Source organism: Pseudorhodoplanes sinuspersici, assembly GCF_002119765.1.
Lineage (GTDB): Bacteria > Pseudomonadota > Alphaproteobacteria > Rhizobiales > Xanthobacteraceae > Pseudorhodoplanes > Pseudorhodoplanes sinuspersici.
On record NZ_CP021112.1, the window covers coordinates 1,232,669 to 1,290,339 of the forward strand.

At 60.9% G+C, this 57,671-nt stretch carries 50 protein-coding genes, 1 pseudogene and 1 riboswitch (2 of these 52 running past the window's edge); of the genes and pseudogenes, 25 read left to right on the forward strand and 26 right to left on the reverse strand.

Translation table 11 applies throughout. The features are described 5' to 3' along the window. Positions 1-117, reverse strand: the 5' portion of a protein-coding gene (locus CAK95_RS06125; protein WP_086087125.1) for an amino acid ABC transporter substrate-binding protein. It extends 1,155 nt beyond the left edge of the window; the window shows 117 of its 1,272 coding nt (coding positions 1-117); the start codon lies at positions 115-117; its stop codon lies beyond the left edge, outside the window. Positions 118-546: 429 nt separating this feature from the next. On the opposite strand from CAK95_RS06125, the gene CAK95_RS06130 reads away from it, so the two are divergent. After that, positions 547-1,089: an ureidoglycolate lyase gene (locus tag CAK95_RS06130; RefSeq protein ID WP_120265426.1), complete on the forward strand. Its 543-nt coding sequence runs from the start codon at positions 547-549 to the stop codon at positions 1,087-1,089. Between the two features lie 81 nt (positions 1,090-1,170). Here CAK95_RS06130 and CAK95_RS06135 read toward each other — a convergent pair whose 3' ends face one another. Further along, a complete protein-coding gene (locus CAK95_RS06135) occupies positions 1,171-2,280 on the reverse strand; it encodes a cobalamin-independent methionine synthase II family protein (protein WP_086087126.1) in 1,110 nt (369 codons plus the stop codon). A 224-nt stretch (positions 2,281-2,504) separates the two neighbouring features. Then, entirely contained in the window at positions 2,505-3,272 is a 768-nt protein-coding gene (locus tag CAK95_RS06140; RefSeq protein WP_086087127.1) for a GntR family transcriptional regulator, read from the reverse strand. Positions 3,273-3,562: 290 nt separating this feature from the next. Between CAK95_RS06140 and ligM the strand changes: the two genes are divergently transcribed. Further along, a complete protein-coding gene (gene ligM / locus CAK95_RS06145) occupies positions 3,563-4,966 on the forward strand; it encodes a vanillate/3-O-methylgallate O-demethylase (RefSeq protein ID WP_086091224.1) in 1,404 nt (467 codons plus the stop codon). Between the two features lie 188 nt (positions 4,967-5,154). Beyond that, positions 5,155-5,643, forward strand: a complete 489-nt coding sequence (locus tag CAK95_RS06150; protein WP_086087128.1) for a cupin domain-containing protein — start codon at positions 5,155-5,157, stop codon at positions 5,641-5,643. 106 nt (positions 5,644-5,749) lie between these two features. Here the strand turns inward: CAK95_RS06150 and pcaG are convergent, their stop codons facing one another. The 5 genes from pcaG to CAK95_RS06175 form a co-directional block, all read right to left on the reverse strand. After that, positions 5,750-6,352 carry a protocatechuate 3,4-dioxygenase subunit alpha gene (pcaG, locus tag CAK95_RS06155; RefSeq protein ID WP_086087129.1) on the reverse strand — a complete coding sequence of 201 codons (603 nt, stop codon included), beginning with the start codon at positions 6,350-6,352 and terminating at the stop codon, positions 5,750-5,752. After that, a complete protein-coding gene (pcaH, locus tag CAK95_RS06160; protein WP_086087130.1) occupies positions 6,352-7,053 on the reverse strand; it encodes a protocatechuate 3,4-dioxygenase subunit beta in 702 nt (233 codons plus the stop codon). Before pcaH ends, pcaG begins: the two co-directional genes overlap by 1 nt. A gap of 130 nt (positions 7,054-7,183) precedes the next feature. Continuing rightward, positions 7,184-8,392, reverse strand: a complete 1,209-nt coding sequence (gene pcaF / locus CAK95_RS06165; RefSeq protein WP_086087131.1) for a 3-oxoadipyl-CoA thiolase — start codon at positions 8,390-8,392, stop codon at positions 7,184-7,186. Between the two features lie 69 nt (positions 8,393-8,461). Beyond that, positions 8,462-9,232: a CoA-transferase subunit beta gene (locus CAK95_RS06170; protein WP_086087132.1), complete on the reverse strand. Its 771-nt coding sequence runs from the start codon at positions 9,230-9,232 to the stop codon at positions 8,462-8,464. A gap of 5 nt (positions 9,233-9,237) precedes the next feature. Further along, entirely contained in the window at positions 9,238-10,098 is an 861-nt protein-coding gene (locus CAK95_RS06175; RefSeq protein ID WP_086087133.1) for a CoA transferase subunit A, read from the reverse strand. Here CAK95_RS06175 and CAK95_RS06180 point away from each other — a divergent pair. From CAK95_RS06180 to CAK95_RS06205, 6 genes are all read left to right on the forward strand, one after another. Next, on the forward strand, positions 10,063-10,683 hold the full coding sequence (locus CAK95_RS06180) for a DUF3237 domain-containing protein (protein ID WP_198343811.1): 621 nt from the start codon (positions 10,063-10,065) through the stop codon (positions 10,681-10,683). The genes CAK95_RS06175 and CAK95_RS06180 overlap by 36 nt on opposite strands. A 289-nt stretch (positions 10,684-10,972) precedes the next feature. Continuing rightward, positions 10,973-11,779 (forward strand): crotonase/enoyl-CoA hydratase family protein, encoded by an 807-nt coding sequence (locus CAK95_RS06185; RefSeq protein WP_086087134.1) that lies wholly within the window; start codon positions 10,973-10,975, stop codon positions 11,777-11,779. A gap of 35 nt (positions 11,780-11,814) precedes the next feature. After that, positions 11,815-13,698: a feruloyl-CoA synthase gene (locus CAK95_RS06190; RefSeq protein WP_086087135.1), complete on the forward strand. Its 1,884-nt coding sequence runs from the start codon at positions 11,815-11,817 to the stop codon at positions 13,696-13,698. Between the two features lie 3 nt (positions 13,699-13,701). Further along, a complete protein-coding gene (locus CAK95_RS06195; RefSeq protein WP_086087136.1) occupies positions 13,702-14,955 on the forward strand; it encodes a thiolase family protein in 1,254 nt (417 codons plus the stop codon). A 145-nt stretch (positions 14,956-15,100) separates the two neighbouring features. After that, positions 15,101-15,862: an SDR family NAD(P)-dependent oxidoreductase gene (locus tag CAK95_RS06200; RefSeq protein WP_086087137.1), complete on the forward strand. Its 762-nt coding sequence runs from the start codon at positions 15,101-15,103 to the stop codon at positions 15,860-15,862. Between the two features lie 121 nt (positions 15,863-15,983). Further along, positions 15,984-16,406, forward strand: coding sequence for an acyl-CoA thioesterase (locus tag CAK95_RS06205; RefSeq protein WP_086087138.1), 423 nt, complete (start codon positions 15,984-15,986; stop codon positions 16,404-16,406). Positions 16,407-16,528: 122 nt separating this feature from the next. On the opposite strand, the gene CAK95_RS06210 is transcribed toward CAK95_RS06205, so the two are convergent. Beyond that, positions 16,529-17,032 (reverse strand): MarR family winged helix-turn-helix transcriptional regulator, encoded by a 504-nt coding sequence (locus CAK95_RS06210; protein WP_086087139.1) that lies wholly within the window; start codon positions 17,030-17,032, stop codon positions 16,529-16,531. A 243-nt stretch (positions 17,033-17,275) separates the two neighbouring features. Here CAK95_RS06210 and CAK95_RS06215 point away from each other — a divergent pair, with 243 nt between their 5' ends. From CAK95_RS06215 to mutS, 8 genes are all read left to right on the forward strand, one after another. Continuing rightward, positions 17,276-18,307 carry a TRAP transporter substrate-binding protein gene (locus CAK95_RS06215; RefSeq protein ID WP_086091226.1) on the forward strand — a complete coding sequence of 344 codons (1,032 nt, stop codon included), beginning with the start codon at positions 17,276-17,278 and terminating at the stop codon, positions 18,305-18,307. A gap of 153 nt (positions 18,308-18,460) precedes the next feature. Then, positions 18,461-18,958 (forward strand): TRAP transporter small permease, encoded by a 498-nt coding sequence (locus tag CAK95_RS06220; protein ID WP_425349698.1) that lies wholly within the window; start codon positions 18,461-18,463, stop codon positions 18,956-18,958. A gap of 10 nt (positions 18,959-18,968) precedes the next feature. After that, positions 18,969-20,267 carry a TRAP transporter large permease gene (locus CAK95_RS06225; RefSeq protein ID WP_086087140.1) on the forward strand — a complete coding sequence of 433 codons (1,299 nt, stop codon included), beginning with the start codon at positions 18,969-18,971 and terminating at the stop codon, positions 20,265-20,267. Positions 20,268-20,391: 124 nt separating this feature from the next. Beyond that, entirely contained in the window at positions 20,392-22,539 is a 2,148-nt protein-coding gene (locus tag CAK95_RS06230) for a thiamine pyrophosphate-dependent enzyme (RefSeq protein WP_086087141.1), read from the forward strand. Beyond that, positions 22,536-24,074, forward strand: coding sequence for an indolepyruvate oxidoreductase subunit beta family protein (locus tag CAK95_RS06235; protein ID WP_086087142.1), 1,539 nt, complete (start codon positions 22,536-22,538; stop codon positions 24,072-24,074). Before CAK95_RS06230 ends, CAK95_RS06235 begins: the two co-directional genes overlap by 4 nt. 129 nt (positions 24,075-24,203) lie before the next feature. Next, positions 24,204-25,919, forward strand: a complete 1,716-nt coding sequence (locus CAK95_RS06240; protein WP_157699555.1) for a thiamine pyrophosphate-requiring protein — start codon at positions 24,204-24,206, stop codon at positions 25,917-25,919. 171 nt (positions 25,920-26,090) lie between these two features. Further along, positions 26,091-27,110 (forward strand): amidohydrolase family protein, encoded by a 1,020-nt coding sequence (locus CAK95_RS06245; protein WP_086087144.1) that lies wholly within the window; start codon positions 26,091-26,093, stop codon positions 27,108-27,110. A 111-nt stretch (positions 27,111-27,221) separates the two neighbouring features. Next, the gene (gene mutS, locus CAK95_RS06250) at positions 27,222-29,951 is read left to right on the forward strand and encodes a DNA mismatch repair protein MutS (protein WP_086087145.1); all 2,730 of its coding nucleotides are present in this window, start codon (positions 27,222-27,224) and stop codon (positions 29,949-29,951) included. A 19-nt stretch (positions 29,952-29,970) separates the two neighbouring features. Here the strand turns inward: mutS and CAK95_RS06255 are convergent, their stop codons facing one another. From CAK95_RS06255 to CAK95_RS06280, 6 genes are all read right to left on the reverse strand, one after another. Continuing rightward, a complete protein-coding gene (locus tag CAK95_RS06255; RefSeq protein ID WP_086087146.1) occupies positions 29,971-30,783 on the reverse strand; it encodes a hypothetical protein in 813 nt (270 codons plus the stop codon). Between the two features lie 209 nt (positions 30,784-30,992). Next, positions 30,993-31,502: an OsmC family protein gene (locus tag CAK95_RS06260; protein WP_086087147.1), complete on the reverse strand. Its 510-nt coding sequence runs from the start codon at positions 31,500-31,502 to the stop codon at positions 30,993-30,995. Positions 31,503-31,550: 48 nt separating this feature from the next. Next, positions 31,551-32,606 carry an alcohol dehydrogenase gene (locus CAK95_RS06265; protein WP_086087148.1) on the reverse strand — a complete coding sequence of 352 codons (1,056 nt, stop codon included), beginning with the start codon at positions 32,604-32,606 and terminating at the stop codon, positions 31,551-31,553. Positions 32,607-32,660: 54 nt separating this feature from the next. Then, positions 32,661-33,452: an ABC transporter ATP-binding protein gene (locus tag CAK95_RS06270; protein WP_086087149.1), complete on the reverse strand. Its 792-nt coding sequence runs from the start codon at positions 33,450-33,452 to the stop codon at positions 32,661-32,663. A gap of 2 nt (positions 33,453-33,454) precedes the next feature. Continuing rightward, complete coding sequence (locus CAK95_RS06275; protein ID WP_086091228.1) at positions 33,455-34,288, reverse strand: ABC transporter permease; 834 nt, start codon at positions 34,286-34,288, stop codon at positions 33,455-33,457. A 126-nt stretch (positions 34,289-34,414) separates the two neighbouring features. Beyond that, entirely contained in the window at positions 34,415-35,401 is a 987-nt protein-coding gene (locus CAK95_RS06280; protein WP_086087150.1) for an aliphatic sulfonate ABC transporter substrate-binding protein, read from the reverse strand. A gap of 207 nt (positions 35,402-35,608) precedes the next feature. Continuing rightward, positions 35,609-35,687, reverse strand: a riboswitch (SAM riboswitch). 162 nt (positions 35,688-35,849) lie between these two features. On the opposite strand from CAK95_RS06280, the gene CAK95_RS06285 reads away from it, so the two are divergent. Next, positions 35,850-38,657 (forward strand): [protein-PII] uridylyltransferase, encoded by a 2,808-nt coding sequence (locus CAK95_RS06285; RefSeq protein WP_086087151.1) that lies wholly within the window; start codon positions 35,850-35,852, stop codon positions 38,655-38,657. 21 nt (positions 38,658-38,678) lie between these two features. On the opposite strand, the gene CAK95_RS06290 is transcribed toward CAK95_RS06285, so the two are convergent. After that, positions 38,679-39,776, reverse strand: a complete 1,098-nt coding sequence (locus CAK95_RS06290; protein WP_342587993.1) for a GlxA family transcriptional regulator — start codon at positions 39,774-39,776, stop codon at positions 38,679-38,681. A 78-nt stretch (positions 39,777-39,854) separates the two neighbouring features. On the opposite strand from CAK95_RS06290, the gene CAK95_RS06295 reads away from it, so the two are divergent. After that, positions 39,855-40,904 carry a class I SAM-dependent methyltransferase gene (locus CAK95_RS06295; protein WP_086087152.1) on the forward strand — a complete coding sequence of 350 codons (1,050 nt, stop codon included), beginning with the start codon at positions 39,855-39,857 and terminating at the stop codon, positions 40,902-40,904. A gap of 65 nt (positions 40,905-40,969) precedes the next feature. Here the strand turns inward: CAK95_RS06295 and CAK95_RS06300 are convergent, their stop codons facing one another. Further along, a complete protein-coding gene (locus CAK95_RS06300; protein WP_086087153.1) occupies positions 40,970-41,203 on the reverse strand; it encodes a hypothetical protein in 234 nt (77 codons plus the stop codon). Between the two features lie 228 nt (positions 41,204-41,431). Here CAK95_RS06300 and CAK95_RS06305 point away from each other — a divergent pair, with 228 nt between their 5' ends. Further along, the gene (locus tag CAK95_RS06305; protein ID WP_245303645.1) at positions 41,432-43,636 is read left to right on the forward strand and encodes a transglycosylase domain-containing protein; all 2,205 of its coding nucleotides are present in this window, start codon (positions 41,432-41,434) and stop codon (positions 43,634-43,636) included. On the opposite strand, the gene CAK95_RS06310 is transcribed toward CAK95_RS06305, so the two are convergent. The 5 genes from CAK95_RS06310 to CAK95_RS06330 form a co-directional block, all read right to left on the reverse strand. Then, positions 43,633-44,826 (reverse strand): multidrug effflux MFS transporter, encoded by a 1,194-nt coding sequence (locus tag CAK95_RS06310; protein ID WP_086087154.1) that lies wholly within the window; start codon positions 44,824-44,826, stop codon positions 43,633-43,635. The two genes, CAK95_RS06305 and CAK95_RS06310, sit on opposite strands and share 4 nt — an antisense overlap. Before the next feature lie 24 nt (positions 44,827-44,850). Then, complete coding sequence (locus CAK95_RS06315) at positions 44,851-45,657, reverse strand: M48 family metallopeptidase (RefSeq protein ID WP_086087155.1); 807 nt, start codon at positions 45,655-45,657, stop codon at positions 44,851-44,853. A gap of 290 nt (positions 45,658-45,947) precedes the next feature. Beyond that, positions 45,948-47,282, reverse strand: coding sequence for a polyhydroxyalkanoate depolymerase (locus CAK95_RS06320; RefSeq protein WP_086091231.1), 1,335 nt, complete (start codon positions 47,280-47,282; stop codon positions 45,948-45,950). Between the two features lie 97 nt (positions 47,283-47,379). Further along, complete coding sequence (locus CAK95_RS06325) at positions 47,380-48,216, reverse strand: ABC transporter permease (protein WP_086087156.1); 837 nt, start codon at positions 48,214-48,216, stop codon at positions 47,380-47,382. Next, positions 48,213-48,971, reverse strand: a complete 759-nt coding sequence (locus CAK95_RS06330) for an ABC transporter ATP-binding protein (protein WP_086087157.1) — start codon at positions 48,969-48,971, stop codon at positions 48,213-48,215. Before CAK95_RS06330 ends, CAK95_RS06325 begins: the two co-directional genes overlap by 4 nt. A 162-nt stretch (positions 48,972-49,133) precedes the next feature. Between CAK95_RS06330 and CAK95_RS06335 the strand changes: the two genes are divergently transcribed. Both CAK95_RS06335 and CAK95_RS06340 read left to right on the forward strand, forming a co-directional pair. Next, positions 49,134-50,483, forward strand: coding sequence for an ActS/PrrB/RegB family redox-sensitive histidine kinase (locus CAK95_RS06335; protein WP_245303646.1), 1,350 nt, complete (start codon positions 49,134-49,136; stop codon positions 50,481-50,483). A gap of 21 nt (positions 50,484-50,504) precedes the next feature. Then, positions 50,505-51,053 carry an ActR/PrrA/RegA family redox response regulator transcription factor gene (locus CAK95_RS06340; protein ID WP_086091233.1) on the forward strand — a complete coding sequence of 183 codons (549 nt, stop codon included), beginning with the start codon at positions 50,505-50,507 and terminating at the stop codon, positions 51,051-51,053. Positions 51,054-51,131: 78 nt separating this feature from the next. Here CAK95_RS06340 and CAK95_RS06345 read toward each other — a convergent pair whose 3' ends face one another. Beyond that, positions 51,132-51,623 (reverse strand): MmcB family DNA repair protein, encoded by a 492-nt coding sequence (locus tag CAK95_RS06345; protein WP_086087158.1) that lies wholly within the window; start codon positions 51,621-51,623, stop codon positions 51,132-51,134. Continuing rightward, a complete protein-coding gene (mtnA, locus tag CAK95_RS06350) occupies positions 51,620-52,744 on the reverse strand; it encodes an S-methyl-5-thioribose-1-phosphate isomerase (RefSeq protein WP_086091234.1) in 1,125 nt (374 codons plus the stop codon). Before mtnA ends, CAK95_RS06345 begins: the two co-directional genes overlap by 4 nt. A gap of 169 nt (positions 52,745-52,913) precedes the next feature. Between mtnA and CAK95_RS06355 the strand changes: the two are divergent. Then, a pseudogene (locus CAK95_RS06355) lies at positions 52,914-53,992 on the forward strand (vWA domain-containing protein). A 70-nt stretch (positions 53,993-54,062) separates the two neighbouring features. Continuing rightward, positions 54,063-54,905 carry an alpha/beta hydrolase gene (locus tag CAK95_RS06360; protein ID WP_086087159.1) on the forward strand — a complete coding sequence of 281 codons (843 nt, stop codon included), beginning with the start codon at positions 54,063-54,065 and terminating at the stop codon, positions 54,903-54,905. A 9-nt stretch (positions 54,906-54,914) separates the two neighbouring features. Here the strand turns inward: CAK95_RS06360 and CAK95_RS06365 are convergent, their stop codons facing one another. Next, on the reverse strand, positions 54,915-55,688 hold the full coding sequence (locus tag CAK95_RS06365) for a sulfite exporter TauE/SafE family protein (RefSeq protein ID WP_086087160.1): 774 nt from the start codon (positions 55,686-55,688) through the stop codon (positions 54,915-54,917). Between the two features lie 64 nt (positions 55,689-55,752). Then, positions 55,753-56,973, reverse strand: a complete 1,221-nt coding sequence (locus CAK95_RS06370; protein WP_425349673.1) for an acyl-CoA dehydrogenase — start codon at positions 56,971-56,973, stop codon at positions 55,753-55,755. Between the two features lie 183 nt (positions 56,974-57,156). Here CAK95_RS06370 and CAK95_RS06375 point away from each other — a divergent pair, with 183 nt between their 5' ends. Further along, positions 57,157-57,671: the beginning of a L,D-transpeptidase gene (locus CAK95_RS06375; protein ID WP_086087162.1), read on the forward strand. 910 nt of this gene lie beyond the right edge of the window; 515 of the gene's 1,425 nt are visible here — the first part of the coding sequence; the start codon lies at positions 57,157-57,159; its stop codon lies beyond the right edge, outside the window.

Here is a 57,671-nt window from a genome sequence, read left to right on the forward strand (position 1 = left end):
GCCGATCCTGATCGGCTCGCCCGTGGGAGTCTGTGCAGAAGCAGCAAATGCCGTCAGTGAAAATGCGACGGCTGCGGCGGCGCCGACAAAGCTCCGCCGTGTAACAAAACCAAACATGCTTTCCTCCAAAAAACGCTCTTTATTCGTTTGTGGAGGGATACTTCCCGATCCCTCCCCCGGCTTCAAGTCTTAAAAAGTCGACGACCGGCCGTCATACCGGACCGGCCCTGCGGCGGGGCGGCTGCACAATCTGGGCGAGCGCCCATCGGCCCACGGGCCTCTTGCCGGAACAGTTCCGGACAGAAGGCAACGATCCGCATTAACGATTCACATTAACGATACCGCACGACTGCAAGAGGTCTCAGCTTTCGGCAGGCGAGGCGACCCGGCCGATGAACCTGAAAAAGGCATGCCATAATGATTCATGAATTCGACGAGATGAAAAGACCGCTGTGGCTGCACATTCTCTGGTGATACGAACGTTGGAGATCATCGAACGTCTTGCCGCAAGTCCGGAGGGGCGGCGACCCAGTTGGAGGGCGCAGCATGAACGGTTCAGGCTTGACACCAACCGGTCGCCTGACCGCCGGTGTTGAGAGAAGGCGACCGCCTTTGGTCGAGGCGACGCCACAAACATTTTCCCGCTACGGCCAAGTGGTCATGCCAATGGAAGACGGGCTTCCCTTTGGTCCCGATGACGCTCAACTTGACCTTTCAAGAGGAACGCCACGATTTTATTCGATGCAATTGTTCAACCGCGGAACCGTCTTTCGTCACATCACGCGGCATCGCCAGGTTACGCAATGCCTGGGGTCGATGCTCGGCACAACGTGGAAGATCGGCGTTGCGGAGGCCGACGATCATAGCGACACGCCCAGGCTGGAAACGATCGCCACGTTCCTGGTCCCTGGCGACCGCTTCATCAAGCTCGATCGGGGCACGTGGCATGCGGGCCCGTACTTCGCCGCGGATTCGGCTCTTTTCTATAATCTGGAGCTGTCCGACACGAACGTGACCGATCACCAGACATGCGACCTTGCCGAAACTTTTGGTGTGGAATTCGAATTCCAGCCGGCGGCGACGGCATAAGACGTCAAGCTCGTATCCGCGAAGCCGTGCACGCAAGTCCGCCAGCGGGCTTGCGTGCCGACCAGGAATGACGCGAGCGCGCTACTTCCCCCACACCTCTTCCGACAGTTCGACAATCTCCCGCATCTTGGCCCATTGCTGGTCCTCGGTGAGGATGTTGCCCTCCTCGGTCGAGGCGAAGCCGCATTGCGGCGACAGGCAGAATTGCTCGAGCGGAGCGAATTTCGTCGCCTCATCGATCCGCCGTTTCACATCGTCCTTTTTCTCCAGCGTACCGCTCTTGGAGGTGATGAGGCCGAGCACCACCTGCTTGTCGCCCTTCGGCAGGAAACGCAGCGGCTCGAAGCCGCCGGCGCGGTCGGTGTCGTATTCGAGGAAATAGCCGTCGAAATTGACCTGGCCCAGCAGCACCTCCGCCACCGGCTCGTAGCCACCCGACGAGATGAAGGTGGAGCGGAAATTGCCGCGGCAGGCATGCATGGTCACCACCATGTCGGCCGGCTTGTCCTTGAGCGCGAGATTAATCATGTCGCGATATTTCTGCTGCAGCCCTTCCGGCTCGTCGCCGCGCTCACGCGATTGTGCGAGCTCCGCCGGCGAACAGAGATAAGCCCAGACCGTATCGTCGAATTGCAGATACCGGCAGCCGGCGTCGTAAAAAGACTGAACGGCCTTGGCATAGGTTTTTGCGGCATCGTGATAAAACTGGTCGAGATCGGGATACACATCCTTGCTCACCCAGCGGCGGCCACCGCGGAAATGCAGCACTGTCGGCGACGGGATGGTCATCTTCGGCACGACATTGGTGTTCGCCTTCAGGAAGCGGAAATGCTCCAGAAACGGATGATCGTCGGGGAAGTCGAGCTTGCTGACCGTACGGATATTCCTCGCCTTGGTCGCCTTGCCGTGAAACTGGATGCCTTCGGTATGCTCGAACAGTTCAACGCCGGTGAGACCGGCGAGAAAGTCGAAATGCCAGAATGACCGCCGGAATTCGCCATCGGTGGCGAGCTTCATGCCGGCGTCTTCCTGCTTCTTGATGAGTTTTTTGATTTCCTCGTCTTCCACCGCCTTCAATTGTGCCGCGGTGATATCGCCCTTCTCGAATTTCGCGCGGGCCTCTTTCAGCGGCTCGGTGCGAAGAAAGCTTCCGACCTGATCGGCGCGGAAAGGCGGTTTGGTTCGTTGCATCGTGCGTTCACTCCCGTTTTTATGTTTGGATTTTCAGATCACCTCACCGTCATTCCGGGACGGCGCATCGCTGGCAAGTTTACGCAGCCAGCGTAAACTTGGCTGCGTGCGCCGGGCCCGGAATCCAGTTCTTACAAAAAACAGCACTGGATTCCGGGCTCGCGGGTTTGCACCCGCGCCCCGGAATGACCGGAGAGAATTTCGCAAGCGTCTTTCTCTCCTCCCTAATACCGCGCCGGCACCGGCTTGCGGATCAGCACCGCACCAGGAACCAGATCACGCGTTCCCTGATTGCGGAATGCCAGTTGCAGATTGCGATGCGCAAGCCGTGCATGTTCGCGCATCAACGATTCAGCTCTTGCCCCTTCACGCTCCTCGATCGCGCGCACCACACAATGATGATGATCCTGCGCGATGGTGAGAATCTGTCTCGCCTCCGGCAGCATGGCCTGCACCATGACAAACCCGCTCGGCGATGCGAAGGGAAGATTCAACGCGCGATCGATCTGTCGCGCAAGCACCGCACTGTCGGCGGCATCGATCAGCAGCGCGTGGAACTGCCCATTCAATCCGACATATTGGGAGAAGTCGTCGACGGTGAGAGTGGGCTGGCCCACCAATTCGTCGAGTTGGGCCAGCCGTTGCTTCATCTCGATCAGCACGGAATTGCGCACGCCGCGTTCGGCCGCAAGCCGTGCCGCGAAACCTTCCAGCGTGCCGCGCATTTCAATCGCATCATGGATGTCGCGCTCGGAGAACGCCTTGACCGCAAAGCCACCGGACGGAATCGCCTCGAGAAATCCTTCTTCTTCGAGACGCACCAGCGCCATGCGGATGGGCGTGCGGGAAATGCCGAGCCGCTCGACCATCGATAATTCTGAGATGCGGTCGCCCGGTTTCAAGTCACCGGACAGGATCAGGTCGCGCAGCGAGAGCTGCGCTTTGACCGTCTGTGAAAAGGATCGCTCGTTCTCTGTCGCCGGAGCCGGCACCGGTGACCTCCTTTTTCATGCCAGGTCCCCTTGAGGTCCCGTGGAATTCATGCTGTATACAATAGAAACAAGACGGCCGGTGTGTCCATCCGGTTTGTCAAGAAACGGACTTAATTCGACCTAGGGAGAGCGGAACCCGCCAAAAGTCATATAGAGATCGTCGCATCTCTGTATACACCCACGTGCAAATTCCGTCGAAATGATCGAAAGCGGGTTTAATCTCCGCTGCGGCCGCCGGATGCCATGTGGACCCATTTTTCGAGAATACCAATCAGTCGGAGGAAGTGACGATGGCTAAGAACCTGGAAGAAAAACTCAAGGCGGCCGGTAATACGGTCGACATGATGCGCAACTCGCAGATCGGCGCCTATGTTTATCCGGTCGTTGCGCCCGAATTCACCAACTGGCGCGACGAGCAACGCGCGTGGCGCGACACCTGCGTCCTGTTCGATCAGTCACACCACATGGTGAACCTGTTCGTGCGCGGCAAGGATGCGGTGAAACTGCTCTCCTACCTCTCGACCAACTCGTTCAAGAATTTCACCATCGACAAGGCAAAGCAATTCGCGCCCGTCACACCGTATGGCCATGTGATCGGCGATGGCATCCTGTTCTATCTCGCCGAAAACGAACTCGTCTATGTCGGCCGCAACCCGGCCGCGAACTGGATCGAATTCCACGCCAAGACCGGCGGCTATGACGTCGAGACCCAATACGACGACCGTTCGCCGTCGCGTCCGATGGGTAAGCCTGTCACGCGCAGCTTCTATCGCTATCAGATCCAGGGCCCGAACGCCCAGGACGTGATCAAGAAGCTGACCGGCGGCACCTTCCCGGACATCAAGTTCTTCAACATGGGCTATGTGACGATGGCCGGCCGCAAGATCCGCGCGCTGCGTCATGGCATGGCCGGTGCGCCAGGCCTCGAAATCTGGGGCCCTTACGAAGAGGGCGACGAAGTCCGCAACGCCATCCTCGAAGCCGGCAAGGATTTCGGCATCGTGCCGGTCGGCTCGCGCGCTTACGCCACCAATACGCTGGAATCGGGCTGGATCCCCTCGCCGGTTCCGGCGATCTATACCGGCGACAAGCTGAAGGCCTATCGCGAGTGGCTGCCGGCCACGAGCTATGAAGCCGTTGCCGGCCTCGGCGGCTCGTTCGTGTCGAAGAACATCGAGGACTATTACACCTCGCCATACGAGCTCGGCTACAACACCTTCACCAAGTTCGACCACGACTTCATCGGCTCCGATGCCCTGAAGGCGATGGAAGGCAAGAACAATCGCAAGAAGGTGACGTTCGCCTGGGACAACGACGATGTGAACCGCATCAATGCGTCGATGTTCGCGCCCGCCGGCGAGAACTACAAGTTCATCGATCTGCCGCTGTCGAATTATGCCTCCTCGTCCTATGACACGATCATGGCGAAGGGCGGCAAGATGGTCGGCGCCTCGATGTTCTCCGGCTACTCGTTCAACGAGCGCAAGATGCTGTCGCTCGGCTGGGTCGAGGAAGAATTCGCAAAGCCAGGCACCGAACTGACCCTCGTCTGGGGCGAAGAGAACGGCGGCACCAAGAAGACCACCGTCGAGCGCCACAAGCAGACCGAGATCAAGGTCGTTGTCGGCCCGACGCCATATGCCGCAGAAGTGCGCGAAGGCTACGAAGGCAAGTGGCGTCATCAGGCCGCTTGATGCCGGCGTAATCGTCGACGCCAACAGGCTGCGAAAAGGAGAAAGCCCCCGTGCGATGCACGGGGGCTTTTTCATTGTGTTTTTTGATCGGAGTCATTCAAAAAATACAGTCGCCCCCGCGAAAGCGGAAGGCCATATTCCAGAACCGTGGTGCCGCTTCGCGGGCACGGCAGCGGATAAGCAAGCTGATGACAGACGCCACTAAGCCAACCGCGCCACTCGCTATCAACGCGAAAGACGCCCCGCCGCGCAGCAAGCCATCGAACTATCCCGAGCCCTTCTTCAGCCGCATGTTAAAGCGCGAGAAGCGGCCGCTCGGCGACCTGTTCGGACTGAAGAATTTCGGCGTCAATCTGACAAAGCTCGCGCCGGGCGGCGAGTCGGCGCTGCTGCACCGGCACAGCAAGCAGGACGAATTCGTCTACATTCTCGAAGGCGAACCGACACTCGTGACCGACCAGGGCGAAGTGCAGCTTTCACCCGGCCTATGCGCCGGCTTTCCGGCCGCCGGTCTCGCGCATCATCTGGTCAATCGAACGAACCGCGATGTAATCTATCTCGAAATTGGCGACCGTACGCCCGGCGACGAGGGCAGCTATCCGAACGATGATATCAAGGCCGTGCTGGGTCCGGACGGCAAGTGGATCTTTGCGCATAAGGACGGGCGAGCATATTGAGGGGCATCAACTGCGTAGGGTGGGTTAGCCGAAGGCGTAACCCACCGCTGTGCAGATGGTGGGTTACGCTGACGCTAACCCACCCTACGCCTTCAATGAAACAGACTCACACGTCGAAAAACACCGTTTCCTTGTCGCCCTGCATATGGATGTCGAAGCGATAGGTCGAACCGTTTTTCTTCGCGATCAGCGTGTCGCGGCGATCGGCCGGCACCAGCGCCAGGATCGGGTCATTCCCATTGGCGGCTTCGCCGTCGAAATACAGGCGCGTATAGACCTGACGCAGCATGCCGCGACCGAAGATGCAGACCACGACATGCGGCGCCTGCATCGTGCCGTTCGGGCCGGCGACCGGGCCGGGCTTCACGGTGTCGAACGAGAACACGCCGTCCTTGTCGCAGGCCGATCGGCCGTGGCCTTTGAACGCGGCGTTGGAGAGATTGCGGCTGCCCGGTTCGTTGGAATAGCGGCCCTGCCCGTCGGCCTGCCAGATTTCCAGCATCGCGTCGGGGATCGGCTTGCCGTCGCCGTCATAGATGCCGCCTTCAATGCGAATGCGATCGCCGATGACATCGGCGGTGATCAGATTGTCGCCGATCGTTTCCTTCCAGGCATAATGACCGTTCGGGTCCCATTTGGCGCGGCCCTTCGGCGTCAGGCCATAGGCATAGAACGGGCCGACGGTCTGGGATGGGGTGAGTTCAGACATCAGTGCATATCCTCAGGAGTCTTGTCGCGGCCGCGCAGAACGATATCGAAGCGGAAGCAGAGCGCCCAGTCCGGAATGGTGTTTTCAAGATCGAAGGTCGAGACCATGCGGGCACGATCGCGCTCGTCGGTCACCGAATTGAAGATCGGATCGAACGGGAACAGATAATCGCCCGGGAAATACATCTGCGTGACGAGACGCGACAGGAACGAATGCCCGAACACCGAGAAGTGGATGTGGTTCGGCCGCCAGGCATTGTAATGGTTGCCCCACGGATAGGCGCCCGGCTTGATGGTGATGAATTTGTAATAGCCGTTCTTGTCGGTGACGGTGCGGCCCGCGCCGGTGAAATTCGGATCGAGCGGCGCCGGATGCTGGTCGACCAGATGCACATAGCGGCCGCAGGCATTGGCCTGCCACAGCTCGACCAGTGAATCGGCGACCGGGCGCTTGTCTTCATCGAGCACATAGCCATGCACGATGATGCGTTCGCCGAGCGGCTCGCCGGGAAACTGCTTGGTCAGATCGTTGTCGTTTTCCTCGATGGCATTGTGGCCGTAGATCGGCCCGGTCATCTCCGACAAGGTATGCGGCATCAGGATCAGCGGCTTGGTCGGCGAGCGCTTCACCGTGCTCTTGTAGTCCGGCGTCAAATGCTTCGGGTAAGCGCTGAGGCCGTCCCGCGGGTAGATCAAAGACATCTTGTTCGTTTCCCTTTTTAGTCATTCCGGGACGCTGCGAAGTAGCGGACCCGGAATCCAGATAAATACTCACCCCTCACTGGATTCCGGGTTCGCTCGCCTTGCTCGCGCCCCGGAATGACAGCAGATCTCAAACCCGTTCGAGCGCGAGCGAAACGCCCTGCCCGACGCCGACGCACATCGTCGCCAGCGCTTTCTTGCCGCCGCGCTTTTCCAGCCCGTGCGCCGCTGTCATCGCCAGCCGCGCGCCGGACATGCCGAGCGGATGGCCGAGCGCGATCGCACCGCCATGCGGATTGACGTGCTCGGCATCGTCGGGAAGCCCGAGCTGCCGCATCACAGCCAGACCTTGCGAGGCGAAGGCTTCGTTGAGCTCGATCAGATCGAAATCGGAAATCTTCAGGCCGAGCCGCTCCATCAGCTTGCGCGTCGACGGCACCGGACCGATGCCCATGATGCGCGGCGGCACGCCAGCTGAGGCGAGACCAAGAATGCGCGCACGCGGCGTCAGGCCATGCTTCTTGATCGCCGCTTCGGAGGCGAGGATCATCGCCGCCGCGCCGTCATTGACGCCCGACGCATTGCCGGCGGTGACCGAGCCGTTCTCGCGGAACGGCGTCTTCAACTTTGACAAAGCCTCGAGCGTCGTATCAGCGCGGATGTGCTCGTCCTTGTCGAACACCGTCACTTCGCCTCTTTTCTTACCCGGCACGTCGACCGGAATGATCTCTTCGGCGAAATAGCCGGCCGCTTGTGCGGCGCCCGCGCGCTGCTGCGAGCGCAGCGCGAACAAATCCTGATCGGCACGGGTCACCTGGAAATCCTCGGCGACATTTTCGCCCGTCTCCGGCATCGAATCGACGCCGTATTGCTTCTTCATCAGCGGGTTGATGAAACGCCAGCCGATCGTCGTGTCGAAGATCTCGGCCGAGCGCGAGAAAGCCTCAGTTGCCTTGCCCTGCACGAAGGGCGCGCGCGTCATCGATTCGACGCCGCCGGCAATGGCGAAATCGATCTCGCCGGCGCGGATGCCGCGGGCCGCATCGCCGACCGCATTGAGGCCTGACGCGCAGAGACGATTTACGGTGATGCCCGGAACAGTCTCCGGTACGCCAGCCAGCAGCAGCGCCATGCGCGCGACGTTGCGGTTGTCTTCGCCGGCCTGGTTGGCGCAGCCGAAGATCACTTCGTCGAGCGCCGCCCAGTCAATATTCGGATTGCGCTTCATCAGCGCCTTGATCGGCGCTGCGGCAAGGTCGTCGGTCCGCACCTTGGACAGCGAGCCGCCGTACCGGCCAATGGGAGTCCGGGCCGCGTCGCACAGAAAAACGTCACGCATCTTGATATGCCTTTCTTCCAACCTCCCAGAACGAGGAGGCAGAAACCCTTCGCTTCATATGGTGGCGCGCTAAGCCGCCTCGCCGTGGGCCCGCGCAGTCCGGGCATGCAATTCGCGCAAGACAGTCAGTTCCTTTTCAGTCGGCGCCGGCGTCTCCGCGACCTCGTCCGCGTATTTCACGGTCCAGCCGGTCGCATCCTGGATCTGCTCACGCGTGACGCCCGGATGAATCGATGTCACCGTCATTTCCTTGGTGACGGGATCGGGCTCGAACACGCACAGATCAGTGACGAGCTTGGTCGGGCCTTTGGTCTTCACACCAAGGCGCTCGCGATGATCGCCGCCCTCGCCATAGCCAAGCGAGGTGACGAAATCGAGCTTCTCGACGAACGAGCGTTTGCCCTGCGCCATGATGATGAAGATCTCGCCGCAGCTCGTCGCGATCTCCGGCGCGCCGCCGCCACCCGGCAGACGCACCTTCGGCTTGTCGTAAGGACCGACAACCGTTGTGTTGAGATTGGCGTATTTGTCGATCTGCGCGCCGCCGAGAAAGCCGACGGTGATGCGGCCGCCCTGCAGCCAGTAGCGAAACATCTCCGGCACCGACACCGTGGTCAGCGCGGTCTCGCACAACTCGCCGTCACCGATCGAAAGCGGCAGCACGGTCGGTTTGGTCGCCAGCGTGCCGGATTCGTAGATCAGCGTGATGTCCGGCGCATGGGTCAGGCGCGCGAGATTGGCGGCGGCCGACGGCATGCCGATGCCGACGAAGGTCACGTCGCTGTTCCTGAGCGCGCGCGCCGCGGCGATGGTCATCATTTCATTGGGCTTGTAATTCATCGCACTCACTCCGCTGCCGTCCGCAGGCCTTCGACATGACGGGCGAAATCCTCAGGCGTCTTGTTGAGGACATTCTCCTTCATCCAGGCGAGGAACGTGTCGCGCTCGCGCGCGATGCCGTCCCATTGCTTGTAGAAAGCGTTGAAGCGCTTGTAATAGCCCTGCGCATAGGACGGGAACGCGCCACCCGGCACGACCGCAATCGCGCCCAGCGCCCAGCTTGGGATGATCACCGCGTTGAGATTGCGCGGACCGAAATCGTCGACGATCTCTTCCACCGTCACGATCGACTTCTTCGCCGCCAGCACGGCTTCCTTCTGCACGCCGAGAATGCCTTCAAGAAGGACATTGCCTTCCTTGTCGGCGCGCAGCGCGTGGATCACCGCAACGTCGGGACGATGTGCCGGAACGGTCGCAAGTCGCTCGCCGGTGTAAGGACAGTCGATGAACTTGATCGCCGGATTCACCTTCGGCAGATCGGTGCCGATGTAACCGCGAAATACGGTAAACGGCAGACCGGCCGCGCCGGCCGCGTAGGCGTTGGCCATCGCTGCATGCGAATGCTCGACGATCTCGAGCTTGTTCGGCCAGCCCTTCTCGACCGCATCGCGCAGGCGATGCAGCGAACCGACGCCGGGATTGCCGCCCCAGGAGAAGATGAGCTTGTCGGCGCAGCCCATGCCGATCATCTGATCGTAGATCAGATCCGGGGTCATGCGCAGAAGCGTCAGATGCTTCTTGCCCTGGCGGATGATTTCGTGGCCCGCGGCATGCGGGATCAGGTGAGTGAAGCCTTCCATCGCAACCGTATCGCCATCCTTGATGGTCGATTGCACGGCTTCGGCGAGCGACATAACACGCGACATATCAGCGGATTCCTCGTGCGCAGACCTACGCACAAATATTTTCATTTTTCAATTTACGGAGCCGGTCTGGAGGGCTCAAATGCCAGCGAATCCCGCTCAAGTCCAATACTTTACGGCATGCATGCCATGACCCTGATCTCCTCAGAACCGATCCTTCGCATTACCGCCGAACTGGCCGATATCCTGCATTTTGGGAAGACGCCCATCGGCGAACGGCGGGTCATCAACATCCTGGGTGGCACGGTCGAAGGCCCGAAATTGACGGGCAAAATTTTACCCGGCGGCGCCGACTGGCAATTCATCCGGGCGGATGGCGCAGCCCATGTCGAGGCGCGCTATACGATCGAGAGCGATACTGGCGCCTATATTCTGGTCAGCAGCGAGGGTGTCCGGCACGGGCCGCCCGACGTGCTGGCACGATTGTTGACCGGCGAAACCGTCGACCCGTCGCTTTATTATTTCCGCACTGCAATGCGATTTGAAACTGGCGACCAAACGCTCGACTGGATGAATCGCGTGATCGCGATTGCCCGTGGGCAGCGGGAAAGAAATGCCGTCAAGCTTGATGTTTATGAGGTTTTGTAAGCAAGCCACGTGCTCGATCACCCTCCCCTGGAGGGGGAGGGTCGGCGCGCATGGAACACAAGTGAGATGCGCGACGGGGTGGGGTGACCCTTCGGGGCAAATCATGTGCGCCACTCACCCCACCCCGCTCACCCGTCGCTTCGCTCCGGCGAGCGACCCTCCCCCTCCAGGGGAGGGTAAAGCTCCATACCTGCAAGGATGGGGCTTGACCCGGGCCGTCATTTCGGGAATTTGTTGTCAAAGACAACAATTATCCGGCTGGCCGGCCAGGCCAGCCTCGTAGGGACCAATGCCAAGGATCAAGCTCGATATTCCCGGCCTTCCGACGGCCGTCACCGCCGAACGTGACGGCGATATCGGCTTTCTAAAGCTGTCGCGGCCGGAAAAGCGCAACGCGCTCAACGATACGCTGGTCAACGGTATCGAGACCTATTTCGCCGGGCTGCCGGAGGATATCCGGGCGGTCGTCCTGTATGGCGAAGGCGATCATTTTTCGGCCGGGCTCGATCTTTCGGAACTGACGGTGCGCAACACCGTCGAGTCGGTGCATCACTCACGCAACTGGCATCGCGTGTTCGATCTGTTTGAATTCGGCAAGGTGCCGGTGATCGCCGTGCTGCATGGCGCAGTTGTCGGCGGCGGGCTCGAAATCGCCGCGGCCTGCCATGTCCGGGTGTCGGAAAAGTCGGCCTATTATGCGCTGCCGGAAGGTGTGCGCGGCATCTATGTCGGCGGCGGCGGTTCGGTGCGCATTCCGCGGCTGATCGGCGCATCGCGAATGATGGACATGATGCTGACCGGCCGCACCTATGGCGCCGAGGAAGGCCTTGCGCTCGGGCTGTCGCATTATCTTGTCGAGAATGGCGCCGGCCTCGACAAAGGCATCGAACTTGCGCAGCGCGTTGCGGCGAATACGCGCATGACCAATTATGCCGTGATGCATGCGCTACCGCGCATCGCCGATATCGACCGGCCCGGCGGCTATATGATGGAATCGTTGATGGCCGCGATTGCGTCCGGAAGCGACGAGGCTCAATCGCGCCTGAAGGACTTTTTGGAAAAACGAGCGCCGAAAGCCCTGCACAACAAGGGCTGACAAAAAAATAATGGCGCCGAACAGGGTGGAAACAAATGGCGGATGCACTGCGCCAAGCCGATCCCGCGTCTGCGGCCCCGTATCGCAAGGTACGGCTGGAACAGCCTGACCTTGAGGTCACGCACCGGGCTGACGGCTCAATTCTGCTGAAACCTCTCCAGCCGCTCGGGCCCTATCCCGATCGCCTGACGGATCGCCTGGTTTACTGGGCACAGAAGACGCCGGACGTGACGCTGTTTGCGGGCCGTGACGCGGACGGCGGCTGGCGCAGAATCTCATACGCGCAGGCATTGAATACCGCGCGCAGCATCGGCGAAGCGTTGCTCGATCGCAATCTCTCGGCGGAACGGCCGGTCGTGATCCTGTCCGGCAACGACCTCGAACATGCGATGATCGGCCTTGCGTGTCTCTATGCCGGCATCGCCTATGCACCCATCTCGCCGGCCTATTCGCTGGTCTCGACCGATTTCGGCAAGCTCAAGCACATCTTCAATCTGCTGACGCCGGGGCTTGTTTTCGCCTCGGACGGCCAGGCTTTCGCGCGCGCGATCGAGACAGTGGTGCCGCAGGATGTCGAACTCGTGGTGACGCGCAATGCGCCGTCATCGCGTCCGGCGCTCACCTTCGAACAACTGGCGAAAACGCCGCCGACACCGCGCATCGACGAGGCCCATCTCAGCGTTGGCCCCGGCACGATCGCGAAATTCCTGTTCACCTCCGGCTCGACCGGCCAGCCCAAAGGCGTGATCAATACCCAGCGCATGATGTGCTCGAACCAGGTCGCGATGGTGTCGCGCCTGGCCTGCTTCCAGGATGAGCCGCCGGTGACGCTGGACTGGGCGCCCTGGCATCACACCGCCGGCGGCAATCACGATGTCGGTCTGATCCTCTATAACGGCGGCACCTTCTATATCGACGAAGGCAAGCCGCTGCCGGGCGCGATCGACATCACCGTGCGCAACCTGAAAGAGGTCGCACCGACTTTCTATTTCAATGTACCGAAAGGCTTCGAAGCCTTGCTGCCGTTCCTGCGCAGCGATGCGCAGCTTCGCCAGAACTTCTTCAGCCGGCTGAAAGTGCTGTGGTTCGCAGGCGCAGCGTTGTCGCAGCCGGTTTTCGACGAGATGCAGGATCTGGCGCTGCAGACCATCGGCGAGCGCATTCATTTCCTGACCGGCTTCGGATCGACCGAGACCGCGCCCGGCGTATTCGCGCGCACGCAGCCAGCGGCGAATTCCACCAATATGGGCGTGCTGGTTCCCGGCAGCGATCTGAAGCTCGTGCCGGTCGACGGCAAGCTCGAAGCGCGGGTGAAGGGACCGAACATCACGCCGGGCTATTGGCGACAGCCGGACCTGACGGCGAAGGCGTTCGACGAGGAAGGCTTCTACAAGCTCGGCGATGCCTTCAAGTTCGATGATCCGTCCGACCCGTCGAAGGGTTTGCTGTTCGATGGCCGCGTTGCTGAAGACTTCAAGCTTGCCACCGGCACATGGGTCAGCGTCGGCCCGCTGCGCGCCAAGCTGATCGATGCCCTCGCACCCTATGTCCGCGACGTCGTCATTGCCGGCGCCGACCGTGACGATATCCGCATTCTCGTGTTCCCGAATATCGATGCCTGCCGCCAATTAGCCGGCCTGCCGCAGGACGCGCCTCTTGAGGACGTGCTGACGCACGATAATGTGCGCCAGCAATTGCAGAGTGTCTTGTCCGACCTCGCCAAGAAAAGCACCGGCAGTTCAAACCGCGTCTGCCGCGCGCTGCTGATGAGCGAGCCGCCATCGCTCGATGCCGGCGAAATGACGGACAAGGGCTCGATCAATCAGCGCGCGGTGCTGACGCGAAGAGCCAGGCTGGTCGAGGAGCTTTATGGGCCGGTATCGGCGCCGCACATCATCGACGTCACAACCGGACAATAACTTATGAGCAGGACGCCCGGCATCGGCACGACCTTCACCGACGCATGGCTGGTTGAGGGCGTGCGCACGCCCTTCGCCGACTATAACGGCCCGCTTGCGTCCGTGTCGCCGATCGATCTCGGCATCAAGGTCGGCCGCGAAGTGCTCAAACGCGCGGGCGCGAAGGCGGAAGATGTCGGCACCGTCATCACCGGCAACATGGCGCAGGCGAGCTTCGACGCCTACATGCTGCCGCGCCATATCGGCCTTTATTCCGGCGTGCCGGTTGAGACGCCGGCGCATCATGTGCAGCGTGTCTGCGGCACCGGCATCGAGGCGCTGTCGCAGGCATCGGACGCGGTGTCGCTCGGCCGCACCGATCTTGCGCTGTGCGTCGGCACCGAATCGATGAGCCGCAATCCGGTCGCGTCCTACACGAGCCGCGGCGGCTTTCGCATGGGACAGGTCGAGTTCAAGGACTTCCTGTGGGAAGCGTTGCTCGATCCCGCCGCGAAGGTCACGATGGGCGACACCGCGGAAAACCTCGCGCGGCAATATCAGATCACCCGCAGCGACGTGGACGCTTTTGCCGCGCGCAGCTTCGATCGCGCACTGGCGGCGCAGCAGGACGGCTTCCTCGACGGCGAGATCGTGCCGGTGACGTCGGAGACGTTCGAACTGCCCGGCTATGAATCGCGCGGCATCAGGCTGTCCGGCAAAACGCCGGAGGTCAAAGCCGACACGCATGTGCGGCCATCACCCGCGGAGTCGCTGGCCAAGATCAAACCGGCCTTCGGCGGCGTGCAGACCGGCGGCAATTCGTCGGCGATCGTCGATGGCGCCGCGGCGGCACTCGTTGCCAACTCGGACTACCTGAAGAAAAACGGCAAGACGCCGCTGGCGCGCATCCTTGCGTCCGCCGCCGTCGGTGTGCTGCCGGAAATCATGGGCATCGGCCCGGTGCCGGCGATCAAGTCGGTGCTGGAGCGCGCGGGGCTCAAGCTCTCCGACATCGACCGATTCGAGATCAACGAAGCCTTCGGCGCGCAGGTGATGGCCTGCGCGCGCGAACTCGGCATCGACGAGGACAAGCTCAACGTCAATGGCGGCGCCATTGCCATCGGCCACCCGCTTGGCGCCACCGGCGTGCGGCTGACGACAACACTGGCGCGCGAACTCAAGCGCAAGGGTTTGCGCTACGGCATCTCCTCGGCCTGCATCGGCGGCGGTCAGGGCATCGCGCTGTTGATTGAGAATGTTGAGGCTGTGACGGCATAAGAACTAGAGCATTCACACTTGAATCTTTGGGCACACTCTATCCCCGCTCATTCCCGCGAAAGCGGGAATCCAGTCAACCATTTCTGGGTCCCCGCCTTCGCGGGGACGAGCGGATCGAGAGGGCGGAATAGGTCGAGATAGAAGCATGGACATCAAAGGACAGACCGCGATCATTACCGGCGGCGCATCGGGGCTCGGCGCCGCCACCGCGGAAGCCTTCGCAAAGGCCGGTGCGAAAGTCGCGCTGCTCGACATCAATGTCGGCGTGGCCGAGCAACTCGCCGCCAAGCTCGGCGGCATCGCGGTCAAATGCGACGTCACCGACGAGCAGAGTGCGGCGGACGCGCTGGCCGAGGTTCACAAGACATACGGCGTCGGCCGCGTGCTGGTGAATTGCGCCGGCATCGGACCGCCCAAGCGCATCGTCGGCCGCGACGGTCCGATGCCGCTCGCGGACTACAAGAAAGTGATCGAGATCAACCTGATCGGCACCTTCAACATGATGCGGCTGTTCGCGGCACCGCTCAGCAAAGCCGAAGCTTTGGCCGAAGGTGAGCGCGGCGTCATCATCTCGACCGCGTCGGTGGCAGCGTTCGAAGGGCAGATCGGCCAGGCTGCTTATGCCTCGTCGAAAGGCGGCGTTGCGGCGCTGACCATGCCGGCCGCGCGCGAGTTCGCGCAATTCGGCATTCGCGTGATGGCGATTGCGCCCGGCATCTTCCACACGCCGATGTTGTCGTCACTTCCCGAGGAGGCGCAGAAGAGCCTCGGCGCCTCGGTGCCGTTCCCGCCGCGATTGGGCCGGCCGGAGGAATATGCCGAGCTTGCTTTATTCATCGTGCAAAACGGCTATCTGAACGGCGAAGTCATCCGCATCGATGGCGCGCTGCGCATGGCGCCACGGTGAAGCGTTTGCTATTCACGCCGCGAGGCACACTCTCCGTTCATTCCCGCGCAAGCGGGAATCCAGAAAGCCTGGGTCCCCGCTTTCGCGGGGACGAACGGATCCAGAGGAATCTAACTAAGCCATGCTGAGCTACAGCCGAAGCCTGCAGATCGAATGGGGCGATTGCGATCCGGCGGGAATCGTTTTCTATCCACGCTATTTTGCCATGTTCGATCACAACACGACGATGCTGATTTCGAAGGCGTCGGGGCTTACCAAGCCGCAATTGCTCAAGCATTACGACTTCGCCGGCTATCCGGTGCTCTCGACGCAAGCAAAGTTCATGATCCCGAACATCTTCGGCGACACGGTGGAGATCGAATCCACATTCACGCGCGTCGGCCGTTCGAGCTTCGAAATTCGCCACGAGCTGAAGAAGGGCGTCAAGATCGCCGTCGAAGCAAACGAAGTCCGGGCCTGGGTGAAAGGCGCCGCCGACGACAAGACCAGGATCAAGTCGCACCCGCTGCCGGAGGATCTGGCGGCGAAGTTTCGGGGCGAGTAGCGCTCCATACTCCGCTCATTCCCGCGAAGGCGGGAATCCAGCACTTCGCAAGATGCCTTTTTTCATCGCTCTGGGTCCCCGCCTTCGCGGGGACGACAACACTGATAGTTGGGAGCCTTCTCCTACTCCCTCGTCGCTGCAATCTTCCGCAGGATCTTCAGGAACAGCGCCCGGTCCTTCGGTCCCACAATCGTATCGAGATTTTTTTCGTGTTGCTGCGCATGCTCGTGCATGGCGCGCATCACGTTCTTTCCCGCATCCGTCAGCTTCAATTCGTAAAGCCGCCGATCGTTATGCGTGCGCTCGCGGCTGACCAGCCCGCGCTTGACGAGGCTATCGAGCACAGGCGTCAGCGTCGACTTGTCGCTGCCGATGGCGCGGCTGAGCGCCGTCTGGCTGATGCCGGGATTGCGATCGATCAGCACCAGCGCGGCAAAACGCCCCGGGCTGAGTTCGATGCCCTGCGCGTGCCGGGCAAAGGACTGGAACGACGCAATCTGCGCCATGCGCAGATGAAAGCCGATCCAGTCGTCGAGCATGCCGATATCGATAACATCGTTAACGCCGTCCCGCGCTGCGGAATCAGCGTCGACTTTTTTTAGAGCAGCCGTCTGACGCGGCGTCATCGCCTTCCCTCCCGCAACGAAAGGCCCGAGCCTTTCCGGCCTTGATCGAATCGAAGCCGGGGCTCCAGCTTTTTGTTTTGACGCGTTTTCTTCAAGCGAACCGGTGCCCACTTCGCTCAAAAACGCGCTGGATTGAAAAATTGTTTTATATCCAACTAATCTCCCTTACAATGCGGGCAAACGCATCCCGCGTCCAGAACAAGCCCCGTAATGTGGGCGAATGCAGTCCAGGAGGAATTGCGTATGTCTCTTCGCTTAACGCATTTAATTTGCGCGGCCGCCGGTGCGCTCACGCTCGCCGTTTCGCCTGCAATCGCTCAAGACAAGACCTTCGAACTGAAGCTTGCCCATTGGGTGCCACCGTCCCATCCGCTGCAAAAAGCCCTGGAAGACTGGGGCACGTCGGTGGAAAAGGCCTCGGGTGGCACCCTGAAGTTCAAGGTTTATCCGTCGCAGCAGCTCGGCAAGGCTTTCGACCATTACGATATGGCGCGCGACGGCATCGCCGACCTCACCTACATCAATCCGGGATATCAGCCGGGCCGGTTCCCGATCATCGGCGCCGGTGAATTGCCGTTCCTGATCACCAATGCCAAGGGCGGCTCGCAAGGCTTCGACGCCTGGTATCGGAAATACGCCGACAAGGAAATGAAGGACGTCAAATTTTGCCTCGCCTTCTTCCACGATCCCGGCTCGTTTCATTCCAAGACCAAAAAAATCGTCGTGCCGGGTGACGTCAAGGGCATGAAGATTCGCCCCGCACACGCAACGATGGCGCAATTCGTATCGCAGCTCGGCGGCTCCAATGTTCAATCGAGCGCGCCGGAGGTGCGGGACATTCTGGAAAAGGGTGTGGCCGAGGCCGTCACCTTCCCGTGGGGCTCGGTGCCGCTGTTCGGTATCGACCGGGTGACCAAGTATCACATCGATGCGCCGCTCTATGCGACCACCTTTGCGTTTGTGTTCAGCCCCATCACCTACGCCCAGTTGTCGGCGTCACAGAAAAAAGTGATCGACGATCACTGCACCAACGAGTGGGCATTGCGGGTTGCGACGCCGTGGGCCGACTACGAGCATGCTGGTGTTGCCAAGCTGAAGGCGGATCCCGCACACGAGGTTTATCCGCTGACGCCGGAACAACTCGCCGAATGGAAGAAGGCGGCGGAACCGCTGCAGCAAGCGTGGGCCGCCAATGTGAAGAAGGCCGGCGGCAATCCCGACGCGATCATGAAAGAGCTGAAAGACTCGCTGGCGAAACACAACGCCGCCTATTGATCCCTTTCGCTTTTCGCGGTTGAAATGAAATCAACGGCGGGGGACCACTCCCCCGCCGTCATGCCAACAGGCCAATAAAGCCGACAGGCCAATAAAAAATGTGCGCCGTTATATCGGCGTTGGGTCTTGGGAGGAAACATCGTGTCGAAATTCATGGATCGATTCATCGATTCGATCGAATGGATCGCCGCCTTTTTCATCGGCATCGTGGCCCTCGACGTCTTCGTCTCTGTCCTGCTGCGATATTTCTTCGGCTACACGATCCCCGACGCTTACGATTTCGGTCAGCTCCTGCTCGGCATCCTGATATTCTGGGGCATTGCGGCGACAAGCTATCGCGGCACGCATATCACCGTTGATCTGGTCTGGGCCAATGTCAGCCCCTACTGGCAGCGCGTCATCGACGTGTTCGCGACCCTGGTCCTCCTCTTCGTCGTCACGGTGCAGACCTACACGCTGTTCGACAAGGTCTCGAGCACCTATTCCTCAAACTTGGCGACATTCGATCTGCGATTGCCGGTCTGGCCATTCTTCGCCCTCGCCTGGATCGGCGACGTTGCCGCCGTGCTGCTGATCGGCGTTCGTACCTACCGGCTGATCTTCCATCCGGAAATGATGAAAACGCCCGATCTCGTGAAATCGGGCGAGTGAGAAAGACGCCATGAGTACCAACGCTGTCGCCATCATTGGCTTCGTCTCGCTCTTCACGCTGATGCTGCTGCGCGTGCCGATCGGCATGGCGCTTGGTCTCGTCGGCGTTGCCGGCTTCGGCTATCTGACGAGTGCTGGACCTGCGCTGAAGATCGTCGGCCATACGACGATGCGCACGGTGACTGACTTCAATTACGCCGTCGTGCCGCTGTTCCTTTTGATGGGCGCATTCGCCACCACATCGGGCATGAGCCGCGAATTGTTCCGCGCTGCGAATGCTTTCATCGGCCATCTGCGCGGCGGCCTTGGCATCGCCACCATTCTCGCCTGCGGCGGCTTTGCCGCGATCTGCGGCTCCTCCGTCGCGACCGCCGCCACCTTCTCGCGCGTCGCCTATCCGGAAATGCGGCGTTTCAAATATCCGGAAAGCTTCTCGGCCGGTGTCATTGCCGCCGGCGGCACGCTCGGCATCATGATCCCGCCCTCCACCGTGCTGGCGATCTACGGCATCATCACCGAGCAGGATATCGGCAAATTGTTCGTCGCCGGCGTCATTCCCGGCATTCTTGCCGTGATCATGTATGCGAGCACGGTAACCATCATTGGCTATCTGCGGCCCGGCTATCTGCCGACCGGCCCGAAGGCAAGCTGGCCCGAGCGGGTCGAAAGCGTGAAGAGCGTGTGGGCGACGCTGCTGCTGTTCGCCTTCGTTATCGGCGGCCTCTATGGCGGCATCTTCACTGCGACGGAGGCAGCGGGCGCAGGCGCCGGCGGCGCCTTCATCATCGGCCTCCTGCGCGGCCGGCTGTCGGGTAAGGACATCCTGCGCTGCCTGCTGGAAACCACCCGCACCACCGCGGCGGTGTTCACGATCCTGATCGGCGCGCTGCTGTTCGGCTATTTCCTCACCATCACCCAGACGCCGCAGAAGGTGACCGAGTTCCTCACCGGTCTCGGCATCGGCAATTATGGTGTGCTGACGCTGATCCTTTTGATGTATCTCCTGCTCGGCTGTCTGATGGACGCGCTGGCGATGATCATTCTCACGGTTCCGATCATCTTCCCGCTGATCAAGGAGATGGGCTTCGATCCGATCTGGTTCGGCATCGTCGTCGTGATGACGGTGGAACTCGGCCTGATCCATCCGCCGGTGGGCATGAATATCTTCGTCATCAAGAGCGTGCTCGAGGATGTGAAAATATCCACCATCTTTGCGGGCGTGATCCCATTCATCATCACCGACCTGATCCGGCTGGTGATCCTGGTGGCATTTCCGATCCTCGCGACCTGGCTACCGTCCCACATGTAGGATGGCAGACCTGCGTCGGATTGCTTGAAAACCAGCGGAAAAGTGCCTTTTTATAACGGGACCAATCTGCTAGAATAGTTTGAAATCCAACTATCGGTCCACCAAGGGCCAGGCGATCGGGACGATGGAACGCTCATTCAAAAAAGAAGTGCAATCGCTGCGGCTCGGCGATGGTGAAACCTTCCACGGCGAAGGCATTCTCGCCGTCACCAAGGCGTTGCTGCAATCTGGCGTATCGTATGTCGGCGGCTATCAGGGCGCGCCGGTGTCGCATCTGCTCGACGTGATGGTCGATGCCGAGGATTATCTCAAAGAACTCGGCGTGCATGTCGAAACCTGCACCAACGAAGCCTCCGCCGCGGCAATGCTCGGCGCCTCGATCAATTATCCAACGCGCGGTGCGGTGACCTGGAAAGCCATCGTCGGCACCAATGTCGCCTCCGACGCGCTGTCCAACCTCGCCTCGCCCGGCGTCATGGGCGGCGCCATGATCATCGTCGGCGAGGATTACGGCGAAGGCGGCGCGGTGATTCAGGAACGCTCGCACGCCTATGCGATGAAATCCTCGATCTGGCTGCTCGATCCGCGTCCGGATCTGCCGAGCATCGTGCGCACGGTCGAGAAGGGCTTCGAACTCTCCGAAGCGAGCCACGCGCCGGTGATGCTGGAGCTTCGCATCCGCGCCTGCCATGTGACCGGCTCCTTCACCACCAAGGCCAACCGCAAGCCGGACATCTCCTCGCTGCAGCGCGCCACGCCCGCCCCGCACAACTTCGCCCGTCTCTCGCATCCACCCGTCACCTTCGCGCAGGAGCGCATCAAGGTCGAGGAGCGGATGCCGGCGGCGCGCGCGTTTATTTTGCGCGAAAAGCTGAACGAGATTTTCCCGGGCGACCTGAAGGATATCGGCATCATCGTGCAGGGCGGCCTTTACAACGGCACGCTGCGCGCGCTGGAACGGCTCGGCCTTGCCGATCTGTTCGGCGAATGCCGCGTGCCGATGCTGTGCCTCAACGTCACCTATCCGCTGGTGCCGGAGGAAATCCGCTCCTTCTGCGCCGACAAGAAGTCGGTGCTGATCGTCGAGGAAGGCTTTCCCGAATATATCGAGCAGATGGTGGCGACCGAGCTGCGCCGCGGCGATGTGCAGACGCGCCTTTACGGCAAGGACGTGCTGCCGCAAGCCGGCGAATATACGCAGGACGTGCTGCTGCGCGGTCTTGCGAAATTTCTCACCGAAGCGCGTCCCGCGCGGCTCGACATCGATGCGGTCTCCGATCGTCTCGGCAAGATGACGGCGCATCTGCCTGCCGTCGCGACAGCGCTGCGCGATCTGCCGCCGCGTCCGCCCACATTCTGCACCGGCTGTCCGGAACGTCCCGTCTTCTCCGCGCTGAAGCTGGCGCAGCAGGAAGTCGGCAACGCGCATATCTCGGCCGATATCGGCTGCCACTGCTTCGGTCTGTTCGCGCCCTTCAGCATGGGCAATTCGGTTCTGGGTTACGGCATGTCGCTCGCCAGCGCGGCCGCAGTCGGTCCGAATGTGAACAAGCGCCCGATCGCGGTGATGGGCGATGGCGGCTTCTGGCATAACGGCGTGATCACCGGTGTCGCCTCCAACCTGTTCAACAAGGGCGATGGCCTCCTCATCATCTTCCAGAACGGCTACACGTCGGCGACCGGCCTGCAATTCATGCCGTCATCGCTCAAGAGCCGCTCCGGCGAAGGCCAGAAGATGGATATCGAGCGCACGCTGAAGACGCTTGGCGTCACCTGGCTGCGCAAGGTGCGCAGCTACAGCGTCGGCAAGATGATGACAACGGTGAAGGAAGCTTTGGCCAGCACCGAACATGGGTTGAAAGTCATCATCGCCGATGGCGAATGCCAGCTCGCGCGGCAGCGGCGTGTGCGCGCCGAAGACGCCGGCAAGCTTGCCCGCGGTGAGCGCGTCGTGCGTACCAAGTTTGGCGTCGATGACGAGATCTGCACCGGCGATCATTCCTGCATTCGCCTGTCGGGTTGCCCGTCGCTATCAGTGAAGCCCTCGCCCGATCCGCTGCGCACCGATCCGGTGGCGACCGTGATCGAATCCTGCGTCGGCTGCGGCCTGTGCGGTGAAGTCGCGCATGCCGCGGTGCTGTGCCCGTCGTTCTATCGCGCCGAGATCGTGCGCAATGCGAATTGGTGGGATCGCACATTGTTCCGCACGCGCCGCGCCGTCATCGGCTGGTTTGGCGGCCGCGCGCCTGTTCAGCAGCAGGTGGCGGCATGAGCGCACCGCAACGCCCTGTCACCGTCCTGATCGCCGCGCTTGGCGGCGAAGGCGGCGGCGTTCTGACCAACTGGATCATGGCTGCGGCGGCCAAGCTCGGCCTGCCGGCGCAATCGACATCGATCCCCGGCGTCGCACAGCGCACTGGCGGCACCACCTATTACATTGAAATCTATCCCGTTCCTTACAGCGAGCTCGGCGCCAAGCGCCCGGTGCTGGCGCTGTCGCCCGGCATCGGCGATATCGATGTGCTGCTGTCGAGCGAATTCATGGAAGCCGGCCGTTGCATCGCCAACGGCTTCTGCACGCCGGATCGCACGCTGCTGATTTCGTCGACCAGCCGCTTTTACGTCATCAACGAGAAGATGGCACTCGGCGATGGCCGCTTCGACGAAGCCCGCCTTCTCGACGTCGCCGAAAAGAATTCGCAAAGCCGCATCCTCTTCGACATGGAGCAGGTCGCCAAGGAAGCCGGCGCGATGACCAATGCCGTGATGCTCGGCGCCATTGCAGGCTGCGGCAAGCTGCCGATCCCGGTCGGGACATTCGAGGAAGCGATCCGTGCCGAAGGTAAGGCGGCAGAGGCCAACCTGCGCGGCTTCAAGGCGGGTCTCGCTGCAGCCAAAGCCGAAGCCACCGCGCTGAAGCGCCCGGACGAAGGCAAGCGCCGCGAGAAACCGCGCAACGATCTCGCAACGCTGGAAAACGAAATCCGTGAGCGCATGCCGGAAGCGGCCCGGGAAATCGCGATCGAAGGCGTTCGCCGTCTCACGCGTTTCCAGGATGGCGATTACGCACGCCTGTATCTCGACCGGCTTGAGCGGCTGCACGATCTCGGCGCGCATGACGATGGCAAGCTGCTGCGCGAGACCGCGCGGCATCTCGCCGTTCGCATGTCGTTCGAGGATCTGATCCGTGTCGCGCAAGCCAAAATCGATCCCGCCCGCATGCAGCGGATTTCGCAGGAACTCGGCGCGAAGACCGAGGAGCCATTCAGCGTCACCGAATTCCTGAAACCCGGCATCGAAGAGATGTGCCAGGTGCTGCCACCGTCACTGGCGAAGCGCATTATTGCATTGGCGGAACGGCGCGGCTGGATGGATCGCGTGCATGTCGGCATGTATGTGCAGACAACGTCCGTGAGCGGCTATCTGAGATTCTGGACGCTGGCCAAGCTGCGCCCGTTGCGCCGCTTCATGCACCGCTATCAGGAAGAGCAGGCGCAGATCGAAACCTGGCTCGGTTTCATCGCCGATGCCGCAAAGCTGTCGCCGGCCTTGGCGCTCGAAGTCGCCGAATGCGCGCGCCTGATCAAAGGGTATGGCTCTACGCACAAGCGCGGCACTTTGAATTTCCGCACCATCGAGACGCGCCTGATCGTGCCGGCCCTGCGCGGGCAGCTGCCGGTGCCGGATGCCATCGATGGTATCGCCAGTGCGCGCACAGCGGCGCTGGTCGATCCCGAAGGCGCCTCACTGGCCAAATGTCTGGACGAGTTCGACGCCCGGTTGTCGTTCCGCATTGCGGCCGAGTAACTCAGTCGAATAACCCTTATGCTGCAGGCGGCATTGTAAGCGCCGCCGCGCTCCGCTATGCGTTGCGCGACAACAAGAGACGTTTTGAAAACGTCCCGATCATCAGAGCGAACAACCAAGGAAATTGGCATGTCGGCAACGTCCACCAGCCGGACAGAAACGCGCGAACCCATCGCCGCCGAAATTTTTCTCAAGACCTTGTCGGACCATGGCGTTGATTATCTTTTCGCCAATCCTGGCACGGACTTTCCGGCAATCGTTGAAGCGTTCACACGCGCACGCACCAGCAACGCCAAATTTCCGCAGCCGGTGCTGGTGCCGCATGAGAATCTCGCGGTGGCGATGGCGCATGGCGCCTATCTGATGAATGGCCGTCCGCAGGCGGTGATGGTGCATGTCAATGTCGGCACCGGCAATACGATCAACAACATCACCAATCTGTCGCGCGATCGCGCGCCGGTGATCCTGGCCGCTGGGCGGACGCCTTTCACGGAGAAGGGCGAATTCGGATCGCGGACCCGCTCGATTCATTGGGCGCAGGAAATGTTCGACCAGGCCGGCATGCTGCGCGAACTGGTGAAGTGGGATTATGAACTGAAGATGCCCGAGCAGGTGGCTGACGTCACCGCCCGCGCTTATGAAATGGCGATGACGTCGCCACGCGGCCCGGTTTATCTCGTGCTGCCGCGCGAACCGATCTCGGCGAGTGTTCCTGCCGATCTCGCAACCGCGCCGCGGCAATTGCCGGCGCCGGCCTATCCCGATCCCCGCGCCATCGAAACGCTGGCGGAGATGATTGCAACATCGCAATCGCCGCTGATCATCACTTCATCGGAGGGCGATCCGCGCGCCGTCGCCGCCTTGTCGAAGCTTGCCGAGCGTTATGCGCTTCCGGTCGTTGCCCATAATGCCCGCGTGGTGACGCTGCCGACCCATCATCCGATGCTGGTCGGTTTCGATTCCGGTCCGCTTGTCCCCGAGGCCGATCTGATCATCAACGCCGAATGCGACGCGCCGTGGTATCCGGCCTTCGACAAGATGAAAGGTGATTGCAAGGTCGCGCATATCGGTGAAGACCCGGTCTATCAACGCTATCCGATGCGCTCTTTCCAGAGCGATCTGTCGATCGGTTCGCGTTCAGGGATTGTTTTCGAAGCGCTGGACAAGGCGCTGGAGAAGCATCTGCCGTCGATGGCCGCCGGCATCGAGGCGCGCCGCAAGAAGGCCGCCGAACGCATCAAGGCGCGGCAGGAGCGCGTTGCCAAGGAAGCGAAAGGTGCGCCGGACAAGATCACCCCGCAATATCTCAGCCATTGCATCGGCGAAGCCTTCGGCTCCGATGCGGTGATCTTCAACGAATATCCGCTCAGCATCGAACATTGCGGCCGTGAGAAGCCGGAAACGTTCTTCGGCCTCGGACCGGCCGGCGGTCTCGGCTGGGGCCTCGGCGCCGCGATCGGCGCAAAGCTTGCGGCGCCGGAGAAGCTGATTGTCGCAACGCTCGGCGACGGCAGCTACATGTTCTCCAATCCGACCGTCTGTCACTGGGTGCAGGACAAGTTCAAGCTGCCGGTGCTGTCGATCATCTTCAACAACAGCCGCTATGGCGCGGTGCGCAAGGCGACGCTGTCGATGTTCAAGGATGGTGCCGCCGGTGAAGACGATGGCCGCTTCCTTGCCGATCTCGATCCGAGCCCGCCGTTCGATGAATTCGTCACCGCGCAAGGCGGCTATGGCGAGCGCGTCGAACGTCCCGAGGATGTGCCGGCCGCGCTGCTTCGCGCCCGCGATGCCGTCATGAAGGAAGGCCGTCAGGCCTTGCTGAATGTCATCACGCCGTACTGATACCTGTTCCGGGAATCAAGGCAACACAACAAAGACCGTTCGTCCCCGCGAAAGCGGGGACCCAGACCTTGAAAGAACTGGATTCCCGCCTTCGCGGGAATGAGCGGAGTGTGTTGAAGCACTTGCCGCTCAAGCGAAAGATTTAAGTTCTCTGCCTGAAAGGAATGCCCCATGCGTATCGACGCCTTCAATCACTTCTTTCCGAAGAAATATTTCGAAGCGCTGCAGAACAGCGGACTGCCGGATATCGGCAAGCGCTCGACCAATATCCCGGCGATCTACGATCTCGACGTGCGCCGCAAGATCATCGACTCCTTCCCGGACTACAAGCAGATCCTCTCACTCGCCGCGCCGACGCTGGAGCAATTGTCCAAGGGCGATCCCGACCTTGCGGTCGAATATGCCAAGATCGGCAATGACGGCATGGCCGAGCTTTGCGAGAAATATCCCGACCACTTTGCCGGCTTCATCGCGCAGGCGCCGCTGACCGCGCGGGATGCCGGCGTTGGCGAAACCGAACGTGCGATCAAGGAACTCGGGGCCTGCGGCGCGCAGATCTACACCAATGTCAACGGCAAGCCGGTCGACCGCCCGGAATTCCGGCCGTTCTTCGCGGCCATGGAGAAGCTCGACAAGCCGATCTGGACCCATCCGGCGCGTGCCGCCAATTTCCCGGATTATCTCGACGAGAAGAAATCGCTGTACGAGATCTGGTGGGCGTTCGGTTGGGCCTACGAGACTGCGGCGATGATGGCGCGTCTCGTGTTCTCGAAGATCATGGACGATCACCCGGACCTGAAAGTGGTGGTGCATCACTTCGGCTCGATCGTGCCGACGCTGGAAGGCCGTGTCGGTCCGGGCTGGGACCAGCTTGGCACACGCACCTCCGACGAGGATTACGGCGCGCTGCTGAAGAGCCTGAAGAAGCGTCCGCTCGATTACTTCAAGCACAGCTTCTATCCGGACACCGCGACCTTCACCTCCGAAGGCGCGATGAAGCTCGGCTTCGGCTTCTTCGATTTCGACAAGGTCATCTTCGCGTCCGACTGCCCGTTCGATCCGGAGAAGGGCACGATGTATATCCGCGAGACCATCCGCATCCTCGACGATTACGGAATGCCGAAGGCCGATCTCGACAAGGTCTATTACAAGAACCTCGAGAGAATTACCGGCAAGACATTCGTGAAATAAGGCGGCTCGGGCTTATTTCCGGCCGGAGGAATCGGACTTCTACGAGCATTTCGCCGGGGATTTATCCCCGGCGATTTCTTTTTCACGGGAGGGTTTGCTAGACAGCAGACCATGGACGCCCAGCACAGACCACCGCAGCCGCCCGCGGGCGAGAATGCCCGCGTCACGCCGATGATGGAGCAATTCATCGAGATCAAGGCGGCCAATCCGGACTGTCTGCTGTTTTACCGGATGGGGGATTTCTACGAACTGTTCTTCGAGGATGCGGAGATCGCTTCGCGCGCGCTCGGCATTGTTTTGACCAAGCGCGGCAAGCACTTAGGCAACGATATCCCGATGTGCGGGGTGCCGGTCGAGCGCTCCGACGAATACCTGCACCGGCTGATCGCCTTGGGGCATAGAGTCGCCGTCTGCGAGCAGCTGGAGGATCCGGCGGAAGCAAAAAAGCGCGGCGGCAAAAGCGTGGTCCAGCGCGGCGTCGTGCGCCTCGTCACGCCCGGAACGCTTACCGAAGACACGCTGCTCGACGCAAAGCGCAACAATTATCTGCTGGCGCTGGCCTCAACACGCCCGTCCTCGGACACAGAGTATCGCCGCTTCGCCCTCGCCTGGATCGACATCTCGACCGGCGAATTCCGCGTCACTGAATGCGACAATGGCAGCCTTTCCGCCGAAATCGCCCGCATCGATCCGGGTGAAATCGTCGTCTCCGATGCCCTCTATTCCGATGAAGATATCTCCCCGCTGCTGCGGCAATTCGAACATGTTATGCCCCTCACCCGCGACGTCTTCGACGGCGCAACGGCCGAGCGGCGGCTGTCGGATTATTTCAGCGTCGCCACCACGGAAAGTTTCGGGTCCCTATCTCGCGTTGAATTGACGGCGGCCGCCGCCTGCGTGACCTATGTCGAACGCACGCAATTCGGTAAACGCCCGCCCTTATCCCCGCCGCTCCGCGAAAGCGCCGGTGCTTCGCTCGCCATCGACGCCGCAACCCGCGCCAACCTCGAATTGCTGCGGACATTGTCCGGCGAACGGCGCGGCTCGTTATTCTCCGCCATCGACCGCACCGTCACATCGGCCGGATCGCGCCTGCTGGCGCAGCATCTCGCCGCCCCGCTGACCGATCCCGATGCTATTTCGCATCGCCTTGATGCGGTTGAATTTTTCACATCGGATCCCCCCATTCGCAGCGATATCCGCGACCAGTTGAAGGCTGCTCCCGATCTCGCGCGCGCATTGACCCGCCTTGTCGTCGGGCGCGGCGGTCCGCGCGATCTGGCCGCCATCCGCGATGGACTCGCGGCGAGCGACGCGCTCGGATCGCGCTTGTCCAAAATGCCCGATATGCCCGCAGATCTCGCACGAGCAGCGAATGGATTGCGGCAACCATCGCAAAGCCTGCTTCACGATTTATCCGCGGCCTTGGCCGACGAATTGCCCGCGTTCAAGCGCGACGGCGGCTTTATCCGCAGCGGCTACGACACGGCGCTCGACGAGACACGGGCGCTGCGCGATCAATCCCGCAAGGTGATCGCCGAATTGCAGGCGCGCTATGCCGACGAGACCGGCCTGAAGGCGCTGAAAATCAAGCACAATAATGTGCTCGGCTATTTCGTCGAAGTGACCGCCCAGCACGGCGAAAAGCTGATGGCACCGCCGCTCAACGCGCGCTTCATCCATCGCCAGACACTGGCCGGTCAGGTGCGCTTCACCACCACCGAGCTCGGCGAACTCGAAGCGAAAATTGTCAGCGCGGCCGATCGCGTCCTTGGTCTTGAGCTAGAAATATTCGAACGATTGACGCGGGATATCACCAGCGATGGCGATAATATCAAGGCCGCGGCCGAAGCATTAGCTACCCTCGACATCGCGTCAGGATTGGCGACGCTGGCAGTCGAACGTGACTACACGCGCCCGCACATTGACCGTTCGCTTGTCTTCACCATCGATGGCGGCCGGCATCCGGTCGTTGAACAAAGCATCAGCGAGCCGTTCATCGCCAACGACTGCGATCTGTCACCACCGCCGCATGCGGGGGACGGCGCGACCGGGGCTGGGCGCATCTGGCTGCTGACCGGCCCCAATATGGCGGGTAAATCGACATTCCTACGGCAAAATGCGCTGATCGCCATTCTTGCGCAGATGGGAAGTTTTGTTCCGGCGCGGCAGGCCCGCATTGGTGTGATCGACCGGCTGTTCTCGCGCGTCGGCGCCGCCGATGACCTTGCGCGCGGCCGATCCACCTTCATGGTGGAAATGGTGGAAACCGCGGCCATTCTCAATCAGGCCAGTGAACGCTCGCTGGTGATCCTTGACGAAATCGGCCGCGGCACCGCCACTTTCGACGGTCTTTCCATCGCGTGGGCGAGCGTCGAGCATCTGCACGAAGTCAATCGCTGCCGTTCACTCTTCGCCACGCATTTTCATGAACTCACGGCGCTCGCCGCCAAGATGCCGCGCATTCACAACGCGACCATGCGCGTGAAGGAATGGCAGGGCGATGTCGTGTTCCTGCACGAAGTCATGGCCGGTGCGGCCGATCGTTCCTATGGCATCCAGGTGGCGAAACTCGCAGGTCTCCCGGCCAGTGTGATTGAACGCGCCAAGGTCGTGCTCGCCGAGCTCGAAGCCGATGATCGCGGCAAGCCGGCGTTGCGAGGCTTCGAAGACCTGCCTCTGTTTCAGGCCGTCAAGCAAGCGCAGCCCCCGGCACAGGACGATGCGCCGAGCGCGGTCATTGCAGCACTCAATGCGCTGCACCCGGACGAGATGTCGCCGCGACAGGCGATGGACGCTCTCTATGCTCTGAAGCAGACGCTCGCAGATAAAACAAAATAACCCGCCGCTCTATCTGGCTTCATTCCAGCGGCATGCTGGTCACAAATCGCGTCCGCCTGACCCAGAGAAAAGCGTTCCACGCGAGCGACGCCAGCAACCCCAACCCGAGCGCCCACCACACGCCGGTCACCGGTGTCAAAAAGTGGACGATCACAAAGACTAAAATGAGCCCAAGCATCGGCACCTGGGCATGGGCGATGACATTGGAGGTCGCCTTGCCACCGATGCGCGTATGCAGGATGATGATGAAGCTCGACATCGCCATCGGAAACACCGCGAAAAGGCCGGACGCAAATGGTCCGATGGAGTGGCTCACAGTGGTCACGAGGATCACGAAAAGCGACACCAGCGCGGCACGCACGGGGATGTCGTAAGGATTCGGTGTCGTTTCCGGCTTGGACACCGATGCTGCGCGTGCACGCGCAGTCACGCTGATGGTGATCGTCACCACAATCGCATTCAGGATGATCGCGCCCCAGATTCCCCAATCCACGAACCGCAGAAGCGACGCCACGGCAAACCACGCCAGCAGCGCACTCCCGAGACTGACGACGAGAGATCGCTTCTGGGCCAGCAATGCATAGGCCGCGGCGAAGATGACACCCGCGGCATTGCCGGCAAGACTGCCAATCGCGGAATGAGAAATGAATTCAGGCGTATGTTCCAGCGCCAGGATGATGTAGGCCGCGCCGACCGAGGTCGGCAGCGAGGCGATCATGGCGCCGAGAAAAGGGCCTCCACGCTCCACGATCAGCGATGCCGTGACGATGATTGTCGCCGTCAGCGCCGCTTTGAGGACAAGCGAGAGCCAGAAATAATCGACAGGAGACATGGCGGGGAAAGCACCGGTGCTCCCCGGCATGAGGGGATGCTTTTTCGCGTAAGGGTTGCGGAAATTCCGCCATGCCTGTAGCGAACTTCGCGGCGCGCGCCTAGAGCCTCACCCCCGATTCTGTGGCAAAGAATGCCTGCCTTACCAAAATTTGATAGCACCCCACCCGTTGGGGCGCGATTACACTATAAACCTGTTCCAAAAAGGGATTAGCCGCGCTTGAGCGACACGGCGACTGACGGGCCGGCTTTGATCGTCTGATACACAACACAATACCGTTCGGTCAGCTTCAGCAACTGATCGAGCTTCTCCTGCGGCGCATCAGTATCAACATCGAATGTCAGGCGGATTTCGCGGAAACCGACCGGGGCGTCCTTCGCCACACCCAGCGTGCCGCGGAAATCGAGATCGCCTTCAGCCGAAACCCGTCCGGACTTCAGCGGAATATCCAGCGCCGTCGCGACGGCCTTCAATGTGACGCCGGCACAGGCCACGAGCGCTTCCAGCAGCATATCGCCGGAGCAAAGTTCCATACCCGAGCCACCGGTGGCAGGATGCAGACCCGCTATAGCCAGCGCCCGGCCGGTCTCGACCTTGCAGGCGATGTTGGTATCGTCGAGCGTGCCTTTGGCCTTCAGCGTGATCAGCGCGGCATCGGCGTCACTCTTGTACCGATCCTTGATCGGGGCCTGCATCGCCCGCAATTCGGCAGCATCCATTTTTTATCCTTCGCTTTCTTATCCCTCCTCTTTCGAGGGAGAGAAACATCAATTCGGCGCCAGCACGACACGTCCAATGACATGGCCATCTTTCAGGTCATGCAGGCTCTGGTTGACGCTGTCGAGCGGGCGAATTTGCACCGGCATGTAAGGCATCGGCGTTCGCTGCAAAAGAGCAATCAGTTCTTTCAGCTCCGGGAGGCTGCCCGTGTATGAGCCCTGAATCGTCATCGCCCGCATCGGGATATACGGCGTCGGGATCGTAATCTCCCCGCCGAACAAACCAACGACGACCAGATGACCGCCCTTGGTCAGAAGATCGCTGCCGAGCTTCACCGTCGCACCGGAGCCGACAAAATCCACCACCGCCCAGATGCGCCCATTCACCAACGCCTGGATCTGTGCCGCGGCGTCGGGTGCATTGGTATCGACAGTCGCCAGTGCTCCCGCTTGCATCGCCGCATCACGCTTGTCAGCATCGATATCGACCACAATTGCTCCCCGCGCCTGCATGGCACGAAGGATGGCCAGGCCCATCAGGCCGACGCCACCAGCCCCGATCAGAACCAGCGGCTCGCTTTTGAGAAGGTCGCCGAATTTCTTCAGCGCGCCATAGGCTGTCACGCCGGAACAGGCCAAAGGCGCCGCCTGTTCGCGCGGGATATCGCCATAGTCGATCAGATAACGCGGATGCGGCACCATGATATGATCGGCAAAGCCGCCCGGCCGGAACGCGCCGACAAATTGCGGCTTGAGGCAAAGCTGTTCGTCCCCGCGCTGGCAGACCGCGCATTCACCGCAGCCGATCCATGGATAGACCAGCCGCTCGTCGCCGACTGACACACCTTTGGCATCCGGTCCGATGGCGACGACCTTGCCGACATTCTCGTGTCCCAGCGTGATCGGCAGTTTCAAGCCGCGATCGGCAAGACGCATGACCTTGCCGCCGCCGATGTCATATTCACCTTCCCAGAAGTGAATGTCGCTATGGCAGATACCGGCAGCCGTGACCTGCAGCAGCACTTCGCTGCCGACCGGTTGCGGGGTTTGCTCCTCACGCAGTTGCAGCGGCGCGCCGCATTCACAGACCTGGTAGGATTTCATGGCACCCTCATCCGTCATGCCCGGCACTGACGATATTGAGATTGCTCGATGGTGTCACCACCACATTGCCGCGCCGTCTTCGGACTTGATGGTTCGATCATCGATACTGATGGCACGACCGAGGGACCGATCGAGCGCCGCCAAAACACGTCGCTTCACGTGATCAAAAGCCGCCGATTGACGGTCCCGCGGACGTGGCAAATCGGCCTCGATTTCCTCGAACAAACGCCCTGGACGCGGCCTCATGACGACGATGCGATCGGCGAGAACAATGGCTTCCTCGACATCATGCGTGACGAGGACCAGCGTCGGTTTGGAATCCGCCCAGAGGTCGAGCAAATGGTCCTGCAGATCCGTGCGGGTGAAAGCATCGAGCGCCGAAAATGGCTCGTCGAGCAGCAGCACTTCGGGCTGTGGCACCAAAGCGCGCGCGATGGCGACACGCTGCGCCTGACCGCCTGACAATTCGCGCGGCCAGACACCCGCCTTGTCGGTGAGGCCGACGCGATCCAGCGCGCGCGCAACGCGTTCCTTGCGTTCAGTTGCCGGCAGATGCGCAAGACCGAAGCCGACATTCTCCGCAACCGTCAGCCACGGCAGCAGCCGCGGCTCCTGAAAGATGATGCCTATCTTCTCATGCGGCTGCGTGATGACTTCGTCGTCGAGATGCACGAGGCCCTTTGTCGGCCGGTCGAGACCTGAGATCGCACGGAGCAAGGTGGACTTACCGCAACCGGAGCCGCCGACAATGGCGACGATCTCGCCCGGCGCGACGTCGAGCGTGAATTCTTCAAGCGCCCGGACATTGTTGGGATAGACTTTTGTGACACGCGCGAGCGACAGCACGATCAGGCCTCCTGCCGCGCATGAAAGCGATCTTCCCAGCGCAGGAACGGTGCGGTGCCTGCGGTGAGCAGCCAGTCGGTTGTCTTGCCGAGAATCGCAAAGACAATGATTGCAGCGACGATCTGCGCCGGCTTACCGAGCTGCTGACCATCGATCAAAAGATAACCAAGGCCCTCGGAGGCTCCCATGAATTCGGCGGCGACAACGAACATCCAGCCAAGCCCAAGACCCGAGCGCAGCGACACCACATAAGCCGGCATCACGGCAGGCAAGAGAATGCGCCGCACCAGCGCGGGTCCGGAGAGACGAAAGGCGCGGCCGACTTCGACGATCTTGCGGTCGACCGACAGGATCGCACCCATCACGCCGAGATAAACCGGAAAGAAAACACCGACGGCAATCAGCGTCACCTTCGATGCTTCGAAGATGCCGAGCCACAGGATGAAGAGCGGCACCCAGGCAATCGAGGGAATAGCGCGCAACGCCTGCAATGTCGGATCGATGACCGTGCGGGTCAGCGCCGAATAGCCGGCGATGGCGCCAAACAGCGTGCCGGCGGCGACACCAAGCCCGAAGCCTGCGACGACGCGGAGAATGGTGGCCTGCGCGTGACGCCAAAGCTCGCCGGTTTTCGCAAGCTCCCACAAGGTGACAGCGATCACCGATGGCGGCGGCACCAGCCGGCCATCGGAAAATCCGAGATAGACCGCCAATTCCCACAACGCCGCAATGCCGAGCGGCAAAACGAGGCCCAGCAACGGATTGCGAAACCATGGCCGGCGCGCACGTGGTTCAGATGCGACGCTGTCAGTCTGCTGTGCCGTTGGAAATGTCATGTCGATGGTAGACATGGCGCAACCGGATTTCGGGTTCAAGAAATAACTGAGAAAGCCAATGCCGCGTCAATTAAGCCGTTCCCGAACCGCTGGGAGGATGCCGCCCGGGAACGGCGAGCCTGACGATCAATTCGTCAGGGCGACGCTGTCATCGATCAGCGAATCCACCGTGGACTTCACGTCCACATTGGCGGGGATCACGCCGGCCTGCTGCAGGGCGATACCAGCAGCGAGGATCGATTCTTTCTGCGGCGCGCCGATCTTCGAATGGGTGAGTTCGGTGCGCTCCTTGAGCTGACGCTCGACCACGGCGTCCGGCAGTTTGGTGACGGCGATGAAGGTCTTCTTCACTTCGTCCGGATTGGCGAGCGAATATTTGCGCGCCTCCTCGTAGACTTTCAGCACGCGCTGAACGAGGTCGGGGTGCTTCTTCAGAAAGTCCTCGCGCACATTCAGGATGCCCCAGGTATTGGCGTCCTTGTTGCGATAGAACAGCTTGGCGCCATCTTCGATCTCGGCGGCGGCCATCATGGGATCGAGACCGGCCCACGCATCGACGTCACCGCGAATGAGCGCAGCCTTGCCGTCGGCATGCTGCAGCAGAACGGGAGTGATGTCCTTGTCGGTGAGCTTCACGCTTTGCAGGGCGCGGACGAGGAAGATATGGGGATCGGTGCCGCGCGTCACGGCGACGCGCTTGCCCTTCAAGTCCTCGATCTTGCTGATGGTCGAATTCTTGCCGGTGACGAGCGCGGTCCATTCAGGCCGCGAATAGACATAGATCGACTTGATCGGATTGCCGTTGATCTTGGCGACCAACGCGGCCGAGCCCGCGGTCGAACCGAAATCGATCGACGAGGCATTGAGGAATTCCAGCGCCTTGTTGGAACCGGCGCTCTGCACCCAGCGGATCGTGATGCCGTCCTTGGCGAATTCCTTCTCGAGCAGGCCCTTGTCCTTCAGGACCAGCGAGACCGGATTATAGGTCGCCCAATCGATGCGGATCTCTTTGGGCAAATCCTTGGGCTTGTCCTGCGCGAATAGCGCCGTGCTCGGCACGAGGCCGACAAAAAGCGCCGACGCCAGGATCGAGCGGCGGGACAAGAAAGCCATGATTAACCTCCACGCGTTAGATCACGATGATTTTGGATTAATCCAAAATCATAAACGTGATCGATTCCAATACGTTGGAGCATGATGTCGTCCGAAAACCGCTTCGCACTTTTCGGCATCATGCTCTGGCCGCGATCACGCCAAAGCGTGGTCGGCCGGATTGATGAAAAGCGGGAGTTTCAAACCACCCGCCCGCGGCTGATCGCGACGGGGCGGGCCCCGACCGCTTTAGCTGCATTTGTTAAGCGCCCGCAAGCTGCTCGCTCAAATCGGCGCTACACGCTGAAATTAAAGGATTATTTCGGCCGGTCAATGAAATGGAATGGCAAATTTCGAATGGCCAGCGAAACGCTCGTTCCGCATTCTGTCCAGATTGTAAAATAACTTTGCATGCTGCCGGTACGATCGGCCGTGACAGGGAAGAAACGCTCCGCTATCCCCATCCGCCATGCTGTCCCCCGACCAGACGATGCGCCCGACCAGCGAGATCTTCGACGCCGAAGCGGCCGCGCATGAACTGCATGCGCTCGCCGCGACCTATTCCGGCCGCGAGAGCGATCTGCGCACGGCAGTCGCGCAATTCTTGAAAGGCGAGTTAGCCCGGGGGCGCGAAAAGGCCGAGCAGTTGCTGCTCAAGGAGCGGCACGGGCGGCGCTGCGCCGAGCGCCTCTGCGCCATGCAGGACGAGATCATTCGCGTCCTGTTCGATTTCGCCAGCAAGCGGCTTTATCCGTCGCTAAACCCGTCCGAAGGCGAGCGCATGTCGATCGTCGCCACCGGTGGCTATGGCCGTGGATTGCTGGCGCCCGGCTCGGACATCGATCTGCTGTTCGTCCTCCCCTACAAACAGACAGCCTGGGGCGAATCGATCGCCGAAGCCATTCTCTATTGTCTCTGGGACATGGGCCTGAAAGTCGGCCACGCCACACGCTCGGTTGATGAATGCATTCGCCAGGCCAAGGCCGACATGACCATCCGCACGGCCATCCTCGAGTCGCGCTTTCTTTATGGCGATCAGGCCTTGTTCGATGAACTGGTCAACCGCTTCGACCGGGATGTTGTACAGGGCACCGCGGCGGAATTCGTCGCCGCAAAACTGGCCGAACGCGAGGATCGTCTGCGCCGGACTGGCCAATCGCGCTATGTCGTGGAGCCGAACGTCAAGGATGGCAAAGGCGGGCTACGCGACCTGCACACCTTGTTCTGGATCGGCAAATACGTCTATCGCGTTCGTACTGTCGAGGAACTGGTCGATCACGGCGTGTTCGATCAGGACGAACTGAAGATGTTCCTGCGCTGCGAGGATTTTCTCTGGTCGGTGCGGTGCCACATGCACTTCGTCACCAACCGTCCGGAGGAACGGCTGTCGTTCGACATCCAGCGCGAGATTGCCGTGCGGCTCGGCTATACCGAGCATCCCGGCATGCGCGATGTCGAACGCTTCATGAAGCATTACTTCCTGACCGCGAAGAATGTCGGCGACCTGACCGCCATTCTCTGTGCCGCGCTGGAAGCCAATCACACCAAGAGCGCCCCCGCCCTTGGCCGCATGATCGCACGTTTCAGGCCGAGGGCGGGCCGCCGCATCCTCAGCGAATCGGACGATTTCATTGTCGACAACAACCGCATCAATATCGCGAAACAGGATGTGTTCGAGCGCGATCCGGTCAACCTGATCCGGATCTTTTACCTCGCGCAAAAACACGATCTCGCCTTCCACCCCGATGCGATGCGCAAGGCAACACGCTCACTCAATTTCATCAACAAGGATTTGCGCGAAAATCCTGAGGCGAACGAACTTTTCTTCGAAATCCTCACTGCCAAGAACGATGTCGAGCCGGTGCTGCGGCGGATGAACGAAGCCGGCGTGCTCGGCGCATTCGTGCGGGCATTCGGACGTGTGGTCGCGATGATGCAGTTCAACATGTATCATCACTATACGGTGGACGAACATCTGATCCGCTGCATGGGTGTAATCTCGGAAATCGAGGCCGGCACCAACGAGGAATACGGGCTCGCCAACGAGCTTGTGAAAAAGCTGCAGCCGCGGCAGCGCGACATCCTGCGGATTACCTTGTTCCTGCACGATATCGCCAAAGGGCGCGTCGAGGATCATTCGATCGCCGGCGCCCGCGTCGCACGCCGCTTCTGCCCCCGCCTCGGCCTGAACAATGCCGAAACGGAGACCGTCGCATGGCTGATCGAAAATCACCTTGTGATGTCGACCATCGCGCAATCGCGCGACCTGTCCGACCGCAAGACGATCGAGAATTTCGCCGGCATCGTGCAGTCGCTCGACCGGCTGAAGCTCCTCGTTATCCTGACGACAGCGGATATCCGCGCGGTTGGCCCAGGCGTCTGGAACGGCTGGAAGGCGCAGCTGCTGCGAACGCTCTATTATGAAACCGAGCCGGTGCTGACCGGCGGCTTCTCCGAAGTCAATCGCGAACGCCGTGTTGCCATGGCGCAGGCTGAATTCCGGCAGGAAATGAAGGACTGGCCGGAGGACGAGCTCGAAAGCTATATCGCTCGTCACTATCCGGCTTACTGGCTCAAGGTGGATCTGCCGCACAAGGTCGCGCATGCCAACTTCCTGCGGAAGACCTGGAGCGCGGGCCGCACGCTGGCGACGCAGGTGAATTTCGACGCCGCCCGCGGCGTGACCGAACTCACCGTCATCGCCCCTGATCACCCGCGGCTGTTGTCGATCATCGCCGGCGCTTGCGCCGCGACCGGTGCCAATATCGTCGACTCGCAGATCTATACGACCACCGACGGGCTCGCCCTCGACACCATTTCGTTGACCCGGGAATTCGAACGCGACGAAGATGAAGACCGTCGCGCAAGCCGGATCACCGATACGATCGAGAAAGCGCTGAAGGGCGAGATCAAGCTTCCGGAGGCCGTCGCACGGCGCGCGGCACCGAAGGCAAGGTTCAAAGCCTTCGCCCTCGATCCGGACGTCAACGTCAACAATGAATGGTCGAACCGCTACACCGTGATCGAGGTAACGGGTCTCGACCGGCCGGGGCTGCTCTACGAATTGACGGCCACGATTTCGAAACTGTCGCTCAACATCACCTCGGCGCATGTCGCAACATTCGGCGAACGCGTGGTCGACGTGTTTTATGTAACCGACTTGCTTGGCGCCAAGATCGGCTCGCCGACGCGGCAGGCCGCGATCAAGCGCGCACTGCTGGCTTTGTTCTCGCGAGCGGCGACAGAAGAGACAAAGCAGCTCGCCGCAAAGTCGTAAGATGCTGCGAAAGCGCCTGCATTATTGTGTTCGGCCGCGACCAGTGCCTGCACCATCATCAATCAGCGGCAACTGGAACTTGCGCCGATATTCGCCCGGACTCATCCCGGCAAGACGCCGGAACAATCGACGGAATGACGCGACATCATCGTATCCGACTTCGCGCGCTACGTCCTCCACTGCAATCGTGGTGGTTTCGAGGATCTGCTTGGCCTCTTCAATCCGTAGCGCTTGGACATATTCCAGCGGCGAGTAGCCAGTGGCGGCCCGAAAGCGCCGCGCAAAAGTTCGCCTGGGTAATCCGGAATGACGGATCAGTTCAGCCACGACATCGTCGTGATCATAATGTTGCGCCAGCCAGGTCTGGCATTTCAGCACGGCCGCGTCGCCATGCTCCACATTCTGGCGCATGGAAGAATAGGGCAATTGCCCGTCGCGGTGCCATTGATAGAGGAACAGCTTCGACATGCGGATCGCTTCGTCCGTGCCGGCGCGCTTGGCGATCATCATCAAGGCGAGATCCTGCCATGCCGACGCACCGCCGGAGCAGACGATGCGCTGCCCCTCGCCGGACCGCACAAGAATGCGATCCGGCTGCAGGTCGATATCGGGAAATTGATCGCGAAAGAGCGGCACGTAACACCAGTGCGTCGTAGCCTGATGTCCTTTCAACAATCCGGCTTCGGCAAGGACGAGAGATCCACCGCATGACGCATAAATGTGCGTGCCTTTATCATGCATCGCCTTGATCCAGGCTAGCAAATCGCGATCGAGCGCACGCAGATCGGCATTGGTCCTCACCATGATATTCGGAACGAAGACAATGTCGGTGTCCGCAACACCGCTCACCGCATCCTGAACGACGATGCTCACGCCGGTCACGAGCTGCAGCGGCCCCGCTTTGGCGCCGACCAGACGCGGCTCGAACAAAGACACATCCGGCAACGCATTGTTGAACAAGGACGAGAGCCTCCCCGCCGCCCAAAGCGTATCGAAAACCCCGAAGACGATCGACGGATCGCATTCCGGAAACACGACAAGACTGACGCGAACGGGGCGATTGAACATGGCGGGACTGGCCCGAATGACACGGTCCTGGCCATTCTGCCTCTCACGCACGCGCCGCGCCACGCCTATTTCGGCACATCCGCGCGGCTTCGAGCCGCCCGTTTTCATTGAAAATTTGAGGAGGATGTCATGCAGCCGGATATGGCAAAACTGGAAGCATTGCTGGGAATGGTGGTGAGCGATCTGGGCGCTGCGGCAAATGCCGCGCTTGTACTCGTTGGGGAAAAGAACGGCCTGTTTCGGGCGCTGGCAGAGGGCGGACCGCAAACATCTGCCGAGCTTGCAAAGCGAACGGGGACGACTGAGCGATATATTCGCGAATGGCTGTCGTCGCAGGCGGCTTCCGGATACGTCAACTATGACGCAGCGAGCAGCAAATTCTCGCTCACGCCCGAACAAGCCATGGTGTTTGCGGACCAGGACAGCACCGTTTGCATGACCGGTGGATTTCACTCGCTCGCGGCCGTCTTTGCCGATGAACCCGCTCTGACGGAAGCGTTTCGATCTGGCAAAGGGCTCGGCTGGGGCGACCGCTGCAACTGCCTATTCTGTGGCGTGGAGCGGTTCTTCCGCCCTGGATACAAGGCCAACCTCATTGCCGAATGGTTGCCCGCGCTCGACGGCGTGGTGGACAAGCTGAAACGCGGCGCCCGCGTCGTCGATGTCGGCTGTGGCCACGGCGCGTCGACCATGATCATGGCCAAGGCTTTCCCGAACTCCGAATTCGTCGGGATCGACTTTCACGATGCATCGGTCGCGCACGCCCGCCGTCATGCGAACGGCGTGCGCAACATTCGCTTCGAAGTCGGGCGCGCGCAGGATTTTGCGGGAAGCGGCTTCGACCTCGTGACCATGTTCGATGCCTTGCACGATATGGGTGATCCGGTCGGCGCTGCCGCGCATGCCCGTAAGGTGCTCAAGAGCGACGGCACATTGATGCTGGTCGAACCGAAGGCTGGAGATCGCCTCGAAGACAATCTCAACCCGGTCGGTCGTGTCTTTTACGCGTTCTCTGCCAGCGTCTGTGTGCCGTGTTCTCTGAATCAGGAAGTCGGGCTGGCGCTTGGCGCACAGGCTGGAAACGCGAAGTTGGCAGAGGTGACGCGTCAAGCCGGCTTCTCGCAATTCCGCTGCGCGGCAGAGACGCCGTTTAACGTCGTGCTGGAGGCGAGGCTTTAAGCCCGCCTATAAAAACGGGCGCCGAAGCTCCGGCGCCCGTTCAGGCAATTGGTCTGTAAAAGAAATTACTTCTTCTTTGCCTTCGCCTTGGCCGGAGCGGCTTCCGGCGCCCAAACCGACTTCCAGGCCAGGTACGGCTGCGAGAAGGCCGTCATCACGAACTTCTTGCCGTTCGCGTTCAGATCGGCGGGGGCAGCCTTGGCGGCTTTCGCAGCCGGAGCCTTGGCAGACTTTTTGGCAAGAGCGGCGGTCGGCGCCACAGCAACGGCGAGTGCAAGAACAAGAGCGGTTTTACGCATTGGATCCCTCAGAGTTTAATACCACCGGTATCCCCCGGCTGTCGGCGAACAAGCACAAAAAGAACGTCGTGCAAATGTAAGAGCCCTTGTTTTCCGGGCATTTTGGCGTGCTTTGCGCCAAACAGTCGCACCTTGGCAACAGCCGGACACCGAACCTTAACGGCTGTTTAAATTCCCTCCCGTAGCGTCCCGGTTTGGTCCGGTGCGCAGGAAGCGGCCGGACGTCAGATGCTGCGGGGGATCGCTTTGGGACGGCGAAACAAGGCCGCGCGCCGCGAGCCAAAGTTCGATGTCGAGGGTCCCAAGCGGGAATTGCGCGTCGACCCCGAAGACAGGATTCCGATCAGCGACGAGGATATGCCCCGTACCAAGACGCGCGCGCGCAAAAAGCCGGCCAGCAACGGAAAGGCCAGCGCCCCAGATGCGGCGCCTGCCAAGGCGCCCAGGAAAGGCGGCAGCGGCGGAGGCCGCCGCAGATCCCTGCCCGGCCGCCTCGTCTATTGGGGATTGGTCCTTTGCCTTTGGGGCGTGATCGGCCTCGTCGGCCTTTTTGCGTGGGTGGGCGCGCACCTGCCGCCGATCCAGTCGCTCGAAGTGCCCAAGCGCCCGCCATCGATCCAGATCGCCGGAACGGACGGACGCATATTGGCCGTTCGCGGTGACAGCGGCGTTTCAGCCAAGGTGAAGGAGTTGCCGAAATACGTGCCTCAGGCCTTCATCGCCATCGAGGATCGGCGCTTCTACGAGCATTACGGCATCGATCCCATCGGCATTGCCCGGGCCGCCGTCGCCAACATCTTGCGCCGCGGCGTCTCGCAAGGCGGCTCGACCCTGACACAACAGCTCGCAAAGAACCTGTTCCTGACGCAGGAACGCACGTTCAGCCGCAAGCTGCAGGAAGTCGTGCTCGCGCTATGGCTGGAGCAGAAATTCTCGAAAACCGAGATCCTCGATCTCTATCTCAATCGCGTCTATTTCGGCGCCGGCGCCTATGGCGTAGAAGCAGCGGCGCAGCGCTATTTCGGCAAACATGCGCGTGAAATGTCGCTGTCCGAAGCGGCAATGCTGGCCGGGCTGGTCCGTTCGCCGTCGCGGCTCGCCCCGACGCGCAATCCGAATGGCGCACAACGTCGCGCGCAAGTCGTGCTGGCGGCCATGGCCAATTCCGGCTTCATCAATGACAAGACCGCGGCGACGGCCATCGCCCAGCCAGCGCATGCGCTGAAACAGACCAGCAATGGATCGATCAATTACGTCGCCGACTGGATCATGGACGTGCTCGACGATCTCGTCGGTCGCGTCGATGACGATATCGTTGTCGAAACATCGATTGATCCGGCGATGCAGCTCTATGCCGAACAGGCGATCACCGAAGAGCTGACAGCAAAGGGCGAAAAGTTCGGCGTCGAACAGGGCGCGCTGATCGCGATGACACCGGACGGCGCGGTACGTGCGATGATCGGCGGCAAGAGCTATGCGGAAAGCCAGTTCAACCGCGCGGTTGCCGCCAAGCGCCAGCCGGGCTCGTCATTCAAGCCGTTCGTCTATCTCACCGCGCTCGAACGCGGGCTGACGCCGGACACGATCCGCGAGGACAAGCCGATTTCCGTGAGAGGCTGGAAACCGGAAAATTATACGCGCGAATATTATGGCCCCGTCACACTGACACAGGCGCTGGCGATGTCGCTGAATACCGTGTCCGTGCGGCTGACGCTGGAATTTGGCCCCACTGCGGTGACGCGCACCGCGCATCGGCTCGGCATTGCCTCCAAACTTGAACCGAATGCCTCGATCGCGCTCGGCACGTCGGAAGTGTCGCTGCTCGAAATGGCATCGGCCTTCGCCCCTTTCGCCAATAACGGCATGGCGATCTCGCCGCATGTGATCGAAAGCATTCGCGGCAGGAATGGCAAGGTGCGCTATCGGCGCCGACCGCAAAGCTTCGGCCAGACGATAGAGCCGCGCTACGTCGGCATGATGAATACGATGCTGCAGGAAACGCTGCAGATCGGCACCGGACGCAAGGCCGAACTTGGCGGACGTCCCGCCGCCGGCAAAACAGGTACGAGCCAGGATTTCCGCGATGGCTGGTTCGTCGGTTACACGGCGCAGCTTGTCGCCGGCGTGTGGCTTGGCAACGACGATTCATCTCCGACGAAAAAAATGACCGGCGGCGGACTACCGGCGGAGATCTGGGCCCGCTTCATGAAAAACGCGCATCGCAACACTCCTGTTGCGAGCCTGCCGGGCCTGCATGGCGGCTTCTATCTGCCTTATCCGAACCAGCAGAACGAAGCGCCGGGCATGGTGCAAAATGATCGGCCGGTGCCGCCGGGCTCCATACCGGGACGTTCGGCTTCAGTCGCAACGCCGGCGCGCAATGACGGGATGGATAGCTGGCTGCTGGACCGCCTGCTGGGACCGCGCCGTTAACGCGCTTGCGGCGCTGCCCGCCGCAGCAACAGCCAAAGCCCGAACACCACCAAGGTCATCGCCAGAATGGCAATGCCTGCGACAATGACCGAACGGTTCATTGCGAAAGCCACCAGCGTGCAGACAATGGCCGCCATGAATTGAGGGCTGAACCCGAGGAGCGACGATGCCGCTCCGGCGCGATCCGAAAAGCAGGACAGTCCACCTGCCAAAGCCAGCGGGAAGACCATACCAAAGCCAATCAGCGTGAACGCCATCGCCGCAACCAGCGTCACCACGGATGCAAGGTCTAGTGCAATCAGCAGGCAGACAATCGTGCCACCCGTGACCATGATCGATGCCCCATAGCCGATCATGCGCACGATGCCGACGCGCAACACCTTCCGCGTTGCGAAAAGGTTGCCGACGAGAAAACCACACCCACAGAGCGTGAAGATGACCGCAAACCGAAGCGGGGTCAGGCCGTAAAGATTCTGCAGGATGAAGGGAGCGGTCGTCAGCCACACCAGAAGACACGTATAGGCCGCAGCGCCGATCAGGAGATATAACACAAACACGCGATGTTGCAGCATCTGGCGATAACCAGATATCAGCGTGCCGATCGACAACTGCTCTGACACGCGCTCTCCAAGCGTTTCCGGCAGTTTGCGCCAGACCGTGGCAAGCACAACGGCACCGACAGCCAGCAGCGCCGCAAAGGCAGAACGCCAGCCAAAGAAGAAATGCAAGGTTCCGCCAATCAGCGGCGCGGATACCGGCCCGGCCGCCATCACGAGACTCATCAAAGACAATTCTTTGCCGGCTCGTGCGCCACTATAGAGATCGCGCACGACGGCTCGCGCGAGGACGGTCGCACCCGACGCACCAAAGGCCTGCAAGACGCGCGCGCCGATCAGAACGTCGATTGACGGCGACAGAAAACAGATCAGCGCACCGGCGCAATAGCAGAGAATCGCAATCAAAAGGCCGGATCTGCGACCGTACCAATCCGAGATCGGCCCGTAAGCGATCTGGCCGGCAGCAAAGCCGATGAGATAAGCCGACAGCGTCAGTTGCACCTGCGCCGGAGGGACCCCGAAGGCACGGCCGATATCCGGCAAAACCGGCAAATACAGATCGGTCGATAACGGTCCTAACGCGGTCAGCGCCGCGAGCAGCGCGGTGAACGCAAACGTATTGGGTTTGAACATGAAGATGAATTGATGCCGAGTATCTCAGTGCCGTGAACGGGGTTTGCCGTTCACGGGGACGTCCGGCAACGGCCGCGCGCTTGGCAAGCCATAGCGGTGAAGCTCGGTGCCATGACTGTCAAGCCAGTTCTTTGCTCGGCGGACATTCGGGCAGAGCCGGTCTACGAGACGCCAGAACCGGGGCGAATGGTTCATTTCGACAAGATGCGCCACTTCGTGCGCGGCAAGATAATCGAGCACATAGGGCGGCGCGAGAATGAGCCGCCAGGAATAGGACAGCACGCCGGTGGTCGAGCAGGAGCCCCAGCGGCTCGACGGATCGCGAATCGACACATGCTTGACGGTCACGCCGAGCTGTTCGGCGAAAGCGCGGCTGGCCTGTTCGAGATCGGCTTTGGCTTCGCGGCGCAGGAAATCGCCGACGCGGCGATCGACATGTGGCGTATCGCCGGCCACGCATAATTTGCGCTCGCCATCTTCTGCCACTTCGATCCAGACCGTGCCGCGCATGCCCTTGCGATGCACGAGGCGGTGCGGTTGGCCACGCAGCGGAACAATCGTGCCATGGGCAAAGGGTTCGGCCTTCGGCAGATGATCGAGACGCGACGCGATCCAACCGCCATGCTTCTGCGCAAAATCCTTTGCTTCCTTCAGGCAGCCGCGCGGTGGCATCGTCAGCACGACCTCACGGGTCGCGGCCATGATGCGCAGCGTATAACGGCGTGCCTGGCGATGTCGTCTGACACGCACAAGGTAGATGTGCTTGTCATGGACGACCTGGATCGCCTTCGGTTCGGCCGGGCGGCGGTACAAAAGAGCACGAAGCGACATGACACCCTCGCTGCCTCGCCGCAGATACTGCCATAGCCGGGGCCAACGAAAAGCTTATCGCGAAAATAAAGTCTGACCCCAATATGTGGTGCAAACTCGTGCCAAAGACCACAAAAAGCTGTGCTTAAATATTGAATATCAGTTCATTTTTTGTGAAGGCTCCGCGCACGCGAAATCTGCGGATCAACCGGCGCATTTTCAGAAAACCGTCACAATAACAGCGGCTTAGCGCCAACGGCGTCGAACCAGTGTCATCAACCGGTTAAAAGCTGCTGATTCGAAACCGTCCCTCAGCTTACGGCATGGACGATACGGGGCTTGCTAATCACGCTCTGGCTACTCAGCGCAAAGTCGGCAATGCGCGGCGCAATCTCGGACCGGAAACGCGACCCGTTGAACACGCCATAGTGGCCGACGCCTGGCTGTACGTAATGCGCCTGGCGATTGGCAGGGATATTGACGCACAGTGCATGCGCCGCCTCGGTCTGACCAAGACCGGAGATATCGTCCTTTTCGCCCTCAATGGTCAGCAACGCGGTCTTGCGGATCGCCGCCGGATCAATGCGCACGCCGCGATGCATCATCTCGCCTTTTGGCAAAAGATGCTTCACGAAGACCGTATCGACAGTCTGCAAGTAGAATTCGGCGGTGAGATCCATGACGGCCAGATACTCGTCATAGAACTCGCGATGCTTCTGTGCGGAATCGCCGTCCCCCTTCACGAGATTGAAGAAAAGCTGCTTGTGCGCGTCGAGATGCCGGTCGAGGTTCATGCTGACGAAGCCGTTGAGCTGCAGGAACCCCGGATACACGTCGCGCATCACGCCAGGATGCGGAAACGGCACCTTGGTGATGACGTTGCGCCGGAACCAATCGGTCCCGCGATCCTCGGCCAGCTTGTTGACCGCAGTCGGATTGATGCGCGTATCGATCGGCCCGCCCATCAGCGTCATCGAATGGGGCACATAAGGATCGCCCTCGGCTTCCATCCGCGCCACGGCCGCCAGCACCGGTACGGCCGGCTGGCATACTGCAACGAGATGACAATCTCCCCCGAGCGCATGCAGGATCGAAATGACGTAATCGATATAATCGTCGAGGTCGAAGCGGCCTTCGGCCAGCGGCACCAGACGCGCATCGACCCATTCGGTGATGTAGACATCATGATTGGGGAGAAAGGCTTCGACCGTCCCCCGCAACAGTGTCGCGTAATGGCCCGACATCGGTGCGACAATCACCAGCTTTGGCTGCGGGCGGCGCGGAGGCGACCGAAACACACGCTCGAAATGCAGAAGGCGACAAAACGGCCGCTCCCAAACCGGGGTGATGTGAACCGGCACACGTTCGCCACTGACGATAGTATCGTTAATGCCCCATTCCGGCTTGCCGTAACGGCGGGTAAAGCGCTCGAACATCTCGGCGCTGGCCGCCATCGTCTTCCCGAATGTCGTATGCGACCAGGGATTAAGAGGATTCTTGAGATAGAGCCGCGCGACATCCGCAGCAGCGCGAGCGGGATTCAGCGCGGCGTAGCTCATTTCATAGAACCAATACATCCCGTTGGATAGAACGGGACCGCCTTCCTCCGGCAAAGCCGGCGCGCCGCCAAATTCCCCAATCGCCATATTTTTCTGTCCCGACACGTTGTTGCAACGCAACATCGGGCCTTTTGTTCACGGCGTCAATATAGGCGACGGATCTTGAAATCAGATTACAAATTGGTCATTCGCCGCTTTGCATCAGCGATCCGACCGTTCTGGCGCTCTTTAGCAGCGCCAAAAAACCAATGATTGCAGCTACAAAATAGGCAATATTCAGCGCAAAGGCCCAAATCATCAGGTCCGCGCGGAAGGTGTGCTCAATCAACAGGGCTCGCATGCCCTCGAACACATAGGTCGGCGGCAGCAGCCAGGCGACCGCCTGCAGCCACTCCGGCAGGATCGAAACCGGGTAATAAACGCAAGTGAGCGGCAGCAGCAGGAACATGATGGTCCAGGCCATGCTTTCGGCGCCCATGCCGTTCCGAAGCACGATGCCGGACACGAAAATGCCGACAGCCCAACTCGTCAAGATCAGGTTAAGGAAGAAGATCGCCAGCGCAAAGCCCAGTCCGTAGAGATTGAAGCTGAAGAACCCCATCGCCATAAGAGACACCGGCACCATGCCGATCGCGAGGCGAATGACGCTCATGATCATCAGTGCGCAGATGAATTCGACGGGGCGCAGCGGGCTCATCATCAGATTGCCCATGTTGCGCGCCCACATCTCTTCGAGAAACGAGATGGAAAATCCGAGCTGCCCCCGAAACAGAATATCCCACAGCAGCACCGCGCCGATGAAGGTACCGCCGGCCTTTGCAAAGAAGCCGGCATTCTCAGAAATGTAGAGCTGCAGAAAGCCCCACATCAGCATCTGCACCGCAGGCCAATAGATCAACTCAAGCAATCGCGGCCACGACGATCGCAGCAGATACCAATAACGCAGCACCATCGCGAAGATGCGGCTTATCGAAAAAGCAATTGCTTCGGGCGATTGATATGTGCGTGGCGACACCTTCATTGCGTAACATCCTGCACATGCCGGCGGCCGCGCGCGATATCGAGGAACACATCTTCGAGCGTCTCGCGACCATAACGTGCGAGCAGCTTTTCGGGCGCTTCGTCGTCGACGATCTCGCCGCGCTTCATCATGATGACGCGATCGCACAGACGCTCGACCTCGCCCATGTTGTGCGAGGCGAGAAGAATGGTCGCGCCGCGCTCGACGCGATAGCGTTCAATTTCGGCGCGCACCCAATCGGCCGTATCCGGATCGAGCGAGGCGGTCGGCTCGTCGAGCAGCAGAATTTCCGGATGATTGAGCAGCGCCTTGGCGAGCGAGACGCGCGTCTTCTGTCCGGCCGACAACTTGCCGGTCGGACGATCGAGGAAATCCTTTAGATCGAATTGCGTACCAAGTTCGTGGACGCGCTGCGGCACATCCGGCACGCCATAAAGCTTGCCGAACACAGTAAGATTTTGCCGCACGGTCAGCCGCATCGGCATATCGACATAGGGACTTTCGAAATTCATCCGGTGCAGCACGCGATGACGACACTTGGGCACCTCTTCGCCGAGAACGTGAACGCGGCCAGAGGTCGGCGTCACAAGCCCCATGATCATCGCAATGGTTGTGGTCTTTCCTGCACCATTGCCGCCAAGCAAGGCGGTCACTGAACCTGTTTCGATCGAAAAGGAAATGCCGTTGACCGCCATGCCGCCCTTGTAAATCTTGACGACGCGATCAAGTGAAATGGCAGCTTCAGCAGACGGCATGAGCGGTCCGGCGATCTTCGGGTTGTTTCAAGTCAGACAGTGGTCTCAACGCGCTGATGTGCCCTTCCCGCGTCACCCGCGCAAGGGCTAACAAAAGCCGCTCCGTCGCTGCGCGGAATGGTGCAGTTTGAGGTCAGCGCCGCACCTATTAGAATGGGTACCATGTCAACGAGACCAACCATCGATCTCGACCGCCTGCCGATGCCGCGCCGCAACGTGCGGCTCGACACGCTCGTGCGGCTGCGCTGGCTGTCGGTGATCGGCCAGACCACGGCGGTGCTGGTGGTCTATCTCGGGCTGGAATTCGATTTCCCGATCTGGCCGTGTCTTGCGGTGATCGCGCTGTCAGCCTGGCTGAACATTGCGCTGCGTATCCGCTTCCAACAGGCGCGGCGGCTGGAACCGAGCCGGGCCGCCTGGTTGCTGGCTTTCGATGTCGCCCAGCTTGCCGTGTTGATGTATCTCACCGGCGGACTCGACAATCCGTTCTCGTTCTTCTTCCTCGGTCCGGTGTTGCTCTCGGCCACCGCCCTGCCCGCACGGCTGACGATAGCGCTTGGCCTGTTCGCCATCATTTGTGTGACACTCCTGATCTTCTTCCACGAACCACTGCCATGGTCCGAAGAATACGGGCCGATGCCGGTGCTGCCCGACACCTACATGCTGGGCGTCTGGTTCTCGATCGTCCTCGCGATCTTCTTCATCAGCGTCTATGCGTGGCAGATCAGTGAGGAATCGCGGCAATTCGTCAACGCCCTGGCCGCAACCGAACTCGTGCTGGCGCGCGAACAGCATGTGACGCAGCTCGATGGCCTGGCCGCCGCTGCGGCCCATGCGCTCGGTACGCCGCTATCGACCATCTCGGTAATCGCACGCGAACTCGAACGCGAGATTGATCCAAAGTCTCCGCATGCCGAAGACGTCAAGCTGTTGCGCGAGCAGGCGCAACGCTGCCGCGATATCTTGTCCAAACTGAATGAGCTGCAGACCGAGGGCGCGCCGTTCGACCAGATGCCGCTGCGAACATTGCTGCAGGAGGTCGCCGAGCCGCATCGGCATTTCGGCATTAACGTGGAGGTGAAAATACCGGCCACCGAACCTTCGCCGGTAGCCGCCCGCAACCCGGCGATCCTGTACGGCCTTGGGAACTTGGTTGAGAATGCGGTCGATTTTGCCCGCGAGCGGGTCGATATTACTGCCGACTGGACGGCGGACACCGTTACCGTCGTGATTGCCGACGACGGTCCCGGCTTCGCCCCGGAGGTGATCGGCCGGATCGGGGAACCCTATGTCCGCAGCCGCCGGCTCCGGCGCATGTATGCCACCGGAGATACCGGCATGGGGCTCGGCTTTTTTATCGCCAAGACGCTGCTGGAGCGCAGCGGCGCGAAATTAACCTTCGTGAACCGGAACTTTCCAGAGCGTGGCGCGGTCGTCTCCATCCGCTGGCCTCGCGAATCTTTCAATTTTGCCGCAGCCAGCGAGCTTGAGCAAAAGGCTGCAAACGCCTAGGTAAGTCAAATGGAAACCGCGATGAACCCCGCTCCAGCCGTTTCGGCTGAACGTTCGCTTCTGATCGTCGAAGACGACAAGTCCTTCCTGCAACGGCTTGCCCGCGCGATGGAAGGCCGTGGCTTCACCGTCACCACCGCAGAGACGGTGTCGGAAGGACTGATGCAGGTCGAGAAATCGGCCCCGGCCTTCGCCGTGGTCGACATGCGTCTTGGCGACGGCAATGGCCTTGACGTGATTTCGGCGCTGAAGCGCCGCCGTCCGGAAGCGCGTGGCATCGTGCTCACAGGCTACGGCAATATTGCCACGGCCGTGAATGCAGTTAAGCTCGGCGCGGTCGATTACCTCGCCAAGCCCGCTGACGCGGACGACGTCATCAACGCGCTGCTGTCGATCGACGGCAAGAAGCCCGAGCCGCCGGAACACCCGATGTCGGCGGACCGTGTGCGCTGGGAACACATCCAGCGCATCTACGAGCTATGTGGCCGTAATGTTTCGGAGACCGCCCGCCAGCTCAATATGCATCGCCGCACATTGCAGCGCATCCTCGCCAAGCGCGCGCCGCGGTAATTCGCTCTCTCAACAATTCGGACGCAGCATTTGCGCCCTCTCCCGCAAGGGGAGAGGCGCAACAATTGCGCTCGCGGCCTATCCCATCTCATTCCCATAAGGGCCGGCCGGATCGATCAGCGATTGCAGCCGCAACGCCGCGCATTGCGCAACACGAAGTGTCATCACCTTGCGTGTCGGTGCGGGCAACTTGTGCTCGGGCGCATTGCAGACGATCTCGCCGCCAAAACCATCGGCCACAATCAGCCCCGTATCCTTCGGAAAGATCTCGCATGGCACTTCCATGGTCGTGGCGAAGAACAGCCGGTCGCAATGCATCCGGTAATCCATCCATTTCTGATCGGCCCGGAAATCGGCGACCGACGACTTGATCTCGACGATCCAGATCTCGCCACTTCGTCCGATCGCGACGAGATCAGCTCTTCGGCCGGACGGCAACGGCAATTCGCTGACGCAGGTGAAGCCGTGCGACAGCAATAGCCGCATGGTGCCGCGCGCAACGGTCAGCGCTGTTTGCGATTGCCGACCATCGACCGGCACCTGCGTGATCCGGCTGATCAGCGCGCTCATTCGGCCGCCTCGGACGAACGCCGCCGCGAGGCATGATCGGCGAAAGCGCGCTCCAGCGCATCGCGGGACGGCGCAACGATTCCACGTTCGGTAATCAGCCCGGTCACGAGCCGCGCCGGCGTAACATCGAAACCGTAATTGGCAACGCCAGATCCTTCCGGCACGATGGTCACCGTTTCGGTGCGGCCATCTTTCGTGCGGCCGGTGATAGTCGCAACCTCCTCCGCACTGCGCTGTTCGATCGGAATTTCGGCAACGCCATCGTCAACGGTGAAGTCGATCGTCGGCGATGGCAGCGCGACATAGAACGGCACATTGTTGTCCTTGGCCGCCAGCGCTTTCAGATAAGTGCCGATCTTGTTGCAGACATCGCCCTTCGCGGTGACGCGATCAGTGCCGACGATCGCCATATCGACCAGCCCGTGCTGCATCAGGTGACCGCCGGTATTGTCCGGGATCACTGTATGCGGCACGCCATGCTGTCCAAGCTCGAAGGCCGTCAGCGAAGCGCCCTGATTGCGCGGACGCGTTTCGTCAACCCAGACATGGATTGCAATACCCTTGTCATGCGCCATGTAGATCGGCGCAGTCGCTGTGCCCCAATCGACGGTCGCCAGCCAGCCGGCATTGCAATGCGTCAGCACGTTGACGCGCTCGTCTGGTTTCTTGCGCGCAGCGATCTCTTCGATGATCGTCAAACCATTGCGGCCAATGGCTTCGTTGATCGAAACGTCTTCGTCACAGATTTCTTTCGCCCGCTGATAGGCTACCGCCACGCGTTCCTCGCGCGGCCGGTTGCGGACGGCCGCCATCATCTCGTCCAGCGCCCATTTCAGATTGATGGCGGTCGGCCGCGTTGCCAGCAACAAGGCGTAAGCGCGCTCGAGATTTTCATCCGATGCATCGTCCCGCAGGGCCAGCGCGACGCCGTAAGCGGCGACCGCCCCGATCAGCGGCGCACCGCGCGTCTGCATGCTCGAAATGGCGTGCGCGGCATCGGCGCATGTCGTGAGCCGCAAAAAGCCGACGCGATGCGGCAGCTGGGTCTGATCCAGAATGCCAACGGACCAGCCGTCCGGCTCCAGCCAAATACTGCGTGTCGCTTTGCCATTGATCTTCATGCCCGACAATTAAACCGGTTCGGCAAATGGGCCAAGCTTTTCGGAAAGCGGCTTTTCGCAAAAGAGGCCGGAAATCCGCCGGTTCCCGCCGCAATTGCGGCTCGAAGCCGACGCGATGACAAAAGAAAGTTCCGCACGGTGGAAGGATTCCTTTTTGAGGGGTGAAGTCATGAAAGGCTTCCTGTCGCGGGCCTGCGCGCTCGCGCTTTTGACTGTGTCCAGTGTTGTCTCCGCAGTTCCTGCCCAAGCCAAGCCAACAGTGGAAGTCGCCTTCGTTCTCGACACCACCGGCTCGATGGCGTCGCTGATCGAAGGCGCCAAAACCCCGGCGCCGAAATCCGCATGGGTCTCGTCGCCTATCGCGACATCGGCGACGAATATGTGACCAAGCGCATTGAACTGACGACGGACATTCAGGATCTCTATGCGCAACTGCTTGAGCTCCGCGCCCGTGGCGGCGGCGACTGGCCGGAAAGCGTCAATGAGGCCTTGCACGAAGGCATTACCAAACTGTCCTGGACGTCCGGGCCGGAGGTGAGCCGTATCGTCTTTCTGGTCGGGGATGCACCGCCGCACATGGACTACCAGCAGGACATGAAATATCCGCAGGTGCTGGCGCTGGCGAAGCAGAAGGACATCGTCATCAATGCCGTGCAGGCCGGCGAAGCGCGCGATACGCTGCGCGTGTGGCGTGAAATCGCGCAGATGGGCGATGGCCAATATATCCCAATCCCGCAGGACGGCGGCAAGATCGTGGTGATCGAAACGCCGTTCGATGTCGAGATCATCGAGCTGCAGGAAAAGCTCAACGGCACAGTGATCCCCTATGGTCCGCGCACCAAGCGATCGAGCGTCGAGCAGAAGACACAGCAAGCAGCGAGCGCGCCGAGACCGGCCGCCGTGGACATGGCCGGTTATCTGAACAAGCGGGCCCGCACGGCGAGCGCCGCCGAAGCGATCACCGGCGGCGGCGACCTCGTCGCCGATGTCACGGCCGGGCGTCAGCAGCTCTCCGCCGTCAAGGACGACGAATTACCAGACAGTTTACGCGCCATGAAGCCGGAGGAGCGGCAGGCTGCCATTTCGAAACAGATGTCGGAACGCAAGGCACTCAACGACCGCATGACTGAACTGGTCAAAAAGCGCGATGCCTTCGTCGCCGATCAGCAGAAGAAACAGCCGGTCAAGACGGCGGATTCCTTCGACCGCGCCGTCCAGTCGACGCTGAAGGCGCAAATCAAGCGATAGATGACTTGATCCACCGCGGCCATTGACGCAATCTCCCGCGCCTTGCATGGCAGTGCGCGGGAGACTTGAAATGACAATTGACAATAACGCGGCCTACAACAATCGCGCGCATGTGGCCGAATTCCCGCAGATCGTGGCGCAGTGGGAAAAGGATGGCGCCGCCTATCGCGATGCCATGGCCAAGCAGGACCGCGCCGAACTCGACGTGCGCTACGGCTCAACCAGCCGGCAGATCGTCGACCTCTTTCATGGCGACAAGGATGCGCCTTGGGCAATCTTCATTCATGGCGGATATTGGCGTGCGCTCAGCCCAAAGGAGCACAGTCATCTCGCCCGCGGCCTGACCGAGCGCGGCATCAATGTCGCGATGGCCGGTTACGACCTCAGCCCGCAGGCGACGCTGGCGGAAATCATCGAGCAGATGCGCGCAGCCACGCTGTTTCTGTGGAAGCGCTTCGGCCAGCGCATGATGATCTATGGCCATTCGGCTGGCGGGCATCTGGCCGCCTGCCTGATGGCAACGGACTGGAAAGCTCTCGATGCCAATGCACCGGCTGACCTCGCGCCGGTGGGTTACGCGATCTCCGGCGTGTTCGACCTGACGCCGCTGATCCACACCGAGATGAATACCGACTTCAAGCTGGATGAGGCAAGCGCGCGCGCGTCATCGCCGCTGTTCTGGCCGGCCCCAAGGGGCAAAGTGCTGGATATCGTCGTCGGCGCGGCGGAATTACCCGAATTCGTGCGGCAGTCAAAGGAGATGGCAGACATATGGGGCGCGGAAGGCGTGAAGACCCGTTACGAGGCCATCCCGGGCAAGCACCATTTCAATGTCATCGCCGATCTCGCCGATCCGAAGAGCGCGATGGTGGATCGGCTTGTCACGCTGTGCCAACTCACCAAGGCCGGCTGACACGCAACGTCAGAACCAGTAACGCCACGTATAGGTGACCGTCAGCAATAGGCCGACGATGATCACCACCCAGCGCATCACTTCGCGCGGTGCGTAGCGGGCGATGCGCGTGCCGATCTGCGAACCGACCAGCGCTCCGATCATCATGACAAGCGTGGCCGGCCAATGAATGACGCCCTGCGCTGCAAAGATGAAGATGGCGACGACACCGTTGAATGCAGCCACCAGGTTCTTGACGGCATTGGCCGGCCGATATTCGCCTGCCGTGGCGAGCGATAATACAGCCAGCAGCAGCACCCCGACGCCCGCGCCGAAGTAGCCTCCGTAAACGGAAACCGGCAGCAGCATCGGGATCGACGTGATCTTGATCTGCGGCTCGCATCCATGGCGTGCCAACGAGCGAGCGCGAATTGCCATGCTGATGCGATCGCCAAAGGCGAACAGAATCGTCGCAAAGCCGAGCAATAACGGAACGAGAAATTCGAAGACCCGTGTTGACGTCACTGTCAGCAGCGCCGCTCCGAGCGCAGCGCCGGTCACCGACGCGAAGACAAGGCCGGCAAAGGCGCGGTCCAGCGGCGGCAATTGCGTGCGATCAATCAGCGCTGCAAGGAAGCTGCCGGGTGTCAGGGCGGCGAGGTTGGAAGCACTGGCGACGACCGGCGGCAGACCAACAGCCAGAAGGCTAGGAAATGTGACCAGCCCAGCACCGCCAGCCAGAGTCGCAAGTGTGCCGCCGGCAATACCGGCGGCACACAATAACGAAGCCGATGTCAGATCCATTTGCTTTCTTCGTTGAGCATGATCCGTCCCGAAAACCGGTTACCGCTTTTTCGGGATCATGCTGTCAGAAGAATGCCTGGATCCCCGTCTGCGCGCGACCGAGGATCAGCGCATGGATGTCATGCGTGCCCTCATAGGTGTTCACGGTTTCAAGGTTGGCGACATGACGCATGACATGGAATTCGTCGGCAATGCCGTTACCGCCATGCATGTCGCGTGAGACGCGGGCAATATCCAGCGCCTTGCCGCAATTGTTGCGCTTGAGCATCGATACGGCAGGCGGTGCCGCGCGTCCGGCCTCGATCAGACGGCCGAGACGCAGCGCAGAATGCAGGCCAAGTGTAATCTCGGTCTGCATGTCGGCGAGCTTCTTCTGGATGAGCTGGTTAGCAGCCAGCGGACGGCCAAACTGCTTGCGGTCGAGCGTATATTGCCGTGCAGCGTGCCAGCAGAATTCGGCGGCGCCGAGCGCACCCCAGGCGATGCCGTAACGCGCGTTATTGAGACAGCCGAACGGACCGGCAAGACCCGATGCATTCGGCAGCAGGTTCTCTTCCGGCACGAACGCGTTATCGAGCACGATCTCTCCGGTGACCGATGCACGCAGCGACAGTTTGCCTTCGATCTTCGGCGTCGAGAAGCCTTCGGTGCCACGTTCGACAATGAAGCCACGGATCTTGCCGTCGAGCTTCGCCCAGACGACGGCGATGTCGGCGATCGGCGAATTGGAGATCCACATCTTCGCGCCGGTAAGACGATAGCCGTTCGGCACCTTTTCGGCGCGCGTGACCATCGAGCCGGGATCCGAACCATGATCCGGCTCGGTCAGGCCGAAGCAGCCGACCATCTCGCCGGTGGCGAGTTTCGGCAGATACTTTTTGCGCTGCGCTTCGCTGCCATAGGCATAGATCGGATACATCACCAGCGATGACTGCACCGACAGCGTCGAGCGATAACCGGAATCGATCCGCTCGATCTCGCGGGTGATCAGGCCATAGGCGACATAGCCAAGACCGGCCCCGCCATATTCCTCCGGAATGGTCGGGCCAAGGAGGCCCAGCGCGCCCATTTCGGGCAGGATGTCGCGATCAACCGTTTCGTGGCGATAGGCCTCGATGACCCGCGGCATCAACTTATCTTGTGAATAGCCGCGCGCGGTGTCGCGTACCATGCGCTCCTCTTCGGTCAGTTCTCCCTCAAGATCGAGCGGGTCTTCCCAATTGAAATGCGCGTCTTTCATCGAAACGGGGCTCTTCCCAGAGAGCTTTTCAGCGGCTTGACTCATGATCCTCTCCTCACAGGAGGCTGCTGCCGGCCAACGGGCAGGAATCCTTCGCAAAAGCAACACCATCGAACCGCGAGCGGCTGCGGAGCGTCTCAGACATGACCGCGGGGGTTGCGCTTACTAACATTATGTTCGGATTCAGCGATTAAAGTGGTGACGCCCCGGGGTTTGAGGATTTTTGCCGTGCAAAGCAAGAGCGTATTTTCGCGCCTGCAAAAGGCCGCGCATTTCAGCAGTATCAATGCCTTGGCGCTGGTCTGCCTGACCGGCTCCACAGTCCTCCTGCCGGAGCCGGCGGAGGCCCAGAGTGGGTTCTTCTATTACCGCCAACCGGAACCGTACGGATATGGATACCCGCCGGAAATGGGGCGCAGGGCAGATCCATATGCCCGTCCCGTTATAAGGCAGCGTGTCAGGCCCGCGCCAGCCAAAAAGACCGCCGTTCCTGGCCCTGGGAAGCAGAAAGAAATCCCGACCCCGCCCGGGCCACATCTTTTGGTTGTATCGATCAAATCACAGCGCGCGGCGCTCTACGCCAATGGCAAGCTGGTGATGGAATCGCCGGTCTCGTCCGGCACACCGACACACCCGACCCCGACCGGCATCTTCAGCGTCATCCAGAAGAACCGACACCACCGCTCGAATATCTATAGCGACGCGCCAATGCCCTATATGCAACGGCTGACCTGGTCGGGCAT

Bases quoted from the DNA above. Each gene is read 5' to 3' on its own strand.
- CAK95_RS06210 (WP_086087139.1), bottom strand. From the start codon at position 17,032: ATGACGCCGCGTCAGACGGCTGCTCTAAAAAAAGTCGACGCTGATTCC.
- CAK95_RS06340 (WP_086091233.1), top strand. From the start codon at position 50,505: ATGAACCCCGCTCCAGCCGTTTCGGCTGAACGTTCGCTTCTGATCGTC.
- CAK95_RS06170 (WP_086087132.1), bottom strand. From the start codon at position 9,232: ATGAATTACAAGCCCAATGAAATGATGACCATCGCCGCGGCGCGCGCG.
- CAK95_RS06295 (WP_086087152.1), top strand. From the start codon at position 39,855: ATGCAGCCGGATATGGCAAAACTGGAAGCATTGCTGGGAATGGTGGTG.
- CAK95_RS06215 (WP_086091226.1), top strand. From the start codon at position 17,276: ATGTCTCTTCGCTTAACGCATTTAATTTGCGCGGCCGCCGGTGCGCTC.
- CAK95_RS06345 (WP_086087158.1), bottom strand. From the start codon at position 51,623: ATGAGCGCGCTGATCAGCCGGATCACGCAGGTGCCGGTCGATGGTCGG.
- CAK95_RS06245 (WP_086087144.1), top strand. From the start codon at position 26,091: ATGCGTATCGACGCCTTCAATCACTTCTTTCCGAAGAAATATTTCGAA.
- CAK95_RS06240 (WP_157699555.1), top strand. From the start codon at position 24,204: ATGTCGGCAACGTCCACCAGCCGGACAGAAACGCGCGAACCCATCGCC.
- mutS (WP_086087145.1), top strand. From the start codon at position 27,222: ATGGACGCCCAGCACAGACCACCGCAGCCGCCCGCGGGCGAGAATGCC.
- CAK95_RS06150 (WP_086087128.1), top strand. From the start codon at position 5,155: ATGACAGACGCCACTAAGCCAACCGCGCCACTCGCTATCAACGCGAAA.
- CAK95_RS06365 (WP_086087160.1), bottom strand. From the start codon at position 55,688: ATGGATCTGACATCGGCTTCGTTATTGTGTGCCGCCGGTATTGCCGGC.
- CAK95_RS06310 (WP_086087154.1), bottom strand. From the start codon at position 44,826: ATGTTCAAACCCAATACGTTTGCGTTCACCGCGCTGCTCGCGGCGCTG.
- CAK95_RS06285 (WP_086087151.1), top strand. From the start codon at position 35,850: ATGCTGTCCCCCGACCAGACGATGCGCCCGACCAGCGAGATCTTCGAC.
- CAK95_RS06265 (WP_086087148.1), bottom strand. From the start codon at position 32,606: ATGAAATCCTACCAGGTCTGTGAATGCGGCGCGCCGCTGCAACTGCGT.
- pcaG (WP_086087129.1), bottom strand. From the start codon at position 6,352: ATGTCTGAACTCACCCCATCCCAGACCGTCGGCCCGTTCTATGCCTAT.
- CAK95_RS06225 (WP_086087140.1), top strand. From the start codon at position 18,969: ATGAGTACCAACGCTGTCGCCATCATTGGCTTCGTCTCGCTCTTCACG.
- CAK95_RS06200 (WP_086087137.1), top strand. From the start codon at position 15,101: ATGGACATCAAAGGACAGACCGCGATCATTACCGGCGGCGCATCGGGG.
- pcaH (WP_086087130.1), bottom strand. From the start codon at position 7,053: ATGTCTTTGATCTACCCGCGGGACGGCCTCAGCGCTTACCCGAAGCAT.
- CAK95_RS06235 (WP_086087142.1), top strand. From the start codon at position 22,536: ATGAGCGCACCGCAACGCCCTGTCACCGTCCTGATCGCCGCGCTTGGC.
- CAK95_RS06185 (WP_086087134.1), top strand. From the start codon at position 10,973: ATGCCAAGGATCAAGCTCGATATTCCCGGCCTTCCGACGGCCGTCACC.
- CAK95_RS06260 (WP_086087147.1), bottom strand. From the start codon at position 31,502: ATGGATGCTGCCGAATTGCGGGCGATGCAGGCCCCGATCAAGGATCGG.
- CAK95_RS06320 (WP_086091231.1), bottom strand. From the start codon at position 47,282: ATGGCGATTGGGGAATTTGGCGGCGCGCCGGCTTTGCCGGAGGAAGGC.
- ligM (WP_086091224.1), top strand. From the start codon at position 3,563: ATGGCTAAGAACCTGGAAGAAAAACTCAAGGCGGCCGGTAATACGGTC.
- CAK95_RS06315 (WP_086087155.1), bottom strand. From the start codon at position 45,657: ATGTCGCTTCGTGCTCTTTTGTACCGCCGCCCGGCCGAACCGAAGGCG.
- CAK95_RS06130 (WP_120265426.1), top strand. From the start codon at position 547: ATGAACGGTTCAGGCTTGACACCAACCGGTCGCCTGACCGCCGGTGTT.
- CAK95_RS06190 (WP_086087135.1), top strand. From the start codon at position 11,815: ATGGCGGATGCACTGCGCCAAGCCGATCCCGCGTCTGCGGCCCCGTAT.
- CAK95_RS06175 (WP_086087133.1), bottom strand. From the start codon at position 10,098: ATGTCGCGTGTTATGTCGCTCGCCGAAGCCGTGCAATCGACCATCAAG.
- pcaF (WP_086087131.1), bottom strand. From the start codon at position 8,392: ATGCGTGACGTTTTTCTGTGCGACGCGGCCCGGACTCCCATTGGCCGG.
- CAK95_RS06370 (WP_425349673.1), bottom strand. From the start codon at position 56,973: ATGAGTCAAGCCGCTGAAAAGCTCTCTGGGAAGAGCCCCGTTTCGATG.
- CAK95_RS06195 (WP_086087136.1), top strand. From the start codon at position 13,702: ATGAGCAGGACGCCCGGCATCGGCACGACCTTCACCGACGCATGGCTG.
- CAK95_RS06335 (WP_245303646.1), top strand. From the start codon at position 49,134: ATGTCAACGAGACCAACCATCGATCTCGACCGCCTGCCGATGCCGCGC.
- CAK95_RS06135 (WP_086087126.1), bottom strand. From the start codon at position 2,280: ATGCAACGAACCAAACCGCCTTTCCGCGCCGATCAGGTCGGAAGCTTT.
- mtnA (WP_086091234.1), bottom strand. From the start codon at position 52,744: ATGAAGATCAATGGCAAAGCGACACGCAGTATTTGGCTGGAGCCGGAC.
- CAK95_RS06255 (WP_086087146.1), bottom strand. From the start codon at position 30,783: ATGTCTCCTGTCGATTATTTCTGGCTCTCGCTTGTCCTCAAAGCGGCG.
- CAK95_RS06325 (WP_086087156.1), bottom strand. From the start codon at position 48,216: ATGAAGGTGTCGCCACGCACATATCAATCGCCCGAAGCAATTGCTTTT.
- CAK95_RS06360 (WP_086087159.1), top strand. From the start codon at position 54,063: ATGACAATTGACAATAACGCGGCCTACAACAATCGCGCGCATGTGGCC.
- CAK95_RS06305 (WP_245303645.1), top strand. From the start codon at position 41,432: ATGCTGCGGGGGATCGCTTTGGGACGGCGAAACAAGGCCGCGCGCCGC.
- CAK95_RS06300 (WP_086087153.1), bottom strand. From the start codon at position 41,203: ATGCGTAAAACCGCTCTTGTTCTTGCACTCGCCGTTGCTGTGGCGCCG.
- CAK95_RS06220 (WP_425349698.1), top strand. From the start codon at position 18,461: ATGGATCGATTCATCGATTCGATCGAATGGATCGCCGCCTTTTTCATC.
- CAK95_RS06205 (WP_086087138.1), top strand. From the start codon at position 15,984: ATGCTGAGCTACAGCCGAAGCCTGCAGATCGAATGGGGCGATTGCGAT.
- CAK95_RS06330 (WP_086087157.1), bottom strand. From the start codon at position 48,971: ATGCCGTCTGCTGAAGCTGCCATTTCACTTGATCGCGTCGTCAAGATT.
- CAK95_RS06230 (WP_086087141.1), top strand. From the start codon at position 20,392: ATGGAACGCTCATTCAAAAAAGAAGTGCAATCGCTGCGGCTCGGCGAT.
- CAK95_RS06275 (WP_086091228.1), bottom strand. From the start codon at position 34,288: ATGACATTTCCAACGGCACAGCAGACTGACAGCGTCGCATCTGAACCA.
- CAK95_RS06280 (WP_086087150.1), bottom strand. From the start codon at position 35,401: ATGGCTTTCTTGTCCCGCCGCTCGATCCTGGCGTCGGCGCTTTTTGTC.